We start from the raw sequence: 57,671 nt of genomic DNA on the forward strand, positions 1-57,671 counted from the left end.
GGCGGCAGTGGCAACCGCTCTTTTACTTTTAACAATGCGGGCGGTTCAGGTGGGCTAAGTACCCAGCAAATGCTGATTGGTGGCGCCCTGGTTTTGGGGGCTTTGTACCTATGGAAGAGGTAGCGTTCACGCCTACTGCCTGGCCAAACACTGCCGCAGAAGATGCATTCAACAGGGTGCCGGGGGTGCTGCATGATTACGTGCTGCAGGAACTGCGAGACGGGGGGGCACAACTTTACCGGGTGAGTTCCTCGGCTGGTCCTGGCTGGCTGGTGACCCGTGTAGAAGAAAGGGAGCTTGTGTTGTGTGCGGCAGTGGGTGCGGGGCTGGTGCCAGCTCTGCGCGCAATTACTGCGGGTGCTCTCGGTGCAGGCTATGACACTGTGCGCTGCCACTCTGGGGATTGGAGGGTAGAACAGCTCTACCAGCGCGCAGGATTGAAATTTTTAGAGGTTGTCTATTGTGCGAGGGTAAATTGTGGGCGGTAAATCCAAATCGAGGAGTAGCCAGCAAACTAGCCAGAATGAACAGACGTGGAACTTCGTCGAGGGTACTGGCGACGGCGACCGCCTAAACCTGGGATTGTCTGAAGGGGCCAGGGTAGGCGATATCAGCATATCCAAAACAGACTACGGCGCTATCGGCTCGGCGGAGCGTATGACCCGCATTGCATTCGATACAGCGACAGAAATGAATCGGGGCTCAAGGGATTTAGGGCTCACTGCGATAGAGGAAACGATAGGCGCAGCCAATAACTTTGCCGCTCGTAGCTTCGATGCAATGGAGGATGGTTTCGACTTTGCCCGCGATACCAACCGCGACTCACTAGATTTTGCGGAGCGCTCCCAAGCTGAAAGCTATTCGTTTGCCCGCGAAACCAATAGTAAAAGTATGGACTTTGCGCGCGAGAGCTTGGACTTTGCCCGCGATGCCAATACCGACAGTCTGGATTTCGCCTCTAACACAATGGCGATGTCTATCGCCGCAATCACTAAGGATGCGGACGCATCCCGCAAGCAAACAGCGGACCAAATAGACCGAGCCTTTACCCTGGCGACAATGCACAGCCGTAGTGAGGGCGCTGAGGCTATGGATAAAACGGTTAAGGTTCTAGGGTGGGGCGGTGCGGCCTTTGCCTCAATCGCAGTTTTGGCAATGTTTAGGGGTAAATAATGACTATTAAGAATATGGCGCCATATCGCCGCGAGTTACAGCCTCAAGTACCTATAACAATCGAGGCCGGCGGCGAGTTTGTTTTTATCGATCAGGGTGAAAATTTAGAAGTCCGAGTGGATGGCATGATCATGCCAAACCGGAATGCCGGCGATATTATGCGCATCAATGGGGCGTTTAAGCGGGTAACAGTGACTAGCTCCGTTGAGCAGGTGGCGGTCTTGATTATTGGCTTTGGTGAATACAATCGGCTGATTATCTCTGGGGAGCTGAATATCTCGCCTTATGTGACTACTCATCACGGCACCAGCTCTACGCTTCCTATGGATGTTACAAAGACTGTAACCCTGGAAAATGCAGAGCAATGGAGCGCCCTGGCAACCGATAAATATGTTAAAGATTCTACGACCATACCAGCGGACTGTGACCAAAACGGGGGAATCTATTTCCATGATGGGAGCGTATACGCGCTAACCCGCGCAGGTCTGGCAAAATATGAAATCGGTGACGGGCTACAAAAACCGTTCGATCCTATATTAACTGCGCCCAAAGAAATTATTAAATGGAAAAATACAGATGGGAGTGATGCGGTTTTATCGCACAATGAAGACGCTCATTCTGATGGTCATACTAATCTAGGGGTTTTTACCTCCTTCGGGGGGCTGACCATTACACCAAGTGGGGAAATTTGGTTTTCACTTGATGGGCGAGTTTATAAAAGCCATTTAAGCCACATGCGAATAGAAAAATTTCGTTGGTATGAATTCACCGCAGATCACAAACCGCATAGGCAAAATGACTATATCTTTGGTGCATTCCCTATAGGTTTTTCTCGCGGGAAATATCACTTTTTGCATTACTTCGACCATCAATATACTAAGGCTGATAGTGAGTGGGCGAATATTGCCAGCAATTTTAATATCCACGGCGATAAATTTTTAATGTCGTTCGACCCATTGACCAATAAGGTTGAATATAAAAATGTTGGTAGCCTCGCCAATGTTGCCGGCGGTGATGCTCAGCCTAAATGCGGCTTTGTCAATGAAGAGGGTAATTTGTGCATCTCCGTAGTGAACAGTGAAGACTTTGACAGGAACTGCCACGTAATCGACCCAACCGAGGGTAAAGAAATAACAGATAAAAAATATTCTGTGTTTATTGGGTTGGAAAATAGCGCATGGCCCGCGTGGAATGCGGCCGCGTTGGGGCACGGTTACGCGGTGTCAGAAAACGGAACCTTTATGGCCGTTATATCATATTCCGGTGAGATTACTGTAACACTCACAAAGGACGTTACTGTATATGCGCAATTTTCTATTAAAGACCCCGGCGCCGATGACAGTACAAAGTTGCACTATAGCCTGTCCCGTTGGCGTCCAATTCTGCCTTATAAGCTAGGGCACAAAATGTATGGCGGAATCATTGAAGTAATTCTGGGTGCGATGCTTCAGCGCACACCGCCGTCAAACTATTTGGATTACGTCACTAAATTAGTTAACGATAATGGCCGTAATACGATTACCTATAACGCCGGTACTAACTCTTTTTACAAGAAGGGTTTAGGCGATGACCGCATCTCTTTTTTGAATAGTGATTACACGATTGGGCTTTTGCCTGATTTCTTTGAGCAATGAAAAGGGTAATGCTCACCGCGCTGGTGGGTGCGGTAGCTATCGGAATAGGGGGGCGGTTTGTGACGCGGCCTAAATTGAATCACTTCTCTCGCGATGAGTTCGGAATCTGGTATCCGTTAATGTCGGCGGACCTGCTGCAGCGATTGGATCGGTTCCGCACAGAGTGGGGCGGTCGGGTGATTGTCTCAAAAGCGGAAGGCGGAATAGGGCGAGAGGATGACAGTAACAGCCAGCACAATGTAACTCGTTGGGGTGAAGTGCTGGCGATCGATGTATTCCCGCAGGTGCAGGATGTACAGGGTAATTGGCACTACCTGAATAGCCCGGAACAGCTGGAGCGCGCCTATCAGGTAGCGCGTTCTGTTGGCTTTACTGGTATTGGTTTATATACCGATACACAGCCCGGTCACATGGTACATCTGGATGTTCGCCCTGGTGATCATATCGCCACATGGTCGCGCATTGCCGGCGAGTATCGCGGAATTAGTGAGGCGCTGGCGTGAGTGTAAAGGTACAGATTGATGGTGTGATGGTGCTCACAGGGGTTGCGGTTGGTGCCGTTGGGCTGGCGTGGTGGAATCGCCAATCCCTGGTCAACCTAGTTAACCCAACGCATCAGGACAACATTGTGAACCGAGCCGCAAAAGAAGTGGTTGGAGAGGATAATCTTCGGGGCTTTTTCGACCGTGTTTTTGGTGCGGTCGATCTGGTGAACCCGTTAAATGAATCAGATGATTATGCGCGGCAAGTATGGGGGCTTGATCCAATATGAAAAAGTTTTTAATTACAGTGGCTGCGGGCGTTACAGCGGCAATGATAGTGCAAGCCCTAAATAGCAGGCAGCAGCGTGTCTAGTGTTGCGCTGGCGGCGCTTGGATTTATAAAAAGTTGGTGGGATTCTCGGCAAGAGTCTCGCGTAGCTGAAACACAGGCGCGCGCACTGAGGATACAGCACGGAATACCGGGCTGGGCAGATGAGTTTTTGATTGCGGTTTGGTCTTATCCGTTTATTGCCCAGTTTATGCCTGGGTTGCGAGAAAGTGCCGCCCAGGGACTCACGGCGGCAGCCGCATTACCTGAGTGGTATATAGCCGGTTTTATGTCGATATCTTTTGCCGTGTTTGGGATCAATAAATTATTTCAGTGGAAGAAGATTTAGTGGAATTTGATTTAGGAACTTTCTTGTCGGCGGCCTTTGGTGCGGGCGCTGCTTGGGCTGCAATTCGAACTGATGTGGTTGCTTTACGCCGTGATGTAGACCGTTTGATGCGTAAAGTTTTTGACTGAGAATATCGGATGAGTGCGCAGAAATTTTGCGTCATTAGCTAAAAAATTAGTTTTAACGCATTTTGTGAGGAAAAACGCTATATATTTTTTTGTTATTAAAACAGGCTAATATTTGTGCAAGAAGTGGGAAATTTGGCTCAAATGGCGCGTTTTTATAGGTTGTTAGGCTCAGTTTGAAATTAGACTCTTGACAGTGTCGGAATTGGTACTAGGACAGATATTCTAATCATTCCGATATTCACAAATATCGGAAATAACAGGGCCCTAGTTTGACCTACGTATCGATTTTTCTTAGCTGATTTTTCTCAATTTCCATGTCTCTTTCTGTCCTCGGTACGCTGAGTGCGATGTGGCCGGACCTGTATCTGGTCCAGCTCTCCTATCATTTCACACAATACGTCCATAACACTTTTTGGGAGATGCCCCCTGATTTGCCTGTTCTTGTTACGCGAGCACTAACAACTGTTGGGCTGAGGTAATATGTCTGCCCTATTGTCTCTAGAGCCCAGCCCCAGCGGTATTCAGGCATAAGATAGATTATTTATGCAGGTAAGGTTGTATTAATCGTTTTCAACTCACGCCTCAACATTCCTGAAGGTGATCCACTTGCTCCCACGCCAAAGACCTCAGGGTGCCCGAAAACAATAAACGAATCCTTAGCACGGGAAACTGCCACATTTAGCATGTTGCTTCCTCTATCGTAGAATTTCGCAGTAGCTTTGTTGTTTTCGCCATAAACACTGGAAAATATCACTAATAACCGCTCATCCCCCTGAAGCTTGTGAACTGTACCAACTGTAAGCCCATGAATACCGTACTGCTGAAGAAGTTTCTCAATGACTACTGCTTGTTTACTGAACGGCGTAACTATTCCCACAGACTTTTTTAATACTTCAGTATCGCTCAGCTGAATCATCTTTTCATCCTGCTTTCTCGCGTAATCAAGAATAGTTGTTCGTTCATTGCATAACCAGCGCACAATGGCTGTGGCCTCTTCTGAATTTGCTCGACTTCCACCTATGGAATGTGATGGAGAAAAAACTTCATGAAAACTCATCGTGCCCCATGGTACATCTAACTTTGGATTTCCTCTAAGCGCGTCAAGCTCACCCTTGTAGACCAACTTGTTACAATATTTAATTATGTCGTCATAGCAGCGACGATGTTCAGTAAGATATAAGCCTCTAGATAATTTCTCATACTGATGATATTTCGATTGACGCTGAGCGACTCTCATCACATTGCCACTGCTTGCAAGCAGCCCACTTTTCTTCCAAAACTCTTCATATTGCTGCATATCGTTAAGAAGACCAAGCTGATTGAGGTTCGCCAAATCAATTGTTTCTGGAACACTCCATACAGGCTCAATTTGATCTGTATCGCCGACAATCAGTGCTCTTCGCGATAATGAAAAACTGGCTGCTGAAACTTCAGTCAACGCCTGACCAGCTTCATCGACGATCAACAAATCTATTTCTTCAAAAAGTGGTTTATCTTCTCCGCGATAAGCCGTAAAAATAGCTGGTAACATATAGAACGTGGAAACGAAACAGGGAGTCAGTTTTGCATGCCTACGATATCGCCTAGGCATTGTTGTGGGTGACCTTTCATACTCATCAGGGTTTAGTAGAAAACTGTCAGTTTCTTCAATCCACCTTGCTTCCCAGTAGTGAGTTGCCACCTTAAAACTTGTAAACCGCAATGTACGATCAACAATTTCTGCACATTGATCCGCAAGCCCTTTTGTAAACAGCTCTTTCGGTCGATATTGTGCAATCAGGTTTTCAATATCTTTTCTGGCTGAAAGATAGTTAGTCAACACTTTCTTGTATTGCGTTAAGCGATTTTTAAGGATTGCTAGATCCTCTTTTAAGCCACTACATTTTCTTTTAAACCAAGCATCTACCTCGTCATCAGAGAAATCTTCCACATGAATGCTATCAAACCATCTGCTAAGCAGCCTTTCAGTTTTCCGATATTCGATTTTTCGAATTGTGGAAATAAACATTAAAAAATGTATGAAAATAGATCGGCCTTCCCATAGCTCGCAAACCATTTCGTGTTGTTTTTGTGCTTCGTGCAGTTTTCTATTAACATTCTCAATCTTCGATTGATGGTCTTTTATTACTGATTTCATATCTTCAATCGATTTTGCGATAGAGAGCAAGCTTGACTCTGACTTGATAAATCTTTTCTTGATGCTTGCTGCATTAGAGATTTTGCTAACAAGGCCCTTTAGGTTGTGATGAAGAATTGATTTTGCATCCCCTACTTTTTCTATAGTCCTTCCATGCCATGTAGATGCTCGCTGGAGATATGTCTTTTTAGCTACATCAATATATTCTTTATTTTGGTACTTCCTGATAGTACCATCACCACTAGAGTCCATATGCAAGTAAGGAGTACTTTTCTTTTTATCCGCCGCACAACAGTAAAGACCATAGCTGTCCAAGTCAGGTAACCACCGTCCCTTAAGCGACTCATCAAGCCCGTCTTCGTCCACCTTTGCGAAGCTTTCCAAGATATTCGTTACAGCTTGATTATTATTCGAAGCTGCAACAATCAAAGGGGGGGCAGATTCATTCAGTGCAGCAGTAGTCCAAAGGTTCGCTACAATACTACGAAGTAGAGTTGTTTTTCCCGTACCGGGAGGACCATTAATGGCGAGAATTTCTCCATTCTTTTGCTTAGAAGAGTAATGTAATCCATTTCGTTGGTGGTTTGATAGTGCAAACTCTCCCGTCATTTGAGCTATATGATAAGCTTCCCCTACTTCGTTATGAACAAGCATTTCATGGGGGATTAGTTTCAGGTCATTTGCGCCTACAAAACGGCGGTACAGCAATGGATAATTTTCTCTCGCTAACAATGTTTCGAGCACACCAATAATTTTGGCCTTCGCTCCTACGACTGGAGGCTCTATTTGGAAAAGACATTGCCCCGAAACTGTGTACTCAGAATGCAAAGGAACTTTAAAAAGAAGCGCATCTGCTGAAATACTCTCAGTTTCTTCGTAATGAACCGCGGTAGCCAACATGGCTTCACAGTGGGACACTAAATCTGCCCAAGACTCAATTCCTTCATACGGATTCAAAGTCAAAAACTCATCTACATTTGAGAATTCCGCAAAAGGTTGGGTCGCACTTGTATTTGGCGACAGCCATTCCCTGGGTATCCAGGCTGCGCGACTACCAGGTAATAAAGTTCCATTTCGTTGCAGCCGTACAAACACGCACAAGGGTGTAAGAACCTTACGTTTTAATACGGTGCTACTGCCTCTCTGATAATTGTAGATATCAATCCTGGGTAGAAGGACAAGTTCCACTTCATTTAGCGGTGGGGATTTAGGCTTTTGCCGTCTATTGATTATTTTTTCTGCCAGGTCTCGTGGAATGCACCCTTGACTCCAGATGCTCGCTGGTTGAGCAATATATGCGACTGACGCCTTTGTGGGTTTACTGTGCCCTAGGGCTGGAAGTAGATCCTTATCTGCCGGACAAAGTCGCTCGCCGTCAACTAATGATTGCTTAAAATATGACGTTAACTTGTGAGTGAATTCCATATCAAAGTGACTCAACAATCCAAATTTTGAATAATACTCTATGAGATTTTATCAATCATTCACCTGTCAAAATTGACCGAAAGTTAGCCCAATCAATCGAAGCCATCGCAGTCGGTTGCTTAAGATGAATGAGAGCAAGCGAATCTAGTTTTTGAACCATATCATAAGGCGTTGCTGGTCTAACGAAGTGCGCTAAAATTATCTGCCAGATTGCAATCAAATTGTAAGTAGTATTGTGAACTCGAAATTTCCTTTTTTCAGAAATTTGTAAGATTTCTGTTTCGGTCACGGATTCTAAAAAAAGACATGGTGGAAATAAAAAAATCAAAAGGACTGTGTTTAATAGTATTCTAAGGTGCATGATTGCCGCTTTTCCCATCGAATACCCAAGTAAAGTTAAATAAATGCAGAAGCCTTAAGGGATAAATATTAAGAATCAGTATGTCACTATATAATCACTACTGGAGCCAATGTGCAAGATCTCGTTGTGCTAGCAAATAAAAGTTTATTATGTGTAGAAGGTTCTTCCGTACTAGGTTGCGTTAAATATTGATTAAATCTTAATTTAGCCTGGATTAAATTCCTATTTGATGTATCAAGGGTAGGTTTTAAATATTACTTCAACGCCACATGATAAAGGTCTTATGACATGGAAAATCATCATATTAAATACGAGCAAAATGGCCCTGTAACCATCGTTACTTTTAACCGTCCAGAGGTTAAGAACTGCATTGGGACACGCGCTCACCGCGAGCTGGTAGATGCATTTGATCGCTTTCGTACCGATGACGGAGCTAAAGTTGCGGTAATCACCGGCGCTGGCGATTCTGCATTTTGTGCAGGGGGTGATTTGAAAAGCAATCTTGCTGCAACCGAACCCACCAATCACCCCGATCCTGACAAGGCGGTTTTATGTCCTGTAGAACCTGCTGATATTGCCCGGCATAATCGAGGTGAAGCTCCAGGCATTATAGGTCCATCCCGCTGGACCGATATTTATAAGCCTATCATTGCGGCTGTGAACGGAATTGCTTATGCGGGTGGCTTTGAGTGGGCATGTTTTGCCGATATGCGGATTGTAGAAGAACACGCATCCTTTGGAATGACCTGTCGTCGTTGGAATATCGGCTTAGCCGATGGTGGTACTCAGCGTTTGCCGCGTATTGTTGGTATGGGACGAGCGCTGGAGTTAATCATCACGGGAAAAGTTATTAATGCTGAAGAAGCTTATCGCATTGGATTGGCCAACGAAGTGGTGCCAAAGGGAGCCGCATTAGGTCGTGCCGTTGAGCTAGCACAGTATATCTCTACCCTTCCCCAGCCAGCGATTCACTCTGATAAAGAAGCCGCCATTCGTGGTTATGGAAAGGATCTTGATGAAGGTCTACGAATTGAGGCTGAGTGCTTCAACCGATTATTCAGCGACTCTGAATCCAAAGCAGAGCTGTCCGAAGGCTTGAGGCGCTTTAACGAGCGCGATCATCCTGACCGAGTGCGAGGACAAGCTAAAACGCCCGGCATTATTCGTAGCGAAATGGAGTAATTGCGATAAGCCAAAAGAAGGCTGTATTTAAGAGAATATATTGTTTAGGGTCTTAGATACCACGAATATATCTCGGGCAATGTAGTAGAGGCCTATAGTGGCCTCACTACTTTGGTAAATCAGTGGGGTTCTTATCGTCACTTTTATGATCTGGACAGCCGCCCTCTTCCCAAGGCCCAGTTTTTATTAGACGCATGAATCGGATACATGTTGTTTATTTGCTTTTACGCTCAACCATTCGAATCCATATCCTTACTCCAAGCCATTGGTAAAAACGCATCATCGAGACTGACATTCAGATTGTGGGTAGAGTAATTCGAGAGTACTTTTAGACTAGTTCCAACTATCACCTCTAGAACCGTCTCTTTCGTATAACCTGCTGCAAGAAGCGCCTCAACCTCCTCTTCTGTAGCCCATCCACGTTTCTCATTGATAATGACACTGAATGCTCGGAGCGCTTCGAGTTTAGGATCATCGAGTGTTTTGCCGCTACGCAGCGCCTTGATTACATTTTCATCTACACCGGCCATTTTGCAAACGGCGGTATGCGCAGCCATGCAGTAGGTGCAACCGTTTAGGCGGCTGTTTGTCATCAGGATTATCTCTCGCTCCGTTTCGCTCAAACGAGATTTATCGAATAATCCCATAAGTGTTAGGTAGCTCTCTACCATTACAGGTGACTCGGCCATAGTTGCCATTAGATTGGGTACAAATCCCATTTTCTTTTTAGCGGCTTCTAGAGTTTGCTTAGAGGCTTCTGGTGCGGTTTCAATTGTGTAACGTGTAAAATTGACCATGAGTCTTACCATATAAGTTGGGTTTTACGGTGCTCGATATCGGTTTTCATTGAGTGCTTCCACCTCTTTGGCGCTAGTCAGCGCTAAAGAGGTAGAGGTGTTTACATACTATGCAGTTGTAGACTGACTCAGCTTTTCAAGCACGGGAAATAAGTCGCTGGGTTCGGGGCGACGCGTATAGTCAGGATTCACCTCCGCATATGCGATTGTTCCATCGGTATCTATGACATATCTTGCTGGCATAGGTAAGTTCCACGCGCCGTCACGATGGATGGTCGGGAGTTCGACTTTGAACACCTTGTGGAACTCAATTACATAAGATTGTAATGTCCAGCGGATACCAAGCTTTTCAGCAAGCTTTCCGCTTTGGTCAGTCAGAATTGAGAAGCTTAGCTTGTTATCTCTCTGAGATTTACGGCTTTCAGCGGGCCCTTGCATGGAAATAGCAACCAGGGTTGCGCCACGCGCTTTGATCTCTGCAGCAACTTCTTCTAACGCTTGCAGCTCAATATTGCAGTACGGGCACCACACGCCTCGATAGAACGTTAGAATAACGGGCCCTTTGGCAAGGAGTTCTTCCAGGGCAACGTCGTTACCGTCTGAATCTGGCAATGTAAAGTATGGGACTTTCTCCCCTACTTTAATCGAACGTTCAACTTGGCCACTAGCAGCCAATTCCTTGGATGATCTGGCAAAGGCTTCAAATGCTCCTTGCGGGGCCTGTTGCTTAAATACTTCTTTGAAAGCATCTAGTTTGTCTTGAAGAGACATAACCTATTCCTCTAATGGTTTAAAGTTTGGAAGCGCGAGCTTTGGGTAAGCCTTCGATGGACCAAGAGGCGACGTACTTAACTCTCCAATTGGCCTCTATGCAGGTACTTACGCCAAACCACTATTGGGAAGGTTAGTTACTTTGATTTGTGCTATAAACATGCTATTTTGAAACTCATTGTATCCATTAGGGACACAATCTGTGTTTCAACAAGCCCATTTGAACGAAATAGTCGTATTTATTGCCGTAGCCGAACACGGAAGCTTTACAAAGGCGGCGGCATCATTGAACTCAACCAAATCAGGCGCTGGTAAGGCAGTTAAGAAGCTTGAGGAGGAGTTGGGTCTTAAGCTATTCAACAGAACCACACGAAGTATCAGGCTGACAGAAGAAGGCAAAATATTTCTGGATGCCGCAAAACATGCGTTAGAAACAATCAATGAGGCCAGGCTTTTGCTGCATGCCAGGAAGGATGAGCCTGCCGGACGATTGCGTATCAATTTGCCAATAGGCATAGGCCGAAATATTGTCAGTGCTTTAAAGGGATTCACGCAGTTGCATCCCAAGGTTACGGTTGAGGTCTCTCTTTCAGATAGCCTGGAGGACGCTATTAAAGGTGAATGGGATGTCGTTGTTAGAATTGGCGAACTAGAGGATAGTTCTTTTATCGCAAAAACATTATGCGGATCTAGACGTATTTTGTGTGCTTCGCCTAAATACCTTTCCCAGAAAGGTAAACCTATGAATTTGGAGGAGCTGAGAGAGCATGATGCTCTTGTTTTCAGAGCGCCTACAGGAAAAGTAAGAGCCTGGTCATTTCGAGAAAATGATGACTCAATTACTGAATTCTCCCCTTCCCCGCTGGCAATTTTTAGAGACGGACGAACACTGATAGATGCAGTAGTCGCTGGTATGGGTATTGCTCAGGTATATGATACTGCTCTTGGTTCTTCTATTCAGACTGGCGAAGTTATTGAGTTGTTTCCTGAGAAAGTAGTACCCGGTCCACCGGTTAGTGCACTGATTCCCAGTGGTAGAGCGATGCCTGCGAAAACGAGAGTTTTTATCGATTTTCTACAAAGCGTGCTGGATTAGGATTTAGGGTGTCAGGTGAAATTGCAGGAAATTTCATCGAAGGAACCCCCTCTCTAGTTCTAGAAAGGGGGAGATTGGCTGACGAAAACCTTCTGCTTGCTGAGTTTAGGCCTTTCGCTAGGCAATACTTTTAAAGGTTGGCTTGTCCTTTTCTAGCTGTGGTACTGAGCCCGCAAAAACGTGCAGGAAAGTCGTAGGATTTGGGCGTCTGCGATAATTGTCGGTCTCATCTCCGAATAGAACCTTGCCACCTTCATCCAGTGCTATCACCGTGGCCATAACGGTATCCTTAGGGTACCCAGGCATTCCTGCAGGAGAACCGCCAATATCTTCAATGCCTAAGGCTTTAGCACCCATTAGGTTGTCATCTTGAAGAATTTCAAAATGACCAGGCAGGTCAAGCTTGTCGGCTAACTTCCTTGAGTTGTCGTAGCCTTGGTTAGAGATAAACTTTACCTTCACATCATATTGCTTAAGTGTCTCAGCATACTTCTTCACTTCTTTTAACTGGTTCATACAAAATGGGCACCAGTTGGCTCTAAAGAACACTAATAGTGTTTTAGATTCGTCAAAAGAGGTGGAAGACACACTTGTTTTATCTAATCGATTAAAGTTCATTTCAGGCAGTTTTTGGCCTTTTGATATAGCTTTACTCTTTTTACGGTTGTAGACGGAGAATGACCAGATATACCAGTGAAGGGATAGGAAGCCCAGGGCAGCAGCTGCAATAGGAATGTACTGAGGCAAGGATATTGGAGCCTGGTTCGAATAAGTTGAATAAGCAACCAGTGCAACTCCTATAAAGTTAACGGCTTGAATAACTGGTAATCTTTCTGACGTTCTTGAAATGCTGAACACATTTGTTAAGACCATCAAGAAAAATGGTAAAGGCAGGGTCGCTAAAAGTGCGCCGACCCAAACCGGATCGCCACCAGATATATAGATCATGATGCCGGACCCTACTCCGCCAAGCATGTTTAATAGAATCATTGGTAAAATAAGTTTTGCTTTCATTTCAAGCTCCTGAAGCGTTGGGTTTATGTCCAAAACTTGCGATCTATCCTAGTACATCACATTGACTCAATAATCAGTTCGAATAGAGAAACAATGTTGCGAAAACGGATACAATTGAATTTATTTTATCGATCTATTAGTTGTGGCTGGCATGAGTAACTTACACTCAGTTCTAGCAGGAATTTAGTATTTCTTAACAAATAAAGGAGCTAGTAAGCTGGAAGAAGGTGTAAAGATGTAGACAAGATCAGACCACGATCTGACAGATCGTCTTGAATAAGAAGGGTTTATCGGTTTTGATGAAAGTGCCTAAACCTAAAAGCAAAACCAAAGATAAACCCCATGATCCATACTAATGATCGCATCATCAAACATTAACTGCTAGGTGATTTCGATTGCAATACCACTCCAAACGTAACTATGCCTTCCAACGTTTTGATGGCGCAACGTTCGCCATCCAATATCAGCCCTCCAAACTGGTTGATCTTCATTCGGGTTATAATATTTGATTGTGGACCCATCCTTGGCAACCAGGATATTATGGAAACCCATTTCATGAGCAGACCCAGGGGAAGGGCCTCGAAACATCATAAAAGCGCAATTGTAAAAGGTGTCGGCACGCAAGTTCCTCGGCATTCCCCCATTACTAGCTGGCTGTATAAGATTTGTAAACAACGCATTATAATCATTTCTATTGGCCGCCTGCGCGAATTGAAGGCACATGTCTTTCTGAGTCGCGTCATATAAAATCCGACCGGTACGCCCAGGGCACTGGGTATTCACATAGTTTCGCACACGCATCGGCGAACTATTGTTGGCCGCCACTAAGGGATGGTCAGCACCGTTTGGCATAGGAGGTAGGTCCGCATTCTGCCATTTGACGGCGTTCCACAGAGTCCCTTCCACAAATGCCTGTGGCCTTGGTGCACGGATATCGTATCCTGACACTGCGATCTCGGTGCAGTGAGCGGCGCAAGAGTTGCCGACCTGGCTGGGTAAAGTTTTTAGATGCAACATCAAAATTTCCTTTTTTGTTATGTCTGATAGTGAGAGTAGTGAATCCAGTGTACCAATTTGATAGGCATAATATATATAACGGAGTGGAAAAGAATAATACGAGTTATTACGTAATCCTCTCCTCGATGACGCTGATTGGCTGTAACAAAATTGAATTGATTACGGCGATGCTGATCGTTGTAACAGCTAACGAATTTCTGTGCTCAGACCCTGGCATCTCGTACATTTTTGCTTGTAGTGCATTACCTGCATTACCCGGTAGAGCAACCTCACTTGAAAGCTGCCTTGCTGTACCTTAATAATGCTGTACTTTTGAATCTACACCGGCCTTTTTTGAGATTTCCTTCTCTATCCGTAACTGCTTACTTTCTCGTCGTAATCGATATAATTTCGAAATTTCACTCAGAGTGCAGTCAAACTAAAGTAACTCATTCTTGAGTAAGTAGCGGCTGCGATGGATTGAGGCGATGATTCCTTGCGGAAGATCTATGCTTACAAAAACAAGGGTTTTCATCGTTTATTTTGAAAAATGAGCTTAATTAAGCTTCTGGATGTTTAATGTAATAAGGGAGCAATCCAAAGGCCATCTGGTACTGGCTATGTTGTTTGATCCAAAGGTTCCTGGAAGTCAGTAAAGCTCAGTTATACAACTTAATCCTTAACAGACGAGTCCATATTTTTATTGGATTCTAAGCTCCAGCATTATTCTCTATTATATGTCGTATTAACTAATGTATCTTTGAGCCCAGGCTCCAATAACATTGCCGACATATTCAGCATCTGATTTCTTCATAAGCAAGTGATCGGCTTTATCTAAGGAAATAAAACTTTTTGGATGGTGCGCGGCGCTAAATATTTTTGCAGCATGATCAATAGAAACAGTGCTATCTAGTGGTGAATGCATAACTAGTAAAGCTTTCCTTAATTCCTTAAGGTTAACCAAGATGTCTGCTTCATTTATATCGTCGATAAACTGCTTTTTAAGTGTAAACTCTCGGCCAGCAAGCACCACTTTTGCCTGTCCTGTTTTATTGATGTTATCGAGCTTATCTTTAAACATATGTTGGATATGTTTTACATCACTTGGAGCGGCTATAGTAACAACAGCTTTAGCTGTCTTTAGCATACCAGCGGCTTTTAATACGGCAGCACCACCAAAACTATGCCCAATTAGCAATTTTGGCGCTTCAAAGCGGTTTTCAATTTCATTGCAAGCACTAAGTAAGTCTTCAACATTAGATGAAAAGTTAGTATTGGAAAAATCTCCATCACTGTTACCTAACCCAGTAAAATCAAATCTTAATACTGATATTCCTTTGCTAGTCAATGATTTACTAATAGCGCTCGCAGCAATGATATCTTTTGAGCATGTGAAACAATGTGCAAAAATTGCATAGGCCTTTGGGTTCCCGGTGGAATTCTCTAATTTACCCTTTAATTCTACACCGTCACGATTTGGGAAATTAAATTCCATAATATTATCCAATATATATTGATGAATTACTTCAACTTTTCAGCATACTTCTTCACTTCTTTTAACTGGTTCATATTGAGGTAAAGACGCCCCATTGTCCGCTCCAGTTACTTCAACTATTGCATGGACCTACAAAGCCGCATTCGACTTTGCCAAAGTAATTAATGCTTGTATCGCCTTCTATCCGAATCAAGTGGTAACCGAAAAGGTTGAGGCCTTATTATGACAGTATAAAAATTGGTGATTACACCGGTATAAGATAGATGGCTATTTGAACTGTATCAATCAATCCATATGACTGCTGGAATATAGGAATTCCACGGATTTCCGTGAAGGCCTAATGCCCTTAAAGAAAATAGAAACTTTGCGATTTGTTATACTTCTCCACCTTTCTGCAAGCACTTGTAGCGAAGGATCACCCCGCCCGATTTAAGGGCGTCCGCCCGCATGAGTTCAAAATTCTTCTGGATGGCGTCAGCTTTGAAGAGAGGTGAGCCTGCTCCAAGCACGATGGGGGCAAGGCATATCCTGTATTCGTCTACCAAGCCCCTTGCGAGCAGAGTAGCTACAAGGTCTGCGCTTCCGAAAACGAAGATATCTCTCTTCCCTGTCTCCCTCTTCAGCGCGCGAACGTGTTCGCCGGCCTCGCCTTTTAAAAGGCGAGTGTTTGACCAATCGGCGGTTTCAAGTGTACGAGTGATGACAGCTTTCTCAAGTGAGTTCATCATGTCCGCAACCGCCCCCGTTTCATTCCTCCAATGACTGGCCATCCCCTCATAGGTGCAGCGTCCAAACAACAAGGTGCCGATTTCATCGCCCTGCTGAAGAGAGAAAGCTTCTAACTCGTCGCCCCACACTGTTCCGTGATGGTCCAACGCCCAGGGCGCAGTGCCTTCAAAGTACCCGTCCAACGTCATCACATTCCAAACAACTAAACGCCTCATATCCTGTTTCTCCTAAACAAGCGATTGAGTAGATGAATTCTTCCCTTTGTAGCTGGATGATGTGTGGCAGGCACCCGTATTAGCCATATTCGTTGTGTCTACGCCACCAATGATATGGCTGTGTCTGCTGAGTGCCGTCGGGAGCCGCTTCCCAGTTTTCCTGGCGGCCGAGCGGTGTGAGATCCAAAAGAGTCCACACCGTGCCAAGTGTTTCGACACCTCGGCCGTTAGTGAAATAGGTTCGATAGAGGTCCTCTCCATCGCGGAAGAAAACGTTGATACCAAATCCGGTAGCCACATCTAAATCAGCGTTGAAGCTGTCCTTGGTTTCATACCAGGGGATGGCCCAACCCATACGTTTCTTGAATGCCTCTATCTCAACGATCGGCGCTTTTGACACAAAGACGAGAGAGGTGTCTCGGGCATGCAGATGGGCAAGATGAGGGATCTGATCGGCGACCATGCAGCAGCCTTCGCATGGGCTGGGATCAGCGGGCTTCAACATATGGTGGTAAACGATGAGTTGTGAATGGTCATCGAACAAGTCAGCCAGAGTCGCAGTGCCCCCTGGACCCTCAAAGGCATAATTTTGTTCGATCTTAACCCAACCCGAATACCGTCGTTTTTCTGCCAGCCGGTCGTGGGCACGGGTCAGCTCCTTTTCTGCTTTGCGGAGTTCAGCGAGTTCATCCTTCCAGGCCTCCGGTAACAGGATCTGCCGGACTACTCCGGAGATCTCCTTAGTTTTCCTGTTCTGAATTAAAGCCATAATCAGCTCCAGATCTTGAGTGAAGTTGAGAAGAGTACTTCCCCATGAACTCATACTTCCTCGGCGGCTGCCTCTATCGTGGCGATATCGATCTTACTCATGGACATCATCGCCTTAAAGGCACGCTTCGCTTTGTCACGATCAGAGTTCGTTGTCAGATCCAGAAGCTGTCTTGGTGTAATTTGCCACGAGTGGCCCCAGTGATCCTTGCACCAACCACAGGCACTTTCTTGTCCACCATTACTGATGATCGCCTCCCAGTAGCGGTCGGTTTCTTCCTGATTCTCCGTGACAACCATGAAACTAACGGATTCATTTGGCCTGAAATTCGGACCGCCATTCAGACCAATAAACTTGCGCCCGAGTACGGTAAATTCGACAGTCAGTTCACTGCCTTCCTGACCGCCAGGGTAGTCGGTCGCCGCTTGATTAACACGGTCGACATGACTATCTGGAAAAGTTGCAGCGTAGAATTCCGCCGCCTTCTTTGCTTCGCCATAGTCAAACCACAGGCAGTTTACGAGTTCGGTCATATGTATTCTCCTATGCTTTGGGCAGTATGCGGTCTCTCAACCGTCAGCTTTGAAGGTTGCTGCAATGCGCTCCATATCGTAATCGCGCCCGCGTTCAGGTTCGATAAAGACCCCTGCCCCTTCGGTGTTTGTAATGAATGGCGGTCTCGGTACCCTCCCGAGGAGGATGTTCTGTTACCTCACTCAGCATGATAAATATCGTCTAGAACTGCTTAGCCAAGTCTGCGCTATGCCAAAGGTCGCTCGGGATCGATGCGAGTTGTTCATCGATGCTTCGTTTTTTATCGCTCCATAGCGCCTTTGCCTGAAATTATTTTGCTGCGGAACTTGGCTATTCTCGAAACCCGTGTAGCCGGTTTCTTGGCTGAATTTAAGTTGAAGGCATAGCTTCGCTGGCGCCCTGGTGTTAATGCATGAAACGCTTCTGCAAGCTCGGGGTCGGCATCCATGGCTTCAACCAGTTCATCTGGGAGCTTGATATCGCGTTCTGCTTTTGGGGGCTTAATGCCGGCTTTGGCATATCCCTTCGCTTCCTCGATGTAAGCCCGTATAACTGATTCGAGCTTTGTCACTTGGTCGTTGGATTTCAGGGGGATCATATGTGGGTGTTGGGTATTCTCACCAAGCTTTTGAAGTAAGCCTTTGGGGTCTTTCAATAACGCCGCATCCATAAAGCTAATGAGGAATTTCTCTCGAAACGCTCCAAGGATGACAATATTCCGACCGGCGAATGTGTAGCAAGGCTGCCCCCATTTTACGTGCTCTTCCAGATCCATGCTCTGGCATATCCGGCGTAACTTATTAAGGCCGGATTTCCATTTCTGGGTCGAGCAATCAGGCGTTGCAAAGCGTTCACAACGTCCACAACCTTTCGAAAAATAATCTGCGATATCTGAAATCATTGCCATAACCGGTTGTCCCGTACGAGCAAAGTCCCTGCCACTATCAAACTATCATTTTTCCGGAGTTAGATTTTGATGTCCTCTCCCCTACGGCTTCTGCCTTTGAACCCTCGTAATTTAGCAACTATGGCGTTCCATATTTATCTGTGAGTTTTGATCAGCGTCATAATATGCCAGTTTGCGATTGGGCTGCCGGCGTTAATCTTGTTGAAGCGAGAAGTCTCCAGTGGTGATACTTCCATCCCGCATGTAAGTTACGCAAATAGCGCCACTATCTGTCGTCGTAGATTGCTGTACATGGAACCCCAAAGGGATCACACCAGCACCGAAGAGGCGCTTTCCTTTGCCCAGAACCAAGGGAAAAATCAGCAGTTTAAACTGATCTACCAGGTCTGCTTTAAGTAGAGTCTGAATAAAATTGGCACTGCCCGGAACCAGCAAGTCAGGACCATTGATAGCCTTGATTTCACGAAGTCGTGCGACCGGATCATCGCCCAGCCATTCGCTGCCTTCCCAGGTAAATTCAGGTTTCGTGCGCGAGGCCACATACCGTATTGTACTGTCAATTTTTTGGGCCATCTGGATTTCTCCATCATCAACACCCTCAGGTGGAGGGTCAGCAGCTACTTTTGGCCAATGAGCAGCAAAAATATCGTAAGTCCGATGGCCAAGCAGGAGTTCGAATGGGGCTGCGAAGACATCTCCCATAAATTTACCTACATCTTCATCGAAATAAGGTACCACCCATCCACCATGCTCAAAGCCCCCTGAAGTGTCCTCCTCTGTACCACCGGGAGCCTGCATCACGCCATCCAGACTAACAAATGTGTTTACAATTATTTTTCGCACACAGTTCTTCCTTGGTGATTTTGTTGATCAAAATGGCGTCTCGAGTTGTGCTTAGGCTATTGCTTTCAATCACCATTGAGACTTGAAGAGATAGCTTATTGATCTTCTTTATTCGACTTCCACCCTTGTTGCCTCCAGGTAAGCGGAGAGATTAGAAAGAGCGCACTGCCATCCATTGCGTGTTCCGTCGATCATTCCCAAACCGACCAAAGAGGTGATCTGTATCGTCACCTGGAGTTCAGTCGCGCGCTTATTTTGACTAATCGCCACGGTGATCAAAGAGGCACTCAATAAAGAGTCGTCGGTATACACACGCTCGGTAAAAAGCAGGCGATGCGGCTTACTGATGTCGTAGTAGTGTGTTTCGACTCGGAATTGCAGATCATTCTTTTGGCCGCACCGATGTACGTCAAGGCCTCCGACGCGAAAGTCGTTTTCAATAAACTCGACTGCCTCATCCTTAGAAGGTGCCCCCCATATTGAGCGGGCTTTTGGGTTTTCCCATGCTGAAAAAACCTGTTCTGCTGGTGCTTTGATTGTTTTACTGATGGATATGGTGTCGTGCGATAACTGTTGGCTCATGCTAGTCCCTTTGCTTAATGGCAGTTCCCAGGCTGTCAACTAATAGTTAGCTGATTGGATAACTATAAAAAGCAATAATAGTTAGGTCAATGGATAACTTACTAGTGGCGTAAAAGAGTAAGAGAATTGACCTCTATCTGCTCAAATTGAGGTGCAATGGCATAACAACTATGATCGGCAATGTCATAGGGGGGGGGAGGTAGGTGAGTCGATCACACCCTCCATTTTTTTAACAGAAGATCAAGTAGTCGGCTATTGGAATGGAGGGGGGACCTACAGGGTTTGTAATATGGCGCCCTGTGTCTCTATCGTACTCAGTCATCCTGTCCTTCAGCGCCAAGTGCTTCGACAAAGCTCGCCATTCTTGCCATCCGGCCTTCCCACTGGGCCGTCTGTGTATTAATCCAAGTTTCTGCAGCTGTCAGTTGCTTCGGCTTGATCTCGCAGGTTCGTACGCGCCCAATTTTCTTGGATCGGATCAAACCCGCATCCTCCAGCACACCAATGTGCTTCATGAATGAAGGTAGTGCCATTTCAAACGGTTTAGCGAGCTCGGTGATTGATGCCGGTCCGCTAGTCAGGTGCTGAATGACAGCGCGGCGCGTTGGATCTGCTAAGGCTTGGAAGACTGTATTCAGATTTTCGTGATTGTTACCCATTTGACTAAGTATATAGGTGTAAAATCGTTAGGCAATGGCCGCGGTTTGCTAATGCCCGTAAAAAACACCCTAACAAAAGTGCTTCATCTCCTCCCTAAAAGATATGTTTTAGTGTTAACAGAAAGCAGGAAACCTCCTGATAAAAAGAACAAGGTGCAATAGTGATCGATTTTTCCTATCAAGCGGACGTTCAAACCAAGCCTATCTCCTACACCGTTAGGGCAACACCGGAAGAAGTCTTTACTGCCTGGGTTACGCCGAGCATGGTTGAAAAATGGTGGGGGCCTGACGGTTTCACTACGCGTGTGCTCAACCTCACGGCAGAGGTTGGCAGGAGCTTTGCTTTTGAGATGACAGCTCCAGACGGCAGCTCTTGCGTAATGTCTGGAGTATATCGTCGTGTCGACAGGCCGAAGTTTCTAAGTTTTGAGGTCCATAAACATTGCAATCTCAGCTTGCCACATGGCACCGAACCGCAAAAGAATTCGTCATTGGTCGAAGTAGTGTTCAGAAGCAGTGAGCTTGGCACTGTCGTTTCGCTTACGCATACACTTCTAAACCCTGACTACGCAGAGCTGGCAGCGATCAGTTGGGCCCAATCACTTCGATGTATGGAGGCTCGATTTTCTGGATCGGCAAATCTGATCTGAGATGGCAAGGTGTCTTGATGGCAGTCATGAGTCTGTGCACATCTTACACGCTGTCTAATTTGATATTACCAACCACATGCGCATTTAAGGCCTTAAATTCTTCATAGCGTTTTCGGACGTATAAAGTTCGACCAATATGCCTATCAGGTGTGTGAAGAATTTTCATTGAAGGCAGCGGCTAATTTACCGCTGCCAGAGTATGTCTTATCAGTTAGAGGTTCTGCACTTTAAAAGTCAGAAAGTAACCTTCGGTGCTTAAGAAAACCTGCAGCTGCTGATTCAGTACACCACCCTGCTCTTTTGCTGTAACAACCCACTGGCGCTGATTGTTAACACGCTGCATAGCTGCGCTGAGCGGCTTGTCAGACCAGGACTCGTTAAGCTTACCCTCTTTGATTAGGCGAGCGACTTCCTGGCTGGCGATGCCTTTGGCTTCTACCATGGATACAGTGGCAAAATTGTCTCTCTCATGGTCACCATGGGCGAAAGCAAGATTTGCGAAGCCTAAGGTAACTGATACACAGATGACTCGAATAAGTTTGTTCATAATACTCTCTTTCTTCTCGGTTTTAGCGAATGTTGATTAAAAAGCGTTACTGTTTGAGTCCAATAACCTCGTAGAACCCCTTTGTTTTTAGAGTGATCTTCACAGATTCCTGACCGTTATTCTTCCAATACCAGCCATGGGAACCATCAAAAGGCGTGGTGAGGGAACCACTCATTTTATTTGCGGTAGCAATAGCAAAGCTCTCAAAGTAGCCGGTAGTATCGCCTGTGGGTTCGCCGTGAAAATCAAAGTAAAGTTCACCACTCTCCGTTACCCACTCATATTCCAAATGACCGTATTTATCCAATTGAAATTTGTATTCAATTCCACGACCAGCGGGCACTTCAATAGTTGTAGTGTCAGTCCGATAAGCAAAGGACTGCTCGCCACGCTGCACTACTTCTGGTACCGCAATTTCCTGCTCTTGACTGTTTAATTCAGTCAGCCCCAGTGCACTGCCGATTCCAGTAGGATCTATATTGTATTCAGCTGGCAGGATTACTGTGGTCAACATAATGGCTGCAAGCACGCCAGCAGCAAGTGTGGATTTAATCAGTGTTTGTGCAGACTGCACTGGCATTTCAGTTGTATTCATTCTGTAAGCTCTAAATCTGAGTTCTTTCTGTTCAATTAACTTAATAAAGTCACTTTCTGGCTAACTACCTACGAAGTAGCCTGTCATCTGGTAACCCACCAACATCAGTCCACCACTCATTAGTAAGGTGTTTGTCATAGTGGAAAAGCGCAGAAAACTGTCAAAGCGACGCCAATAATTGATGGCGAGAAGAATAAACAGCAGCGCAAAAAACTGACCAATTTCTACTCCGACATTAAAGGCCAGAATGTTCTCCACCAACCCATCGCTGGACAGCTTGAATTCCTGTAATTTGGTTGCCAAACCAAAACCGTGGAAGAGTCCAAAAATCAGTACGGCAGCCTTGGTATTAGGCTGGAAGCCAAAAACCCGTTTGAAGCCGCCGAGATTGTCGAAGCCTTTATAGACAATGGATAATCCAATAATGGCATCGATCAAATAGGCATTCACATGGGTGTCGTTAAGCACTCCAAATAAAAGGGTTAAGCTATGACCGAGCGTAAAGAAGCTTACATAGATAAGAACATCTTTTGATCGATATAAAAAGAAAATGACTCCCACCAGAAACAGCAGGTGGTCATAGCCAGTCACCATATGCTTGGCGCCAATATATAGAAAGGGAATAATAGATACCCCTTCATTACCGGCAAGAAAAGTCTTGGTAGCATCGTCCACTCCATGGGCAAATAGCGGCATAGATATCACCATACCTGCTATCAGCGCCATCAAGCCGAAAACTGTTTTTAAACTATTGTGCAACGTTACTATCTCCCGTTATTAAAGTTCTAAATTCTTGTGAACCAAAGCGCACACAGGCCCAGTTAACTGGCTCCAGCCAGAGCCACTTCAGGGTTATCTTGTAAGCTCTCCGACTTGGCATTCCTGCCATGTAAAATTCTGTAGAGTGCCGGCAATACTAAAAGTGTCAGGATTGTTGATGAGACAATACCGCCAATAACCACCGTAGCCAGTGGGCGCTGTACCTCAGAGCCAATACCAGTATTCAGGGCCATGGGCACAAAACCGAGTGAGGCAACCAGTGCAGTACTAATGACCGGACGTAAGCGGATCAGGGCGCCCTCAATAATGGCCTTTTCTATGCTGTAACCTTGGTCTCGCAGGTCGCGAATAAAGGAAACCATCACCAGGCCGTTAAGGATGGCAATCCCGGAAAGTGCGATAAAACCAACGGCTGCGGAAATGGAGAAAGGGATATCCCGCAACATTAAAGAGAGCACACCGCCGGTTAATGCGAGGGGTATACCGGTAAAGATAATTGCCGCATCTTTTATGGAGCGAAGCGCCAGCAGGAGAAGCCCCATAATCAACACAAGGGTCAGCGGCACTACAATCGATAAGCGTTCAGTAGCAGACTGTAGCGTTTGATAGGTTCCGCCGTATTCAACCCAGTAACCGGGTGGTATTTCCACTTTATCGGAAACGGACTGCTGTACATCAGTAACAAAGCTACCCAGATCCCTACCCCGCACATTGGCCGTTACCACTACCCTGCGTTTACCGTTCTCGCGGAAAACCTGATTGATACCGGCAGTGAGTTCCAAGCTGGCAATTTCCTCCAGGGGCACATAGTTGCCATTGGGTCGATGAATCGGCAGTTTCTTTAGCGCATCCAAATCCTGGCGCAATACCTCTGGCAAACGCACAACAATATCGGTGCGGCGGTCTCCTTCATAAAAGCGGCCAGCAACCGTACCTCCCAGGGCGGTTGCCAGCTGCTCCTGTACTTGGCTGATGGCCAGCCCATACTGGGTTAGTGCGGCTTGGTCAGGAACAATGGCAAGAACCGGTAAACCGCTGGTTTGCTCCATCTGTATATCAGCAACGCCTTCTACACTGCCTATAGCCGCTTCAATTTCACTGCCCAAACGCTCTAATTGCTCGAAATCATCGCCAAAGACTTTGATCGCCAATTCCGCACGTACCCCCGCTAAAAGCTCGTTAAAGCGCATCTGGATTGGCTGGAGAAATTCATAGCGGTTGCCGGGGATTGGCTCTACCAGCTTTGCCAGCTCTTCTACTAATTGCTCTTTCGGCTTATCCGGATCTGGCCACTGAGACCTGGGTTTTAGGATAATAAAGTTATCGGCAACACTTGGGGGAACGGCATCGGTAGCCACTTCCGCAGTCCCAATTTTGGCGAATACACGCTCCACTTCGGGCAACTCTTTAATCCGCTCCTCCAGGGATTTTTGTAGTGCAATCGCTTGTTCCAGGGATGTGCCGGGAATACGCAAGGCGTGCATGGCAATATCGCCTTCATCCAGATTCGGCACAAATTCGCTACCCATTCTGCTTGCCGTATAGCCGGAAACCAACACCAGTAGCGCAGCAATAGCGACAACCATGCCACGCTGGCGCAGTGCAAACTCCAGGGCCGGGCGATAAAAGCTATTCAGCTTCTCAAGTGCAGGGTTTTTCTTTTCGATCACCGGTTTGCGGAATAGCAGCGCTATGCCGGCTGGCACCAAAGTGATGGAAAGAAACATCGCAGAAAGCAGCGCAATCACCACGGTAATTGCCATCGGATGGAACATCTTGCCCTCCACTCCAGTCAGGGCAAAAATGGGTAAATACACGGCTGTGATAATGAACACACCAAACATGGCCGGGCGAATCACTTCCCGCGTCGATTGAAATACCAGGGTAAGCCGTTCTTTTAGATCTAACTGGCCACGCTCGCGGGCGGATTCGCTGAGGCGTCGCAGACAGTTCTCGACAATAATGATGGCTCCATCCACCAACAAGCCAAAGTCCAGCGCCCCCAGACTCATCAGGTTTGCACTTACGCGGGCCTGAACCATGCCGGTGATGGTCATTAACATGGCCACCGGAATGACCAGCGCAGTGAGAATTGCTGCGCGAACATTCCCCAGCAGCAGGAAAAGAACCGCGATAACCAGCAGCGCACCTTCCATAAGATTGGTTTGGACCGTGCGCAGTGTCTGGTCAACCAGACCGGTACGATCATAAACTGCTGTCAATGTGATACCAGGCGGTAGACTCTGTTTGATTCTCTCTAATTTTTCACCAACTGCACCTGCAACGGTGCGACTATTTTCGCCAACCAGCATGAAAACGGTGCTCATCACCACTTCCCTGCCGTTCTGAGTAGCCGCCCCGGTGCGCATTTCGCGCCCCTCTTCGATCTTGGCCAAGTCGCCAAGTCGAACAGCAACGCCATTCACTTCCGCAACCAGGAAATCCTTCAGTGTCTCTAACGAGTTTGCCTGCCCAGGAACCCGCAACAACCACTGGGCGCCACTGTGTTCAATAAAGCCTACACCGCGGTTACGATTGTTCTCCTCGATCGAGCGAATCAGGTCTTCCTGCGTCAGGCCGAATGCCAGCAGTTTCTCTGGTTCTATAGCAATCAGAATTTCTCTCTTAAACCCGCCGATCGGATTGACTTCCACCACACCAGGTACACGCAGTAACTGCGGGCGCACAATCCAGTCATGCACCGAACGTAAGTCTTTAGGTGTTACCGCACTGCCATCAGCATTGGTGGCTCCGGGTTCGGAGTCCACTGTGAACATAAAGATTTCACCAAGACCTGTGGCGATGGGTCCAAGCTCCGGCTCCAAACCAGCAGGCACTGCACCACGTACACTAGTGAGCCGTTCATTCACTAACTGGCGGGCAAAATAAATATCGGTGCCATCCTCAAAAATCACCGTAACCTGAGACAACCCATACCGTGAAACGGAGCGTGTATAAGCAAGGCTCGGCAATCCAGCCATTGCATTTTCCACTGGGTATGTAACACGCTGCTCAACTTCTTTTGGGGTATACCCCGGTGCCTCCGTATTAATAACCACCTGGATATTGGTGATATCCGGTACTGCATCAATGGGCAGCCGGGTGAAATTCCAAATGCCCAAACCGCATAGTAAGAGCACAAGTGCAATAACCAGCCCGCGATTTTGAATTGAGGTTCTTATCAAGTACTCAAGCATGTCGAACCCTCAGTGATCGTGAGATGCACCGGACTTTTCAATGTCCGCTTTAATGATATAGCTGTTGTTGGTGACATATTCGATTCCCGGTCGAATCCCCCCCAGCACTTCAACCCAATCACCGGCTTCACGCCCTAACTCCAACATACGCACTTCATACTGGTCGCCCACCTTGGCATAAACGACAGTAAAATCGCGAAACGCCTGTAAACCGGAACGCTTGACGGCAAGAGGCACCTCATATTCAGCAACTTGGATATCGCCGTTTACAAAAGAACCCGGTGCGAGGCCTGCGGGAATATCTTGCAGTGACACTCGAACGGCGGTGGCCTGGTTGGGTTTCATCAAAGTATCAATTTGCTTCACTACCCCGAGCAGAGGAGTTTCCAAGGACTTGATATTTACGGAAACGGGCGCGCCCTGGCGAATCTGGGGGCGTGTCGAGGGAAAAACATCCAACTCTGCCAACAATGCAGTATCATCGGCAACCGTTAATAAAACTCGACCTGCGGTCTGTTCACCAGGGTTTACATTGCGCTGGACTACTACACCGGCAATTGGGGACTGAATAGTGTAGGTGTTTAGGTTTTGATTGCTGTTAATGGCAATTAGGGGTTGCGCTTTATTAACGCGCTCTCCCAATCCCACCTGCACAGTTTCTACAAAGCCATCGAAACGCGCACTAATTTCACGAACCTGCTCTGGATCTACAATAAGCCTGCCGTAAGCGCGGCTGGTTTCACTCATCCTGGCTGGGCCAACGGTTTCCGTATCAATTTCCATGGATTCAGCAATACCGGATTCGATACGGGTTCGCCCCTCAAAATTATCGTATTGCCAACGGTATTCTTGCCCCTGGTACTTGGCTGTTAGAGTCACAACAAATGAGTGGGGCTCATAGATCACCATATCACCACGCAGGTAATCCCCCTCAGGCCTGAATTCGATGTGGTCCTCTCCATCTCCAAGCCTTGTAAGAATCACTTTAAGATCAACCTGTTGAGGATTAACCAGCTCTCCATCGTTACTCACCCAAACCCGAAACTCCGGGGGAACACCAGTTTCATAAATACTTAGCTCAACGGCAAAATCACCTTCTCGCAACATGCGCCCACGATTGGGCCCTTTTTCCGGTTCCGCCTCTGCGACAGCTCCGGCCGCATAGACACTGCCGCTGCCACTAAGGATCAAGGAAAGTAAAGCACTGAATATCAGGCTGGAAAAAACTGCGGATCTCATATCTCGCTCTCGCTTATCTGTGCCACTGACAGGCCGGTGAGTTTTTCAATTTCAATCAGGCTAAGGTGTGCGTTGTACTGTGCCTGGAGCAGTGAAAGCTGCGCATCGCTAAGTCCCTGTTGGGCAAGTGCCAATTCCGAGTAGTTATAGCGGCCACGTCGATAGGCTTTTTGCGTAGCGGTGAGCGCTTTATCCAAACTGGGAATCATTTTTTCATTCAAGGCGGCAGCTACGTGGCGGTGATGCTGTAGCCTTTGGGACATCACAAAGAGCTGTGTATCCAACTCAATCTCTTTCGCATTTCTTTCTGCTCGGAAACGATTTTGTTCCGCCCTCAAAGCAGATACCTTGCCGCGATTACGATCACTCTTACCTAGTGGGATTGCGAACCCTGCCACCAACCCATAATCTCCACTCGCTTCGTTGCGACGAATTCCTGTATCAATCCGCCACTGAATGCCCGCTTCTGCACGTGCCAAATCAATTTCCGCCTGCGCCACGCGCTCGCGGCTCATGAATATTTCCAAATTTGGGTTGCTCGCCACCAAGCTTCGCAATCTAGATAAATCAACTTCTGGAATGACACTGGAAAGAGAACCAACTACCGCACGAAAACTGGGCTCTCTGGAGCCCCACTGGGCAGCCAATTGATATCTGGCAATATCCAATTCGTGCTCGACATCTTCCACAGCTAAGAGTCGACGCTGCAAGTCGACTTCCGCCCGAAAAGCATCGGCTTCATTCGTTCTGCCAACACTAACCTGACGATTAATTTCAGCGGCCATATTGCGAGCCAGGTCGACTGCTCTTTTAGCAATTTCTAGGCGTTCCTGTTGCGCCAAGACCTGGAAAAAGTAACGCGCAGTATTAGCGGCAACTTCTAACTCAAGAACCTGCTTTTCGGCCTCAATCACGGAAGTCTTACTGCGTGTAGCCAATACACGTTTTTCTGCGAGATCACCCTGTAATAGCCAACTGATGCCGACTGTTATCTGGGAACTGCCGTTGCCATCGCTGTCCTTTTCCTCCCCCACCCCCTCGGCGGCAACACTAAGCTCCGGGCGTGGTCCAAGCTTGGCGTGCTTGGATAAAGCATCCACAGCCTCAAACTGATATCGGTAACCCGCCAGTTCAGGGTGATTTTGCAAGCTTTTAAGAATTGCCTGTTCATAAGTAAGTCCCGATAACTCCTCGCCCTGTTCTGCCCTAAGGGGTCCACTTAATGCGACTAAAAAGAACACGGCTCCGGCCACAAAAAACCGATCAGCAATCGGTTTTTTAGTTATGACTAAACGCAAACAATTAAACACTTCGACTTCCTTAGTGGGAGAACAGGGTTTCGACGGTGTGGTGGAGCGCATCCACCGAAACAAGGCAAGTGCCTGTAAGAGCCACAAACATTCCAGCTAATAACAAGGGGGGTAAGCTGCGCCCCTTATCATCAGACAGCAAGTAACGAATACGGGCATCCAATTGGTCAAGAGCGAAATAACAGACCATTGCTGAAGTTCTCTCTTTGGGCTGCAACCCATTAGAGATACGGGTTACTTTTAGCAGGGTTTGGGCGATAAAAGTCTCATTCCACCCCTGTCTATGGGCATAAGCATCTGCACGCTGCTCCATACACAGCGCCATCTGTCGATTCAAGTAATTCCCCAAACGCGTAGGGAAAAAGCTGGCAAACAAAGCGAATATTAATTTCTTCAGAGGATCAAATTTTTGCGCATGGGCTTCCTCATGCAGGCGTACCACCTCAAATTCTTCCGCTGTTAACTGGTCTCGCAGACCGCTGGTATAAAACCCTTGCGGACGGAGCAGACCACTGGTGAAAGCTTGGGGACCCTGAGCCTGGATAATGCTCTGATCAGACTGATCCCTTTCGCAAAGTTGCATTAACAAACGGAGCTGGGCCAAATGGCGATGAGCTCGTTTAAAACTTTGAAACACCAAAAACCCGGTAAGAAAAAGAAATGCAATGGTAAAAACACCATGCCAACTGTAGAGGTTAAAAGCATTGATATGGTGCCAGTGCGCCAGTGATGCAACGCCCCCCAAAAGGCTGGGGAATGCCAGGATAACAGCGGCAGTGGAAGCCGCGAACCACGGCAGCAATACCGCACTCCACAGCAGTAAACGCCGGCTACAGGCAGACAAGCTAAGTGAATACCGGGAAACGGAAAGGCTGGCAGCTGATACCAGTAAAATACCGACAAACAGGCCAAGTGCTGCAATAGTCAGCAGGTTTAGCCAGAGTGCAACCTGCCCCAAAATCATTAGCGATCACCCTGCTGGCGCTTAATCTTCTGGCTTTCGATCAACTGCTCCAGCTGCTCCAATTGGCTTTCGCTTAACTCCGATGAGATGGAGGTAAATGCGGCTACCAACCCGTTCTCATCATCAACGAACTCACGAGTAACGTCTTGAATCAGTTGCCCGACAAACTCGTAGCGTTCCACTGCCGGGCTGTATTGGAATGCATGCCCCTGCTTCTCCCGGGACAGCAAACCTTTCTTGAAGAGACGCTCCAGCGTGCTTTGGATGGTATTGAGAGATCCTCCACGGGCCCGGCTCAAGTCCGAGTGGACCTGTTTGGCATCCGCAGACTTTCTATCCCAGAGATATTGGAGTACCTGTTTCTCAAGATCACCGAGTCGCATAGACCATTATTCCAACTGTTAAAATCATTCCTTAAATGATGGTAGAGCGGCAAAAACCGATCGTCAATAGGTTTTTAAAATAGAGAAAGAAACATGATCAAAGCCCCTTTCGGGCTCCAAATCACTTGAGCTAAGTTACTTTAATCAAAGGCTAAATCAGCTCACTACATTTAGGACTCTTGTCCATAAATCGCTCCGAAAGCCCCATGGGGCGAGCCATGAAGAGCACATCTGCTGCATCGCAGTTCTTGCAAGGGGCTAAGTCCGTCCGTGTCGAGATGCGCTTAACATCTACAGCCTTCAAGGCTTTGCGAAATTATTCAGAGTCTCCCAAGATTTCATATAAATTCGCTCGGTTAAATTTCCAACAACAGTGTGCAACATGTAACTTTTTGAGAGGTGATTGATTAAAGTCGCGACTTTAATCTCACTGGTTAAGACCGTTTATTTCAGGAGCCTCAGGTCTTGGATCCTTGGTACAACAGTTTGGGGGGCATGATCCCTGGTCAACTGAGCGCAAGCTCAGCTGTGCCGGCCTCGCTTTCCGAATCGATACCGGCTGGGCCGTTCTCGGTTGGATCAAAGCTGTCGGCACGTGCCATGCGCCAGGCCCGGGCATAGAAGCCCCCCTCGTCATGTGCCCTGAGCAATTCGCCAGGCTTTAGGTAGACGTGGATTTGCGAAAATAGCTGAACTTCTGTGCCACCGGTACGGCGTACTAGGTGTTTTCCTTCTAGCTGTGCTGGATGCTCTAATCCGGCGGCGGCTAACATCTCGGCCAGGGTACTAAGGGTGTTGTTGTGGAAATTATGTACCCTGTCGGCTTTCTCCGGCACCACCAGGGCTCGCTGTCGCAGCTTGTCTTGGGTGGCTACGCCCGTGGGGCACTTGTTAGTGTGGCAGGATTGGGACTGGATACAGCCGATTGCAAACATAAAGCCGCGTGCCGAGTTGGCCCAGTCGGCCCCTATAGCCAGCACACTGGCAATATCGAACGCCGAGATTATCTTGCCGCTGGCACCTATCTTGATCTTGTCTCGCAGGTTCAGGCCGACCAGGGTATTGTGGATAAACAGTAGGCCTTCGCGCAGGGGCACGCCGATATGATTGGTGAATTCCAACGGTGCTGCTCCAGTACCCCCTTCCTTGCCATCTACCACGATAAAATCTGGCAATATGTCACTTTGGAGCATGGCCTTTGCGATGCCCATAAACTCCCAGGGGTGTCCGAGGGCCAGCTTAAAACCCACTGGTTTACCGCCGCTAAGTTCCCTCAGTTGTTTGATAAAAGCCAGCAACTCAAGGGGGGTAGAAAAGCTGCTGTGGCTCGAAGGTGAGATGCAGTCCTCGCCCTCAGGCACGCCGCGGGTGGATGCTATCTCCGCAGTCACCTTGTGCCCAGGTAGGATGCCGCCATGGCCAGGCTTGGCGCCCTGGCTGAGTTTTAGCTCAATCATCTTAATTTGCGGGTTACGAGCCTGTGCCTTGAAGCGGTCTGGATCGAAGCTGCCGTCCTGGGCTCGACAACCAAAGTAACCCGAGCCTATTTCCCAAATCAGATCGCCGCCGAACTCGCGATGATAGTGGCTGATGCTGCCCTCCCCTGTATCGTGGGCAAAGTCCCCTAACTTGGCGCCCTTGTTCAGGGCCCTGATGGCGTTGGCACTGAGGGACCCAAAGCTCATAGCGGAGATATTGAAGATCGAGGCCGAATAAGGCTGGCTGCACTGAGGTCCCCCTATGAGCACCCTGAAGCTCTTGTGCTCTCTGACCTCCTTGGGGCGTATGGAGTGATTGATAAACTCAAAACCAGGTTCGTAGACGTCAATCAAGGTACCAAAGGGTTTGGATGCATTCTCATTCTTGGCCCGGGCATAGACCAGAGAGCGTTGGGCCCGGGAAAAAGGCAGCTCGTCTTCTTCTCCTTCTAACAGATACTGGCGTAGCTCTGGGCGAACACGTTCCATGAGATAGCGAATATTGCCCAATATGGGGTAGTTACGGCGTACCGCATGGGATTTTTGAATCAGATCGTAAATTCCGAGGAGACTCAGAAGGCTGCTGATTGCGGCAATAGACCAGAGCCAGGAGTAAGAGTCCAACAGAGGCAGGCTGACGATAGTCGTGAAAACACAACAGCCAAAAAATGTATAGCGATTGAGCAGGAATAGTTTCATCATTGTATTTCGTACAGGCTATTGCTGTTTTCTCTCCTTGAAGAATGTATTTTCTACCAGCTCGGAGTCAATCGCATTTACGTGGATATTCTATGTAGTTACTTCACTAACTCACGTCTTGATCAATCTCGCCAAGAAAAAGGTAAGGTATCAATTAATACATAACCATCAATAAACTGCATATCATCGATATAAAAAGTCTCACAATAAGTTTCAGTTTTGAGAGTTATATATAATCCACTACGTCAAAAGACTGCCCAGTTTCATTGGTTAAAACTGCATGACGATACGCTTTTGCAGTGTCCGACGCTGAGATGCCGCTAGAACTATCCATACCCATCATATCCATGGTTTCTTTCACAAAATGTGGACTAACAGCATTCAAATGAAGCTTATGGCCGAGTTCCAACGCTGTGGCTTTCACAAAGGATTCAATGGCCCCATTCACTAGGCTGAGTGCAGAACCGCCCCGCATAGGATGTTGAGCCAAAACACCTGAAGTTAAAGTGATACTGCCTCCCTCTCGAATATAGTCACGGCCAATTTGGAAAATACTAATTTGCCCTAACAACTTACTGTTGATAGCTGCCTTAATTTGATCGAATGTCAGTTCCTCAACTGGCGCAAAAACTGCATTTCCTGTGGCTGAAACTACGGCGTCAACTTGGCCGACTTTCTCAAACATGGCCTTGATAGATGCCCTGTCCTCAATATCAACTCTGTAGTCGCCTTTGCTGTGACCTACTTTTACAACTTCATGGTCTTTAAGTTCAGCCACAACTGATTTACCAATGGTTCCGTTAGCGCCAATCACTACAATTTTCATGCTATAACCGTCCTTAGTTTGTTAATTAAAATATTCAGCTATTCTTTGGCCATAATGGAAAAGTTGTGCCTGTAAATGCACCACGCTAAAGGTTTTAGTGTAGCTACTAATCAAATGGAATCTTGTGTTCCGGTTTACCTTCAAACTCAACTCCTATCAGATAGCTTGCGCAATATATATTGGAAAACGCAGTGAAATGGTTTTGATTTGGATGTGAATATGATCCTTGTAGGTAATTTTTCATTGTGAGTTCATTTGATCTATCTCATCTTGCAGTTTCTCCAATTCCTCCAATACATTTAAAAATTTTTCACCAAATTTTGTAACTGTGTATTCAACCCTGGGAGGAATCTCGTTATAGCTCACGCGTTCCAAGATACCAAACTCTACGTTTTTACGGAGACATTCATTAAGTACTTTTGCACTCAGACCCTCCACACTGCGTACCATCTCTCCTGGTCGATTTATTTCCAAAGCCAGCAAACGGTAGACTGTAAGCGACCATTTACAGCCATAGATAGTCTCAACCATCCGGGCGCTTTGCTTTGGTGGCGCCTTTCTTAGGATTTTCTTTTTGTTTGGTTCCATAAATACTTACCAAAAAGTAACTAATACACCGAATTGTACCTACTTTTCATCAGGGCTTTGCTTTGCCTAGACTACTTGCACGCTATCTACATTATCTTATCGAGGAAAATTTGTGAACGAGACTATAGTTGAAGCTAAAGACAAAGATAGACGTGAGTTGGCCCTTGTTGTGGGAGGATCAAGTGGAATTGGGCTAGCTACTGCGGAGCAGCTGATAAAACAAGGGATAACGCCCATAATCGTTGGTAGTAAGGAAGCAAAGCTAAAAAAGGCAGAGGATTATCTATCTACCTATGGTGAAGTGAAAACGCTCCAGGCAGATCTTTACCAAGAAAAAGATGTCAGTGCCCTCATTGAGCTTATCGAGAAAGATGAAGCTCATTATCGATACTTGGTAAATGCTGCGGGTTATTTCAACCCCAAGCCATTTCTATTGCATGAAAATGATGACTATGACAGATATCTAGAAATCAATCGTTCGTTATTTTTTATTACCCAAGCTGTTGCGAGGAATATGATAAAGCATGGCTCTGGTAGTGTAGTTAATATTGGTTCTATGTGGGCCCAGCAAGCAATTAAAGTCACTCCATCTTCAGCATATTCAATGGCAAAGGCTGGGCTCCATGCCCTAACCCAGCATTTAGCCATGGAGCTTGCCGAGTACAACATAAGAGTTAATGCAGTCTCTCCAGCAGTCGTGAAAACACCAATTTATGAGAACTTTATTGATCCTAATGAAATAGATGAAGCACTATCCGGATTTGATTCTTTCCACCCTATTGGGAGAATTGGTGTGCCAAATGATGTTGCAAATGTTGTTAACTTCCTTCTAGGTGAAAACTCTAGTTGGGTTACCGGTGCAATTTGGGATGTAGATGGTGGTGTAATAGCTGGAAGAAACTAACAGATATCTATTAAGTTATTCTTTGTGAAGATAAAAAGCTCAAGTATGCCTAGTTAAATACTGTGGCCAAATCAGTCATAAGATTTGGCCACACTCTGACCTTTCTATCAGTAAGTTAATGAAAACCTTTTCTTAAGTAACAATATTGCCCAGCTGGAAAGTACAAATGGTGCTGTTAATACAATGATGCCAACATTGATAAAAGCCATTGCGATAGGCACGGTTAGTGCACTCCCAACAAGTGGAGCAAGCCATTGCTTACTTCTACTTGTTAAGGCAATAGCACAAAGTGATGCATTGTAGCCAAAGATTCCGGCAAGAATGAGTGTTGTCGATAAAGATAGAAGCTCAGCCAATAATGTGGCAAATAGTCCACCAATGATGCCCCAAAGGGCATGTAGTTTATTGGAAATGAAAATCCCAAGCAAAAAACAAGCCCCCGTAATGGCATTATTTTGGAAGATAATCTGTCCTATACCTTCGAATATCCCCCAAGTTGAGATTTTTTCACTCATCGATGTTATAGCTGGCTCTAGATTGAGTGCCGGAGCCATGGCCCAGATAACCCATATCACCAAAATGTATGGTGCGGTATAAGCCGGAAGAGGAAAGTGAATCATCATTAAGCGCATTATTAAAACGGTTAGAGCGCTTCCAGCAATAATTAAGAAAACGGTGATTGACGATGGTGCATATAAAGAGAAAATGACTACACCAATCAATGCGCCATTGTACCCAAATAGCCCCTCTTCAATATCATTCACCGGGTAATGTTTAATATGTGCAAAAATTGTTGAGGAGATAACACCAACTAGGGCTCCAATAGCCATAGTGATGGAGTTAACTGCCACACCAAACAAAAACAAAGCTCCACTCAATGCGTTCTTCTGTAGGATGACTTGGCTAATTCCCCTGAGTAGGCTGACAAGGGAACAACTGACCTTTGTGCATATCGATTTCTTCATAAGTCGCTCAATCTAATTCACTCCTTTGAACTCATTGACAATATGACGAATGAAATACTGAAACTTCTGTAGATATTGGTAGTCGATACTCTTTCAGCAATTTGATTGTTTTAAATTAACTATTGGTTAGGTATTGTAAACGCATATTGATTTGCCTGACTGACTTCTTCAATAGGTACTGATCGCCATGGATCGACGTGATTTTTCTAAAGTTTTTTTGGGGGCTGCCATCGCATACACCCTGCCCCAGCCACTCTTTGCGTTAGACGCTTTATCAAATAATACAGCGAAAGGTGTAGACGAGCTCCAACGTCTTGTACGTCATCGTATTCTTAAGCAGCATGGGGCACATGCCGCGGTTACAGGCACCCTGAAGCCCTCTGGTCGTCGCATCATTACCGTTCGGGATCCTGAAGCCAAGGACGACTACCAGCTAGGCGGTGATACCATTTTTGAAGTTGCCTCGCTAACTAAGATTTTTACCGCCCTGCTATTAGCTGTTGAAGTCGTACATAAGCGCGTAAGGCTCGACGACCCACTTCAGGATTACGTACCAGACGGAGTAAAGGCTCCAACTTTTAAAGGACGACAAATCACCCTCACCGACTTGGCTACACATGGTGCTGCATTGCCGCTTAGGCCCAACAACCTTGCTACATCGGTACCCGATGCGCCGAATAAATATGCAGGTTATTCCTTTGAACAGCTCTATGGCAGCTTACCAAGCTACCACCTGCAAACTAGTCCAGGCTCTCAATTTAACTATTCAAACCTGGCTTTTGGACTTTTAGGTCAAGGCATTGCTTTGAAGTCAGGCCGCTCTTTTGCAGAGATACTGCGAGAGCGTGTAACAGAGCCACTGGGGTTAAGTGACACTACTTTAGAGGATGACCCGAGAAAGGCAGCACGACGCGCTCAAGGCCATGACTTTTACCTCAGCCCGATTGGCCCCACTAGTGATGGTGTGCTCGCACCGGCTGGTGGTTTGCGCTCTACTGCCAACGATCTCCTCACTCTTCTCGACTTGTTCACTAACGGCCAGGGCCCTAAGGATTTGGTGGCTGCCTCGCGTTTGATGTTGTCGGTCGATAGGCCTGGAGGCAGTGATATCACTCGCATGGCCCTGGGTTGGCGTAGAACGACGACCCATGGCGAAACCTATTATTGGTCTAATGGCAGCAGCGATGGATCACGCACATTTATGGGCTTTAACCCAGCACGGAGAGCCGGTGTTGTTGCCTTGGCAGATGCTGCGAGTGGCGAAGGATTAGACGATATCGGCCACCATTTTTTGAACCCCCAGCAAACAGTATCTACTAAGATCGTCCCCACCCCAGATTTCATTACTTTACCTGAGAAAGTTCTTTTAAGGGGGATCGGGCGCTATGAGCAGGCTAAGAACGATGTCATCGAGATTAGTCGTGGCTATACGGGCCTTATTGTTTCAGCGGGATACGGAGAGTTCGTCATTCGGCCGCAATCATCCACACTATATGCATCTAAGATGGTACCAGGGCTAACTATCGAATTTGAAGGCGCCGATGTGGGCCCTGTCGTTTCGCTGATCCTCCGTCAAGATGACAAAACCTATATCTACAAGCGTGTACCATAACGTGGAAGTCCAGAGAAGAGCTTAAACTCTTCTCTCTTCTCTTTATTATTAAGAAGGCCCCTACCCACTCAACGTACAGTAAGAACACATAGTTTTTATACTTCGTGATTGGGATGGAATTGACAAGGACAACTTACATAGCGGCCGGCGATCAGCAATTGTTAACATAATTCAACATTAGCAAAAGACAGTTCAAGTTTTTGTGGTTTCAGCGGGCCACATGGGAAATAGTTGAAACCCCCAGCGCAAAATCATCTGGGCTCAATTTAGGGGGTAAGTTTATCTCTTAAAATGGGTAACTTGGTGTTTTCATTTTGATCTTAGAAATTTAATTAGATCAATACCTCCTGGTGAGATGCATGCTGAATCGATTGAATTTATTCATGTATACGCTTGGGATTTCTCAATAAGTTTTGAGGGGCATTTCTGAGAGATTTTTCCGCCTTTGTGTTGAGATTACTTGCAGAAATTCATTTCTCTACTAATTACATACCTTATCCCTACGTCGTTAAGGATGCTCAGAATTTACTCATTATTGGGGATTTTGATAATAATTTCGATACTAATTTTGGAGAGTTCATATGAAGATGTCCTACCGGTGGCTTAAATATACCCTCGCCACACTTGTCAGTTTCACAGCGGCTTCACAGATGGTAATTGCGGGCAATAAGGATAATCTAATTACTAATCCGGCGGCACTTGAAGCCATGGGTTTTGATAGGGCGGCGTCTAATGTATATGTAGCTGAAGGGCTTGACCCAGAAAGTCCATTTGATTTTCCCTTATATGCATCGGGTAATCCTGATTCCCAAGAGGGGCTATTCCCCACAGGGAGCACAGACTATTCACCAATTATGCCGAAGTCATTTATTGGGCGACAGGATACTACTGGGTCGGAGTGGTTATATTCCGCAGGAGGTGGTACTGAGCTGAGCCGGCTCGGCACTGAGCGGTTTGCCGATGCCCAATTTTGGGATCTACCCAATGGGGGAACCTTGGAGTTTTTTCGGTGGTGGTGGACTGATAATGACCCCAATTCTGCGATGGCAGCTATGCTATTTGAGGTTTGCCAACCGGCCTTCGGTGCTGGTGCAATAACATTCACACTTGTAGTCAATAGTACGAGCACTGATGCAGCTAATGGATCAACCGCAATTAACATCCCTAGCCGCCCGATTAATACACAAAGCTGTTATTACCTTGCAAGGGTAAGGTTTGATGCTGCTACCAACCTTCTAAGACTGCAAAAAGTTCGGCTCCAATTTATTCACCCATGAGATTGTTCAAACGCTAGTGGTATTCTTATGTGAGGTCTCCTCTGTATGGACGAGGCCTTGCTCATACTATTCATCACAAATGATTGTGGTCTAAGGTATACCATATTTTTCAGCGAGGCGTTCAATATCCGCTTGGGATCTAGAGTTCTTGGGACATTTGGCTCTAAACCAGGGGTTCAGATCGCTATCACTGCCAGCCGGTAAATCTTTCAGGTCAAAGCATTTATCACCGAGTTGAACAAAAGTACCTGTCGCTGTTGTGTAGAGGGCATCTTTTGTTTGAAGCTGGCGAACTTTGTTGTTCTCTCGATCTAAAGCTCTCTTTAACCTCGGATCAAAAACCACCGCTTTGCTTTTTGCTCCAGATTCAGCGGGAACCGTTAAAGTAACGGCTTTTTGAGACGATAAGTTTTCGGGCTGAGTAGTATTTGCTAGGTCTCTATGTTCACTGGTTGTCACTCTAATCGGGGCTTCATGTTTTTGCTGAATTCCTGATGAGGGCGGTTTTGCAGTAGCTGAAGCTGCAGGCAATACTTCATTCTGCCCTACTTTCGGTTTTGTAGTGGTTACAGACCTTTTGGGCCTACCTGCACTGTCTGGGCTGTTTATTGGCGAGCTCGCAGTCGGTTTTTTATGTTTTAAGATAAACCTAATTGTAGATTGTTTGTTCAACTGATTATCTGGTGGCACGGAAACTGGAATTGTCAATAAAACCATATGCAAACTCAGTGCTATCGCCAGGGAAACCCAAAGGCGCCATGAAATTGATGTTTCGTTATCTTTATATACTAAGGGGGGAGGCTGGAGTTCCATCTGACTTAAATACCACTTCCGTAGAATGCCTCGGCAAGCACCCAAAAAGAAAAGATCTGACCTGTTGGCTTGCGAGGTTCCAGATCTGACTAGATTTCAGCCAAAAAGTTCTTTGTAAGTAATCCCCTGGTTTATATGGCGAAGTCCAACCCATGCTTTAAATATGAAGAGCTACCTAGATTGCTAACATAAGTGACACACGTCTGATCGCCAAAAAAACCAGCGGACTCAAGTAATTTAACACCTTCCTTGGGCGAGTATTGATTCGGAACACTGGATCATCAATGCGTCTTTTGGGTATCTTGCCAATTTCTAAACTCGCAAGGAAAGAAAAATCACTACTGAGGAGATTGGCGCTTCATCATGACACTAAGAGCATGAGTGGTATTCAGACAGCGAAGTTCAGTAAATTTTCAAAGAAAGGCTTGGTGCTACCAATGAAAAAGCGAAAACCGCTAGACCCGGTCAGAACTGGGATAAGTTCAATAATGCTTTCTTTTCAATGGGGGCAATCATAATAATCCCATGATGGTTGCGAAAAGCCACCCTTTCCCAAAATATCTGGCCTCCCCTTGTACATGGAGTAGACTTTTAGAATTTGCTGAAAAGCTACATATACATAGTCGGGAGATTTAATAAACCTATCTTCCCTGAGGCTCCAATAATACATGGCATCACTATTATAAATAGCAAAGTGGTAATTTCGTTTTCTTGCGCTGGCTAATCCACTTCGAACTTCCTGTGAAGGCAAGTATAACTTGAAGTATACAGCCTGCTTTATAACCTCCTTCAAATTTACATGTTTAAAGTTGGTGATAAAATATGCAGCCTCCGATCTTTTATGTGGGGCAATAATACAGTAGTTAGCTATTCCCAGAAGTCGGTCCGCATCAGATTTTGCCCTGTTTGAGAAATCACTACCAATAAACCAGTAAATCACTGTCGTTATTATGGTGGGGGTAACCAAAATAAGTAGAACGCTAAAAGCTATCGTGAGAAAAAATTTTGTATTGATCGTATTTGAAGCCATATAAGGCAACCTGCTGACCACACTGAAAAATTTAATAGTGAAGTATTTCGTTGTTATTTGGGGGGATTAAAAACAGGCTTGAATACTAAAGCTACCTGATGCTCCTGGCCGCTGTCTTTTAACGGAATGACTCCTGAAGTGACTCTTTCTCCATCCAGCGTCAGTGATTCGATCTCTCGCGGACAGCCACCGCAATTACTGATGTCGATCTCATAGCGACTGCTGCCAAAGCGCAGCGATAAGTGATAGTTATGCCAGTTTTGCGGCAGGCAAGGTTCGACCACCAAGTGATTACCGTCGAGAATTTTTGCCCCAAGTAATGCCTCTAGTGCACTGCGATAAAGCCAGCCGGACGCTCCGGAATACCAAGTCCAGCCACCGCGCCCCACATGGGGGGCCACGCCGTAGACATCGCCGGCTAATACATAGGGCTCTGTGCGATAGCGCTTTACGCCTTCAAGGGTATCGGTGTGGGTAATTGGGTTTAACAAATTAAAGTAATGCCAAGCCCGCTCGCTCTGTCCGAGTCCGGCCGCGGCCCAGACGGCCCATGTGGCGGCGTGGGTGTATTGGCCACCGTTTTCACGAATTCCCGGTGGATAACCTTTGATATAGCCGGGGTCCTTCTTGGTTTTGTTAAACGGTGGCTTAAGCAACAGTATTTGCCGGGCGCACTCGTTTACCAGGTGCTGGTCGGCCGATTCCATCGCTTTACGGGATCGCTCAGTGGGTTCCTGCTGGGATAGCACCGACCAGGTTTGTGCAATCAGGTCGATTTTGCATTCATCGCTGTCCTTAGAACCAATCGGCGTGCCGTCATCGTAATAAGCGCGCCGATACCAGGCGCCGTCCCAGCCGCTGTCTTCTACCTGCTGACGGAAATTTTCTCCCAGCTGACGGTAGTATTCTGCCAGTGCAGAATCGCCGATGTAGTCGCACAGGGGTGCCATATCCCGACAAACTCGCAGTAAAAACCAGCCCATCCATACACTCTCACCGCGGCCGGTGGTACTGATACGGCTGAAGCCGTCGTTCCAGTCGCCGTTGCCGATTACCGGTAGCCCGTGCGGTCCTACGGCGCCGGCGCGCTCAATTGCGCGGCAGCAGTGCTCGTACAGAGATCCGGATTCATCGCTGCTTTCAAACTCGGCGTAGCGTTCGTGCTCATCTTTGCCCAGTGGTGCCCCGGCAAGATAGCTGACCGGTTCATCCAGGATTTGGTAATCACCCGTGGTGCGAATGTATTGGGCTGTAACAAATGGCAGCCACAATAAGTCGTCGGAGCAGCGGGTGCGCACACCGCGTAAGGGATTTTCATGCCACCAGTGCAGTACATCTCCATCCTGGAACTGGCGTGAGGCAGTGCGCAAAATATGTTGGCGTGTCCAATCGGGATGTGTCCACAGCAGTGCCTGTACATCCTGAAGCTGATCACGGAAACCAAAGGCACCACTGGATTGATAGAAGCCGCTGCGGCCCCAGAGGCGGCAGGCCAGGGTTTGATAAGGTAGCCAGCGGTTTACCATCAGCTCGGTGGCCTTATCGGGCACTCGCACCTGAACAGAGCGCAGATAATTCTCCCAAAACTGTTCGAACTCGGCCTGGGAGTTTGCGGCTCTTTGTGGATCCCGGAATTCACCGGCCAAATCCAATGCCTGGGCACGATCAATCCCCTCCCCCATCACAAAATAAATGTGTTGGGTTTCGCCGATAGCCAGATCAATATGGACTTGATAAGCGGCGCAAGGGTCGCCGCCAGACTGCACCTTCCCGGAGAGGCCAATCCGAAACAGTGCCTCCGGTGCCTGTGGGCTCCCGGTACTGCCAATAAACTCATGCCGATCTGTGGTCAGACCGTGAGGTGGCAGGCTGGCAGTCAGGAAGGCGACACCGGGTTTGGCATCCGGGACAAAGGCGTTGCGGGCCAATAACGTATTGCTTTCTGGTATGAACTCATTGACCTGATGAGCCCAACTGTTGCCGCGGGTCAGTCCCATTACCCACTCCACGTAGTAGGTGGCAGTTAATCGGCGAGGCCTGTTCCAGCCATTTTTCAATGTCAGCCGGCCAATTTTCACCGGAGCAGTGCGATCGACCGTAATACGCCAGGACTGCTCAAGGCCGTGGCTGTTATGGCGATACTCGGTGTAACCTGCCCCATGCCTTACCTGATAGTCGGTCTCGGCGGGCCGCGGGGCCGGGGTTGGAGACCAAACCTGGGCGCTCTCTTCATCGCGTAGGTAGAGGGTTTCACCACTGGGGTCGCGGACCGGATCGTTATTCCAGGCGGTCAGCCGGTGTTCACCACTGTTGCCGCTCCAGGTACAGCAGGAGCCCCCTTCGGATACCAGACAACCGAAGTTGGGATTAGCGATGATATTTACCCAGGGTGCAGGAGGGCGCTGGCCCGGTTTTTCCGGCTTGCCTGACTGTAGATGCAGGATGTACTCGCGCCCATCCGCTGAAAATCCACCCAGGCCATTATCAAATATAAGATCATTTGGGCGTTGCAGGGCTGGTGTTGGTAACTGGACATAACCTGCAGATTGCACCGGTACAAAAGGAGGCAATGGCTGCATCTGAGCCTGTAGTGCGGTGGCACTATTCTCCAGCTGTGTGGCCACTGGCCCTGCTGAGGAATCGAGCAATACCCGTGCTGCAGCCAAAAGGCCCATACGATCAGACTCTGGCAGCTCCTGGCCTGGCACTATCACCACTGAGCCGTTTAGTTTGCGCATAGTACGACCGCGAATATCGGCGATCATCTCCTGTAACCTGTCGCGGGTCTGCTGGGAATAACCGGCGGAATCCTCATCAACAATAACCAGGTCAATAGCCAGGCCGCGGCCGCTCCAGAGAGTGTGGGCTTGCAGAATGGGCTCGGCAAAATCAATGCCCTGCTCACTGCGCACCTGCAGTAACAGGATTGGGTTATCTCCGGAGATGCCACGGCTCCACAGGCAACGCTGAATATGATGACTGCGGGCCAATACTCGGGAAGAGGCGCGCAGCCCGCCGGAGGGAGCTAGTACAGCGGAGAGCAACTCCATCATCCAGTAGACATCTGCCGCGGGGATACGCAGGTTGTGTAATTCCTGTTCAGACTGCATTCGCGCCAGGTCGTATACCCAACGTGCCTTGGGCCGCGAGCGATAAGAGCGCAATACAGCCAACAACTCCCGGCGTGATTTACTGGCGCCAGTCAGGTAGATCACTTCGACTTCAGAATGAGGCGAAATAGAAATTTCTTGGGCTGAGGCAATTACCGGGTCTAATACAGGGCCAGTGGTTCCCGTGAAGCCTTCCAGGCCTCGTTGCAGAGCCAGAGGCCTTGCCGGGGACCCGCCGCGGCCGAGGAAACGTACCCGATCGGTTTCCCAGCCCAGCTGGTGACTTACATCGGCAGAAACCAATGCGCAGTGGGCTAGATATATCGGTTTTTCCTCGCCGCTGCGAGGCCGCCTTCGATAGAGCATCACCTGCTCATCGGGCAGGTACTGGCTCTCCACAAACAGTTTGGCAAAGGCGGGATGACGCTGGTAATCGCGTTCTGGCGCTAGCACCACCTCGGCATAATCCGCCAGCAGCAGGTGGCGGCTGCGATTGCTCTCATTTTTGATTACCAGTCGGCGAGCTTCTAAGTCATGCTGGGAACTGAGGGCAATGTGTAAGCGGCAGAATAACTCCGCTTCACGGCGCTGGAACTCTACTTCCTGTGGTGAGAAGTTGGCCATACAGTGGCCGGCGTCTCCGCCACAGGGGGCCAGCCCCACAGAAAACAGCTCGCCGCTGTCCAGATCGCGGACATAATTCCAGTGTCCGCCCTGGTGTTGGGTCGGATCTGGCTGCCAGCGTGTCAGGGCAAGATTGTGCCAATAGCTGCCACCTGAACCATCTGCTCCCAGCAGCAGGGTGTGGTGGCCGTTAGAGAGCAGGTTGTATTGCGGATAGGGTCTCCCCGGAAGAGCAGCCCAGCTCTGCAGGGCTCCCTCAGCGTGGAAACTGCGCTGTAGCCCCGGCTGTTGCCAGGGTCTTAGGGCCGGCCGCGCGGTGGGCAGGCGCTCGTGCAGTAGTGGCGTCAGGCCGGCAATGCGCACATCGCTGTGGAAGCGTTGTTGCATTATGTCATCGTGGAGGTAGTTATTAATGGCCAGTAGGATCATGCCCTGGTGGTGGCTCATATAGGAGCGCACAGTGCGTGCGCGTCGAGGTATAGCTTTGGCCGTACGGCCGTAGTCAATCGCTTCATACAAACCGAACTGGCCGTAACCACCTTCGGCACGAAGCTGGCGCAGGTTCTCCATAACCCCTGCGGCATCGAATGGTAGTGCCATCATGGAAGCATAAGGCGCTATAACCAGGCGTTCACCGAGGTCGCGACGAAAACCGATACCGGGCACTCCAAAGGCACGGTATTGGTAGTGCAATTGGCTATCCAGTTCGTAGTAACCGGATTCGGCGATACCCCAGGGCAGTTCGAAACGGCCGGTAAACTTGCGATGCACTTCAATGGCATTACGGCAGGCCCGCCCTATCAAACTGTGCTCTGGCGTTTCCATAAACAGCCGCGGCATTAAATATTCAAACAGGGTCGCACTCCAAGACATCAACACCACCCGGCGATGAAGGTGCCGAAATGGTCGCTCAAGGTGGCGCCAGTGGCGCGCCGGTACATCGCCTTTGGCAATAGCGAGGAAGCCGGTCAGGCGCGATTCTGAGGCGAGTAAATCGTAGTGGTTGGCGTCTAGTGCTGCATCGGTAATGTTGTAACCGATATGAAATAGATGCTGATCGCGATCGTAGAGGAAGGCGAAATCCATCTCTTCCACCCAGTTGAGTGCCCTGGTGGAAAGGCTGGTAATGTCTCGGCAATAACTGGCGGCATTTTCCCGTGCGCTTTCCAGTGCGCTGTGCATTTTTTCACACCAAGAGGCGGCTTCATCGTGCTCTTGTGGTTCTACAGCGAGGTGTTTTTGCAGTTGCAGCAGTTGTTGTTCTGCAGCATCGCAAAAGTCAGGCATGGTCGATAGGGAAACCGGGATTTTCAAAGTATCTGCCAGGGCGAGATAAGCTTTTCTGACATGCTTCACACCCTCCCGGCAGACTTTGGGTGGTACCTGCATAAGTCGCAGCCAGGGTTCGAGCGCCTCCTGATAGCGTCTCGCGGCCACCGCATGGCGGTGCAGTTCATCGAGCCATTGGCGTAGTCGACCAAGATCCTCTGCGCTGAAATTTTTTTCGTCACCCTCGATCAGCGCCAGCATCTGCTTCTGTAGCCAGGGTACATCTCTCTCATAGATATCGTCGATGGTTTGCCACCAGCGATTGTGCTCCGCGCCGGCTTGTAAACGTTGGCGAAACTGCGCTAGCTGCGCGTTGATCTCACGGATTTCATTGGGGGCGGAGTCCGTATCGACCGGCTGCAGGGTTTCTGCCATGGCATCGAGGGTATCGGTGATCCCCAGTACCAGCTGGCGTCCACTCAGTGGTTCAGTTTTCAGGGACTCCAGGCCGGAGGCCAGTGTTAGTAAGCTGCCGGCCAGGTTGCCGCTATCCACGGTGGATACATAGCGGGGGTTGAGCGGGTGTAGTTCGCGGGTTTCGTACCAGTTGAGGAAGTGTCCGCGATAGCGCTCCAGTCCGCGCATACGGTCGAAGCTGTTGTTGAGTCGAGCTAATAGCAGGCTGAGATCAACGTAACCAAAGTCGTAGGCGCTGAGAATAGAGAGCAAGCCCAGCCCGATATTGGTGGGGGATGTACGCCGGGCCAGGACCGCCAGGGGTTCTTCCTGATAATTATCTGGCGGCAGCCAGTGATCGTCAGGCCCCATAAAGTGTTCGAAGAAAAACCAGGTTCGCCGGCTTAGCAAACGCAACTCGCGCTTGTCCTCTTCTGTTAGAACTGATGGCTCCAGCTCTCGCGGTAAATTGATATGGTGAAGAAGTTGGGGTGCAAAGAGCCAGGCCAACAAAAACGGTGCTGCAGGTAAGAGACTGGCGGGAACCCAATAAGCCAAGCCTGCAGTTACCAATAGAGCGATCAGTGGGGAAACCCACATCGCACGCCAACTGCCAAACGCAGTCAGTGCACTGCTGACAGAGCGATTCACATGTGCCGCTGATGTCCACTGCAACAAATGGCGGTGGGAAACGCGCAGCCGATAGAGTGTGCGTACGATCGCATCCAACGCGTTAATCGCTTGCACCGGGAGCAGAACCAGCGATAGCAGCCAGTGTAAAAAGCGCTGCTGTAGAACCGCTGGCCCTCCCCGGAAATGAAGATGGGCGCGGCTGGGATCAGCGATGCTGCGCCAGACCATCGATAGTAATTCCTGCCATACTGATGCGGAAGACAACAAAAGTAGCGCCGAAGTCCAAGCCCAGGCATGGCCCGGTAGCCAACCGCTCCAGGCCAGCAGAAAAAGTGCCAACAGGCAGGGGGCCTCCAGGCTGCGTCGCAGATTATCGACGATTTGCCAGCGCTGAATTGTCGGTAAAGGGTTGTCGACTTGTTCACCGCTATCGACCGGTACACGTTTGCCCAGCCAGGAAAGTATCTGCCAATCACCGCGAATCCAGCGGTGCGAGCGGCGCAGCATGGCGAAAACATTAGGTGGGTATTGTTCGTAGAAGACTGCATCCGACAGCAGCCCTACACCACCGATGGCACCTTCGATTAAATCGTGGCTGAGGATGGCATTTTCTGGAAGATGCCCGGCCAGGGTCTGGGAGAAAACCTCCGGGTCGTAAATTCCTTTACCGGTAAATATCGCCTCGCCGAACAGGTCCTGGTAGGCATCCGAGACGGCGTGGGTGTAGAGGTCTACGGTGCGATCACCGGCAAAAATCTGGCTGAATAGGGTTCCATCAGAGCTAGCCGGGTCGGTTTCCACCCGGGGTTGTAAAAATCCATAACCTGCTACCACTCTTTGTGTGCTGCTGTTGACCACTGCGCGATTGAGTGGGTGCGCTATGGCACCAACGAGGCGTCGTGCGGTGTCTGGTGGCATCTGGCTGTCGGCATCGAGAGTGATGACATAGCGAATGCCTTGCAGTTGTTTGCGATCGCCAAAACAAGTGGTAAAACTTTGCTCCTCATTGCCAGACAGTAGTCTGTTGAATTCGATCAGTTTGCCGCGCTTGCGCTCCCAGCCCATCCAGCAGTTTTCCAACGCATTCCAGCGACGCTCACGATGTAATAGTAAAAACGGTGATCTGCCCTCATCGACCCTGTGGCGTTCGTTCAGGGCTTCAATAGATGCTTTGGCGATTTCTAATAATGTTGTGTCCTCACTGGTACTTTGTGTATCGGCGTCTGCAAAATCACTTAAAACTGCGTAAACAAGATTCCTATCTCCGTTGTTGAGGAAATTGATTTCCAGACACTCGAGAATCCTTTGCATATCCTCCGCATCGGCAAATAGTACCGGCATAACCACAACCGTGCGGTATTCACTGGATATGCCCTTATCAAAATCCAGTTTTGCTAGCAGGCGCGGGGGCAAGCAGTGGGTAATTAAACCGTTAACCAGAGCCAGGGCCATACCGACCACTGGCACTGCGGTAACCAGCAGTACCAATAACGTCAAAATGATAGAAGCACCGCTCCAGAGTAGATAAACAGCCAGGGCAAGTAGCGGTGGAATCGAGAAAAGAGCCAATCCGGAAAAGAATACCCTGGATGCCTTGTGCAATAGCTGCCAATGAAGGCGCTGCAGAAAGCCAGGGCGATAGTCCATCAGGGTTTCCAGCTGTGGACGCCCTTCATCTATCAGGTAGTATCCCACATGCCGGGTGCGCTTATCGGTTTTCTGTATGCCGCTCAGTTCCACCACGCACTGGGCAACCTGCTGCTCGGTTTTGCCACTGCCGCGTGCCAGCTTTTCTATCACATCCCGGTATCTATCGCGGGTTTCAAAATCCATTCGGCGGTAGGCGTCTGCAGGGTCTTTACGCAATATATGTTCTACACGGCTGAGGGACTCAACAAAATCCCGCCAGTTACAACTGCGCAGTTCTCGCAGGCTAATGATACCGCTGGCAATGCCAACGCTGAGTTCCTCTTCTGTAGCGGTATGTCCTCCCAGGGCATCCTCGGCCAGCTGCGCCAAGTGCTCCAATAGGCAAAGGCGCAAAAGTGCGGGCAGTGCCCAGAGTTCGCCGGTGGTTAAAACAGCATCCTCCTGGTAGTGCTCAACCAACAGGTGAATGGATTGCATATCTACGGGTTGGGAGAAATCGGTGATCAATGCATCGGCAAGGACATGTAAACGCAGGTCGAGACTGCCGTCTTCGGCAGACACTTGTGGCAACTGCTTTAAGTAGTTCACCGGCAGGGACTCACATACCAACTGCAGGGCTTCCTGGACCACATGGCGGTTATCTAGTAGCCACTCTTCACTGCGAGTACTTTTTTCGCCCGCCTCTACCCGAGTGGCGAGATGCCGATAGATTTTCTCGAAATGTTTTTCTAACTGACGCAAGTGCAGTCGCAAGCGGTAGCCACCACCGGTACCGACAGGGCTTGCGTGCTGCTTGGCCAGCGCGGCTATGTCTTCCAGGCGCTGCTGTTCATTATCCCGGTTCGAATTGTTACCAATCCCGTGGGCGGTACTCCCAGATTGAGTACCGCTTTGCTCGGACTTTGCATGTACAAAGAACTTGTACCCCTGGCGAGCGCCCTGCTTTTTCCAAAACCGCAATTTCATCGATGCGCTTCATTTCTTACCGGAAGAGTTGAGTGGCGAATTTGGCAGGCTATGTTGTCAGCGCGCAGAGCCTGTAATTGGGATTCCTGCAAATCCTGGAATACCAGAACCGGCAGGTTACTGTGGGATATAACGGAGTGGCAGACGGTACCCGTTACGTGTTGCTCACCGGTTTGCCAGTCGTGCGCGCTCATGGCAATCAGATCGACATCCTCTTCCGCAGCAGTGGCATAAATACACTCGGCGACATTCTGTGCAACCAGCAGCAAGGGCCGCACTTTGATGCCGTTTTCCAATTGGCGAGCCATCTCCTCCAAGTAGACTTCACCCGCGCGTCGATTGCATTCGACAAACTTTTCCCGTGTGGCGTGTTCTTCGCGGGTGATCGGCATTTTGCGGGGCATATCTGGCACAGCAATCACTTGCAGCAGAATCATTTCCATTTCTTGCCCACGCATCATTGATGCCGCCTGGCAAGCAACCCACTCGGAATGAGAGGAACCATCCATCGAGACCAGAATACGGCGGTAAGCCATGTTTTCCTGGGCTGGAGGTTTTAAACCCGGATGCACTATGATGAAGGACCGCCCAGAGCCACTAAAAATCTTTTGGGCGGTGCTGCCGAAGTCGAAACGGCTGACGCCACCCTTGCCGTATGCAGTGAGTACAATCAGATCGATATCGACCTCATCGCAGTACTCTACAATCTGCTCTGCTGGGCGCCCCTCCACCACAGACTGGCTTACAGTAATACCCTGCTCTGAAATGGGCTCAGCCAAACGGTTGAGGTAGCTACGCAGCTCTACTCTGCGCAGCCGCCAGTCCACCGGATCTATGCTCTGCTCTTCAGAATTTTGTACATGAAGAAGGTGAATTTTTGCACCACTGTTCTGGGCCAGCATAACTCCATGGGCGATGGCCTCTTCAGCGATAGCTGAGCCATCAAGAGGAAGTAGGATTTGTTTAAACGGCATCTCATTACTCCCTACCGGGGCCCGGCCTGGATCTTCACTAAATGTCATAAGGTTTTATGGCGGAAAGTTTTACTTGCTCGCTACACTGCTGTTCCGGGTTTTAACCTTGTGTTAAACGCGATCCCTGAAAAGCTCTCTAGCACGGTTAAGCTCAAGAGTATTGCAAAGTGTCTATGACGGTGTTGCCCCTGCTGCCAACCTGCAAAAATGTGCTCTATGTCACTGAAAGTTTCAGCTTTGGTAGAGCTGCGCTGGCTTTCAACACACATTGAGAGCATCTGATCACTAGTAATAAGAATAAACCCATAAAGAGGCAGCAAATTGTGAGCCAATTAAAGCGGGGCTTAGGCTGTAGGGTTGGTCAGGCTGAGAACAGATCAAGGTACGGAATTAAGAATTTTCCCTGGCAGTGGAGCTTTGTGTCTGGCGGGAAAGGCGTATCCGCATCTGTTTTTCAATCTCGATAATGGCAAACAGCGCCACGCCAATCGCAACAATCAGAATGCCATCAAAAAGTGGCACTGCCTCAGTAGCAAAGACTTCCTGCAGGAGTGGGACATAGGTAATGGCAAATTGCCCCAAAGTGACCATGATGACTGCCATCCACACCACTTTGGTGCCGCGCACTGCCTTCCAGGTGAGAGAGGTGCCATACATATTGCGAATAAAAAACAGGTGGAAAATTTCCATTACCACCAATGTATTCATGGCCATGGTTCGCGCCAATTCCAATGAGTAGTGCTGCTGAATGGCGTAGGTATATATTCCGAATACGCCACACAGGAATAAGGTGCTAACTAATGTGATATGCCATACCAGTACACTGGTAAGGAGCGGTTGGTCGCGCAACCGTGGTGGGCGGTGCATAGTATTTTCTTCTGTGGGCTCAAAGGCGAGCGCAATACCGAGCGTAACAGCGGTAATCAGGTTTACCCAAAGTATTTGGATCGGTGTTATCGGCAGTACCATGCCAAAGAGCAGCGCCACAATAATGGTTGAGGCTTCCCCTGCGTTGGTGGGCAGCGTCCAGCTAATCACTTTCTTTATATTGTCATAAACCGTGCGCCCCTCACGGACCGCAGCGCCGATGGAAGCGAAATTATCATCGGCTAGAACCAGCTCGGAGGCCTCTTTGGCTGCCTCTGTCCCCCCCCGGCCCATGGCAATACCCACATCGGCGCGTTTTAAAGCGGGGGCATCGTTTACGCCATCGCCAGTCATTGCCACAGTCATATCGTGGGCCTGCAATGCGGTTACCAGCCGCAATTTATGCTCAGGCCTGTTGCGGGCGAAGATATCCACCTTCAGGACTTCTGCCGCTAATGCCGCGTCATTCAGGTTGTCGATGTCCACTCCCGTTAGGGCTTTGTTAGGCCGCTGCAAGCCTATCTGTTGACCGATGGCTTTTGCGGTCGCGACATGATCGCCGGTAATCATCTTCACTCGAATACCCGCGCCCCTACACTCCGCAACTGAGGTTATAGCTTCCTGACGGGGTGGATCGATCAATCCCACCAAGCCTAGAAGAGTCATAGTTCCCTTTACGTCTGAGTGCTCCAGCACCGTGTGCTCTGGCTTTACCTCTTTTGTGGCGAGCGCCAAGACACGCTGTCCCAATGCCGCCACCTCCTCGGTCTTTTGTCGCCAGTAAGTCTCCATCAGCGGTTCGCAGCCTCCATCCTCGCTGCGATAGGTTTTGCACATTGCCAAAACCTGTTCCGGCGCCCCTTTAACGGCGATCAGTGCATGGTTCTCATGGTTGTGGTTTAGGCTGGCCATATACTTATGCTGGGCATCAAAGGGGATAATATCGGTACGGGTCCACTGCTTGCGTACCTCCCCGCTATTCATTCCCGCCTTTGCTGCGAAGGCCAGTAAGGCCCCCTCCATGGGATCACCCTCGGCGAGCCAGTTGCCATCCTCTTTTCTGAGCTCGGCGTCATTACAAAGAACCGCGACACGGGCTAACTCCTGCAGTGGGTTTGGGGCTGACATCGCTACCGGCGCGCCGCCGAGCATGACTTCACCCCGCGGTTCATAGCCTTCGCCCTCTACTTCATAGCGTTGTGCGCCTGTAACTACTGTGGCGACGCACATCTCGTTGCGGGTGAGCGTCCCAGTTTTATCGGTACAGATTACCGATACTGATCCCAGGGTTTCGATAGCCGGCAGGCGCCGGACAATGGCGTTGCGCCGTGCCATCGCCTGGGCCCCGACCGCTAATGTGATGGTTAGAACTGCCGGTAAGCCCGCGGGAATGGCCGCTACCGAAAGCCCAACAATGGCCATAAACAGTTCATTAAAATTGTGCTGCAATACAAACAGCCCAAAGGCGAAGATCAACGCAGCAACGGCCAGAATAAAAAGGGCCAGCCATTTGGCGAAGAAACCCATCTGTTCAACCAACGGAGTGGTTAAAGTTTCAACACTGGCGAGCATGCCACTGATATGACCGATCTCAGTCTCTGCTGCGGTGGCCACTACTACCCCCACTCCCTGCCCATTGGTGACAGTGGTTCCGCTATAGGCTAAGCAACTACGGTCCCCCAAGGGGGTATCGGTGTTAACCGGATCGGTATGTTTTTCTACCGGGATGGATTCCCCGGTCAGGATGGCCTCTTGTACCTGCAGACCGTGGGTTTTTAACAGCCGCAAATCGGCAGGCACTTTGTCACCAGCCTCAATGAGCACAATATCGCCGGGTACCAGTTTCTCTCCCTCCACAGTGAGCCGCTGATTGCTGCGGAGGACTGCGGCGCGTGGAGCCAGCATATGGCGGATAGCATCCATGGCCCTTTCCGCTTTACCCTCCTGAGCAAAGCCGATAATCGCATTGACGATAACCACCGCCAGGATGACCCCGGTATCTACCCAGTGTTGTAGTAGGCCTGTGATAAGCGCCGCCCCGAGCAGGACGTAGATCAGGAGGTTGTTGAAATGGGAGAAGAAGCGCCGCAGAAACCCTTTGCGAGCTGGTGCTGGCAGGCAGTTAGGCCCGTAGGTTCGCAGTCTTAGTGCAGCTTCCTCCTCACTGATTCCGGCCATACTGGTCTTCAGCTCGGAGAACACCGCATCTGGGGACATTGAGTGCCAGTTTTTCTCAGGCCTTGTCTGAAGCACGGTTCACCTTTATCGGATTACCTTTCACAGTTTTCGACTGAGCTTAGCAATGAATAGTCATGCGTTTAGACTGGGAAGCTTAGTAAAAATGAAGCCAGCCGCTTGCTGTGACAAAACGCCACTGCCAACTAATCGCGCTCTAGCACTTAGTTTAATCAGAACCTTACCCGAAACTGCGGGGCGGGAATCAGGGCAATGCATGACATTAAAATGAACAATGCCAGGGAGGTTGAGGCTGCTATCAATGTTTCCGCAGGATGTTTATAAATGCTATTGGCTAACAAATTCTTGGCAACTGTTCTCCTGGCAAGCGCTGTAACAGGCGATCACATCCCAGGCTGTTTTTTAGAATAACCTGGGCACTGGGCTTGCCAGTGACTTTTCCAATAATTGCACAGGATGCCCCTACCCGTTCCTCTCTTAGGATAGCGCTGGCCTGATCAGCGCACTCTGCGGGAATAAATGCAACGAAACGCCCCTCGTTGGCCACGTAAAGGGGGTCTAGGCCCAGCATTTCACAGGCTCCGTAGACTGATTCGCAGACTGGGATCTGCGCTTCATCCAGTTCGAAGGCCTGCCCACTGGTTTCGGCCAGTTCCACCAGGGCCGTCGCGAGACCACCGCGAGTGAGATCCCGCAAACAGTGAAGCGGAATACCGCCCTGCAGCAATGCTGAAATTGCAGCATTGAGCGGGGCGCAGTCACTGGTGAGTGCAGTTTCGAATTCCAATCCCTCACGGCTTGCCATAACGGTAATGCCGTGTCGGCCAATATCCCCGGACAATAGAATTCTGTCACCTGGGCGGATATAACTGGGTTCTATTGGGTGATTACTCAGTAAGCTACCCACTCCACTGGTATTGATATAGATACCATCGCCCTTGCCTCTCTCCACGACCTTGGTGTCCCCGGTAACCAGCTTTATACCGGTTTCCTCGGCTGCGGCAGCCATGGATTGCAGCACTCTTTTTAATGTGTTGAACGGCAACCCTTCTTCCAGTATCAAGCTGCAACTCAAGAATTTTGCCTCGGCACCGCCCATGGCCAAGTCATTGACGGTTCCGTAAACGGCCAATTTGCCGATATCCCCACCGGGGAAAAACAAAGGGGTAATTACGAATGAGTCGGTGGTGAATACCAGGCGATCAGAATCCCAAGGCAAGGTAGCGCTGTCGTGGGCCTGGTCGATCCAGGTGTTTTTGAACAGAGGTTGGATAAACTCCTTCAGAAGTTGCTGGGTCATCTCGCCACCACTGCCATGCCCCAGGCGGATACTGTCCTTATTGGTTGTTGGGAGAGGACATTGAAGATTCACGGGTTTTTACCTGTTGGCTATAGCGGTGGTAGGCGGAGCAGGCACCCTCGGAGGAAACCATGGGGGCGCCCAGGGGGTGGTCTGGGCGGCAGGTTGTGCCGAAATGGGGACAGTCGCCGGGCTTTTTGAGGCCGAGCATAATGGCACCACTCATACACTGGTGTTGCTCCCGGGGTTTGATCTCTGGCAATGCAAATTTCTTTGTTGCATCGAGATCTGAAAACTCTTCAGCAAGTGCCAAGCCACTCGCTGGAATTTCACCCAGGCCCCGCCAACACTGAGCAGAAACGCTAAATACATTGTTCAGTAACACTTGTGCCGGGCGGTTGCCGGTTCGCTCTACCGCTCTTAGATACTGGTTTTCCACCTGATAACTGCCCTGCTCTAATTGGCGCAGGCACATCAACAAACCTTCAAGAATATCCAGGGGTTCAAAGCCGGTAACGACAATCGGCACCTGATACTTTTCGGCAAGGGGCAGATAGCTTTCGTAACCAGTAATTGAGCACACATGGCCAGCGGCAAGAAATCCCTGCACACGTGTATCCTTGGCGGCGCATATAGACGCGATGGCAGGTGTCACCAAAAACTGGGAAACCAACAGGGAAAAATTCTTAAGCGACTTTTGTTTGGCTTGGGTGGCAGCCATGGCATTCGCGGCTGCGGTTGTTTCAAATCCTACGGCAAAAAAGACCACCTGCTTTGTTGGGTGGTCCTCGGCAATCTTCACCGCCTGTAGGGGGGAATAGATAATGCGAATGTCGCCACCATTGGCTTTCACATCGAGCAGGCTGTGTTCTGACCCGGGTACTCGCAACATATCGCCAAAGGAACAGAAAATCACTCCCGGTAATGCAGCGATGGCAATGGCCCGATCAATGGTCTCCAGGGGGGTCACACAAACCGGGCAGCCCGGTCCATGAACCAACTCTATTGCTTGCGGTAGTAACTGGTCGAGGCGATTCTTAACGATGGCGTGAGTCTGCCCACCGCACACTTCCATAATCGTCCAGGGGCGCGTGGTTTCTTTGCGAATTTCTGTGGCTATCTTTTGGATAGTTTCGCTCTGGCGGTATTCATCGACAAATTTCACGGCATCACTCCTGGCCGCTCGGCCCGCTCAGGGATTCCAGGTCGCGAAAAACACGTTCGGCTTCTTCTTCCCGTATCTGACTGATGGCGATACCCACATGGACTACCACATAATCGCCAACGCTGGCATCTGGCACCAGGGATAAGTTGACTTGCCGGGCTATGCCGCCAAAACGTACCTTGCCCAGGCGTTCCAGGGGGGAATTGTCTGTGATCTCTTCAATAAGGCCGGGAATACCTAAGCACATGCCCACTTAGTCCCCCGCAGATTGTCCGGCTGCAGCCATGCAGTGGGCATAGTGAAGTTGCCCAAGAGCAATACCGCCATCATTGGGGGGGACCTGGCTGTGGCAATGCACGGTAAATTCCCGCTCACGCAGCAGTGTCGCGGTGCGTTCCGTTAGTCTTCGGTTTTGGAAAACACCGCCGGAGAGAAAGACCTGACGCTCCCCGATCTCACTGACCACTGCCAGAATCATATTTGCCAAGGTATTGTGGAAAGCCGCAGCCCGTTGCGGCAGCGACTTACCTTCATCGTGTATCAAGGCGCTAATACAGGGGGCCCAGTCCAGCTCCCACTTGCTTTGACGCTGATACAGGTCGAATGGATAGCTGTCACTACTCTGAATTCCTCGGGCACTATGTTCCAGCACCATGGCGGCCTGCCCCTCATAGCTCGACTGGCTACATAGCCCCAACAGTGCGGCCACTGCATCAAACAGGCGCCCGGCACTGCTGCATAGAGGGCTGTTGACCTCACCTTCGAGCATGGTGACCAGGTTACGGCGTTCACTGCGGGTAAAGCAGCGCTTGAGCAGCTGGTGTTGCAGCGCCATGTATCCGGAAATTTCATATAGCAGGCCCGCCGCAGCCCGCCGTGGTTCGCGCACAGCCTTTTCTCCACCTGGCAGGGGAAATGTGCGCAGGCTGGCGACGTGTTCTACTTGCGATTTACCGTCCCAGAGGAGGAACTCCCCGCCCCTCACTATGCCGCTGCTGTCATAGCCAGTGCCGTCCCAGCAGACGCCAAGTGCGGCACCACTGTGACCGTGTTCGGCCATACAGGAAAACAGATGGGCAACATGGTGTTGTACCCCCAGGCGTGGAGCCTGCTGTTGCAGTGCCCAGCGATGAGAGCTATAGCCTGGGTGCTGGTCGTGGATCAGAGTTTGCGGTCGACGCTGTTGTAAGCCAGTGAGGTCCGCAATCGTGCGGTCAAAGTGCTCAATTGCGGTGGCGCTACTCAGGTCGCCAATATGTTGGCTCTGATAAATCCAACCATTGTGGGACAGCGCCACGGAATTTTTTAAATCTGCTCCCAGGGCTAAATAGGATTGAGTGAGTGCCTGTTGTGACAGTTTTGCCTGGGTAATGGGTAGTGGGGCATAGCCGCGTGCACGGCGTAACATCAAGGGGCGGTCTTCTACTACGCGCAGTACCGAGTCATCCAATGGCCTCACTATGCGGCGGTTATGCAGTAAAAAACGGTCGGCAATTTTGCCAAGGCGCCGCAAAGCCTCCGTATTTTCAATGCAAATTGGCTCTTCAGCCAAATTGCCGCTGGTGGCGACAAGGGGGGCCGCATACTCTTCGGCAAGTAGTAGGTGCAGTGGTGAGGCTGGCAACATCACCCCCAGATCTGGTGAACCCAGCGCTACCAGCTCGTGTACCCTGGCATTCGCTTCCGGTTTTGCTTCCAGTAGTACGATGGGGCGTGCCGGTGAAGTAAGCAGTTTTGCCTCCAACTCAGAAATCCGACAATCACGTCGCGCTGCCGATAAAGAGCAATACAACAGGGCAAAAGGTTTGTGTGGGCGCTGCTTGCGTTTGCGTAATGTCTGTAATGCCTGGCTATTGCCGGCATCTACCAATAGTTGGAACCCCCCTACACCTTTCAACGCAACAACTTTTCCACTGGCCAGGCTGGCGAACGTCTCATTCAAGGCTGCAAGGCCGGTGAGAAGCACCTTGCCTTTGCTATCACAGAGCTGCAGCTGTG

Annotated in this window: 47 protein-coding genes (2 of these 47 cut by a window edge); 14 read left to right on the forward strand and 33 right to left on the reverse strand. The window is 48.8% G+C overall.

Going from position 1 to position 57,671, the window contains the following annotated elements; all coding sequences use genetic code 11:
* The 8 genes from ACJJI0_RS04530 to ACJJI0_RS04565 all read left to right on the forward strand — a co-directional run.
* A protein-coding gene (locus ACJJI0_RS04530) for a hypothetical protein (protein WP_444884859.1) crosses the window boundary here: on the forward strand, positions 1–123 show its 3' portion. Its footprint begins 90 nt before the window's first position; the window shows 123 of its 213 coding nt (coding positions 91–213); its start codon lies beyond the left edge, outside the window; the stop codon is at positions 121–123.
* Positions 111–488 (forward strand): hypothetical protein, encoded by a 378-nt coding sequence (locus ACJJI0_RS04535; RefSeq protein ID WP_444884860.1) that lies wholly within the window; start codon positions 111–113, stop codon positions 486–488. Before ACJJI0_RS04530 ends, ACJJI0_RS04535 begins: the two co-directional genes overlap by 13 nt.
* Positions 478–1,173 (forward strand): hypothetical protein, encoded by a 696-nt coding sequence (locus ACJJI0_RS04540; RefSeq protein ID WP_444884861.1) that lies wholly within the window; start codon positions 478–480, stop codon positions 1,171–1,173. The genes ACJJI0_RS04535 and ACJJI0_RS04540 overlap by 11 nt, the downstream gene beginning before the upstream one ends.
* Entirely contained in the window at positions 1,173–2,807 is a 1,635-nt protein-coding gene (locus ACJJI0_RS04545; protein ID WP_444884862.1) for a hypothetical protein, read from the forward strand. Before ACJJI0_RS04540 ends, ACJJI0_RS04545 begins: the two co-directional genes overlap by 1 nt.
* 8 nt (positions 2,808–2,815) lie before the next feature.
* On the forward strand, positions 2,816–3,310 hold the full coding sequence (locus tag ACJJI0_RS04550) for a hypothetical protein (protein ID WP_444884863.1): 495 nt from the start codon (positions 2,816–2,818) through the stop codon (positions 3,308–3,310).
* Entirely contained in the window at positions 3,307–3,579 is a 273-nt protein-coding gene (locus ACJJI0_RS04555) for a hypothetical protein (protein ID WP_444884864.1), read from the forward strand. The genes ACJJI0_RS04550 and ACJJI0_RS04555 overlap by 4 nt, the downstream gene beginning before the upstream one ends.
* Before the next feature lie 75 nt (positions 3,580–3,654).
* Positions 3,655–3,966 (forward strand): hypothetical protein, encoded by a 312-nt coding sequence (locus ACJJI0_RS04560; protein WP_444884865.1) that lies wholly within the window; start codon positions 3,655–3,657, stop codon positions 3,964–3,966.
* A complete protein-coding gene (locus ACJJI0_RS04565) occupies positions 3,951–4,094 on the forward strand; it encodes a hypothetical protein (protein WP_444884866.1) in 144 nt (47 codons plus the stop codon). The genes ACJJI0_RS04560 and ACJJI0_RS04565 overlap by 16 nt, the downstream gene beginning before the upstream one ends.
* Positions 4,095–4,635: 541 nt before the next feature.
* Here the strand turns inward: ACJJI0_RS04565 and ACJJI0_RS04570 are convergent.
* On the reverse strand, positions 4,636–7,656 hold the full coding sequence (locus tag ACJJI0_RS04570) for an AAA domain-containing protein (RefSeq protein WP_444884867.1): 3,021 nt from the start codon (positions 7,654–7,656) through the stop codon (positions 4,636–4,638).
* A 649-nt stretch (positions 7,657–8,305) separates the two neighbouring features.
* Between ACJJI0_RS04570 and ACJJI0_RS04575 the strand changes: the two genes are divergently transcribed.
* Entirely contained in the window at positions 8,306–9,199 is an 894-nt protein-coding gene (locus ACJJI0_RS04575; protein ID WP_444884868.1) for an enoyl-CoA hydratase-related protein, read from the forward strand.
* A 230-nt stretch (positions 9,200–9,429) separates the two neighbouring features.
* Here ACJJI0_RS04575 and ACJJI0_RS04580 read toward each other — a convergent pair whose 3' ends face one another.
* Positions 9,430–9,996 carry a carboxymuconolactone decarboxylase family protein gene (locus tag ACJJI0_RS04580; RefSeq protein ID WP_444884869.1) on the reverse strand — a complete coding sequence of 189 codons (567 nt, stop codon included), beginning with the start codon at positions 9,994–9,996 and terminating at the stop codon, positions 9,430–9,432.
* A 108-nt stretch (positions 9,997–10,104) separates the two neighbouring features.
* Positions 10,105–10,767, reverse strand: a complete 663-nt coding sequence (locus ACJJI0_RS04585; RefSeq protein WP_444884870.1) for a peroxiredoxin-like family protein — start codon at positions 10,765–10,767, stop codon at positions 10,105–10,107.
* A gap of 202 nt (positions 10,768–10,969) precedes the next feature.
* On the opposite strand from ACJJI0_RS04585, the gene ACJJI0_RS04590 reads away from it, so the two are divergent.
* On the forward strand, positions 10,970–11,863 hold the full coding sequence (locus ACJJI0_RS04590) for a LysR family transcriptional regulator (RefSeq protein WP_444884871.1): 894 nt from the start codon (positions 10,970–10,972) through the stop codon (positions 11,861–11,863).
* Positions 11,864–11,980: 117 nt separating this feature from the next.
* Here the strand turns inward: ACJJI0_RS04590 and ACJJI0_RS04595 are convergent, their stop codons facing one another.
* The 9 genes from ACJJI0_RS04595 to ACJJI0_RS04635 form a co-directional block, all read right to left on the reverse strand.
* Positions 11,981–12,877 (reverse strand): TlpA family protein disulfide reductase, encoded by an 897-nt coding sequence (locus ACJJI0_RS04595; RefSeq protein ID WP_444884872.1) that lies wholly within the window; start codon positions 12,875–12,877, stop codon positions 11,981–11,983.
* A 1,741-nt stretch (positions 12,878–14,618) separates the two neighbouring features.
* Positions 14,619–15,368 (reverse strand): alpha/beta hydrolase family protein, encoded by a 750-nt coding sequence (locus ACJJI0_RS04600; protein WP_444884873.1) that lies wholly within the window; start codon positions 15,366–15,368, stop codon positions 14,619–14,621.
* Between the two features lie 374 nt (positions 15,369–15,742).
* Complete coding sequence (locus ACJJI0_RS04605; protein WP_444884874.1) at positions 15,743–16,312, reverse strand: dihydrofolate reductase family protein; 570 nt, start codon at positions 16,310–16,312, stop codon at positions 15,743–15,745.
* A gap of 79 nt (positions 16,313–16,391) precedes the next feature.
* Positions 16,392–17,135 (reverse strand): DUF899 domain-containing protein, encoded by a 744-nt coding sequence (locus ACJJI0_RS04610; protein WP_444884875.1) that lies wholly within the window; start codon positions 17,133–17,135, stop codon positions 16,392–16,394.
* Positions 17,132–17,614 (reverse strand): VOC family protein, encoded by a 483-nt coding sequence (locus ACJJI0_RS04615; protein WP_444884876.1) that lies wholly within the window; start codon positions 17,612–17,614, stop codon positions 17,132–17,134. The genes ACJJI0_RS04610 and ACJJI0_RS04615 overlap by 4 nt, the downstream gene beginning before the upstream one ends.
* Positions 17,615–17,895: 281 nt before the next feature.
* Positions 17,896–18,522 (reverse strand): YdeI/OmpD-associated family protein, encoded by a 627-nt coding sequence (locus tag ACJJI0_RS04620; protein WP_444884877.1) that lies wholly within the window; start codon positions 18,520–18,522, stop codon positions 17,896–17,898.
* Positions 18,523–18,714: 192 nt separating this feature from the next.
* Entirely contained in the window at positions 18,715–19,365 is a 651-nt protein-coding gene (locus ACJJI0_RS04625; protein ID WP_444884878.1) for a dihydrofolate reductase family protein, read from the reverse strand.
* 108 nt (positions 19,366–19,473) lie between these two features.
* On the reverse strand, positions 19,474–19,947 hold the full coding sequence (locus tag ACJJI0_RS04630) for an SRPBCC family protein (protein ID WP_444884879.1): 474 nt from the start codon (positions 19,945–19,947) through the stop codon (positions 19,474–19,476).
* A 314-nt stretch (positions 19,948–20,261) separates the two neighbouring features.
* Positions 20,262–20,606: an ArsR/SmtB family transcription factor gene (locus ACJJI0_RS04635; RefSeq protein ID WP_444884880.1), complete on the reverse strand. Its 345-nt coding sequence runs from the start codon at positions 20,604–20,606 to the stop codon at positions 20,262–20,264.
* Between the two features lie 161 nt (positions 20,607–20,767).
* On the opposite strand from ACJJI0_RS04635, the gene ACJJI0_RS04640 reads away from it, so the two are divergent.
* Positions 20,768–21,256: an SRPBCC family protein gene (locus ACJJI0_RS04640; protein ID WP_444884881.1), complete on the forward strand. Its 489-nt coding sequence runs from the start codon at positions 20,768–20,770 to the stop codon at positions 21,254–21,256.
* A 211-nt stretch (positions 21,257–21,467) separates the two neighbouring features.
* On the opposite strand, the gene ACJJI0_RS04645 is transcribed toward ACJJI0_RS04640, so the two are convergent.
* The 11 genes from ACJJI0_RS04645 to ACJJI0_RS04695 all read right to left on the reverse strand — a co-directional run bounded on the left by ACJJI0_RS04645 (position 21,468) and on the right by ACJJI0_RS04695 (position 33,862).
* Entirely contained in the window at positions 21,468–21,803 is a 336-nt protein-coding gene (locus tag ACJJI0_RS04645; protein ID WP_444884882.1) for a DUF6488 family protein, read from the reverse strand.
* Positions 21,804–21,849: 46 nt separating this feature from the next.
* Positions 21,850–22,398: a hypothetical protein gene (locus tag ACJJI0_RS04650; protein ID WP_444884883.1), complete on the reverse strand. Its 549-nt coding sequence runs from the start codon at positions 22,396–22,398 to the stop codon at positions 21,850–21,852.
* 60 nt (positions 22,399–22,458) lie between these two features.
* Complete coding sequence (locus ACJJI0_RS04655; protein ID WP_444884884.1) at positions 22,459–23,157, reverse strand: HupE/UreJ family protein; 699 nt, start codon at positions 23,155–23,157, stop codon at positions 22,459–22,461.
* Between the two features lie 62 nt (positions 23,158–23,219).
* Complete coding sequence (locus ACJJI0_RS04660) at positions 23,220–26,375, reverse strand: efflux RND transporter permease subunit (protein WP_444884885.1); 3,156 nt, start codon at positions 26,373–26,375, stop codon at positions 23,220–23,222.
* Positions 26,376–26,384: 9 nt separating this feature from the next.
* The gene (locus ACJJI0_RS04665; RefSeq protein WP_444884886.1) at positions 26,385–27,614 is read right to left on the reverse strand and encodes an efflux RND transporter periplasmic adaptor subunit; all 1,230 of its coding nucleotides are present in this window, start codon (positions 27,612–27,614) and stop codon (positions 26,385–26,387) included.
* Positions 27,611–28,924 (reverse strand): TolC family protein, encoded by a 1,314-nt coding sequence (locus ACJJI0_RS04670; protein WP_444884887.1) that lies wholly within the window; start codon positions 28,922–28,924, stop codon positions 27,611–27,613. The genes ACJJI0_RS04665 and ACJJI0_RS04670 overlap by 4 nt, the downstream gene beginning before the upstream one ends.
* A 10-nt stretch (positions 28,925–28,934) precedes the next feature.
* A complete protein-coding gene (locus ACJJI0_RS04675; RefSeq protein WP_444884888.1) occupies positions 28,935–29,888 on the reverse strand; it encodes a hypothetical protein in 954 nt (317 codons plus the stop codon).
* Positions 29,888–30,271, reverse strand: coding sequence for a BlaI/MecI/CopY family transcriptional regulator (locus tag ACJJI0_RS04680; RefSeq protein ID WP_444884889.1), 384 nt, complete (start codon positions 30,269–30,271; stop codon positions 29,888–29,890). Before ACJJI0_RS04680 ends, ACJJI0_RS04675 begins: the two co-directional genes overlap by 1 nt.
* Positions 30,272–30,777: 506 nt before the next feature.
* Positions 30,778–32,451: an FMN-binding glutamate synthase family protein gene (locus tag ACJJI0_RS04685; RefSeq protein WP_444884890.1), complete on the reverse strand. Its 1,674-nt coding sequence runs from the start codon at positions 32,449–32,451 to the stop codon at positions 30,778–30,780.
* A gap of 223 nt (positions 32,452–32,674) precedes the next feature.
* On the reverse strand, positions 32,675–33,274 hold the full coding sequence (locus ACJJI0_RS04690) for a short chain dehydrogenase (protein WP_444884891.1): 600 nt from the start codon (positions 33,272–33,274) through the stop codon (positions 32,675–32,677).
* 240 nt (positions 33,275–33,514) lie between these two features.
* Positions 33,515–33,862 carry a winged helix-turn-helix transcriptional regulator gene (locus tag ACJJI0_RS04695; RefSeq protein WP_444884892.1) on the reverse strand — a complete coding sequence of 116 codons (348 nt, stop codon included), beginning with the start codon at positions 33,860–33,862 and terminating at the stop codon, positions 33,515–33,517.
* 112 nt (positions 33,863–33,974) lie between these two features.
* Between ACJJI0_RS04695 and ACJJI0_RS04700 the strand changes: the two genes are divergently transcribed.
* The gene (locus tag ACJJI0_RS04700; RefSeq protein WP_444884893.1) at positions 33,975–34,766 is read left to right on the forward strand and encodes an SDR family NAD(P)-dependent oxidoreductase; all 792 of its coding nucleotides are present in this window, start codon (positions 33,975–33,977) and stop codon (positions 34,764–34,766) included.
* A 107-nt stretch (positions 34,767–34,873) separates the two neighbouring features.
* On the opposite strand, the gene ACJJI0_RS04705 is transcribed toward ACJJI0_RS04700, so the two are convergent.
* Entirely contained in the window at positions 34,874–35,731 is an 858-nt protein-coding gene (locus tag ACJJI0_RS04705) for an urea transporter (protein ID WP_444884894.1), read from the reverse strand.
* 187 nt (positions 35,732–35,918) lie between these two features.
* Between ACJJI0_RS04705 and ACJJI0_RS04710 the strand changes: the two genes are divergently transcribed.
* Both ACJJI0_RS04710 and ACJJI0_RS04715 read left to right on the forward strand, forming a co-directional pair.
* Entirely contained in the window at positions 35,919–37,343 is a 1,425-nt protein-coding gene (locus ACJJI0_RS04710) for a serine hydrolase domain-containing protein (protein WP_444884895.1), read from the forward strand.
* 581 nt (positions 37,344–37,924) lie between these two features.
* Complete coding sequence (locus ACJJI0_RS04715; RefSeq protein ID WP_444884896.1) at positions 37,925–38,620, forward strand: hypothetical protein; 696 nt, start codon at positions 37,925–37,927, stop codon at positions 38,618–38,620.
* Positions 38,621–38,710: 90 nt separating this feature from the next.
* On the opposite strand, the gene ACJJI0_RS04720 is transcribed toward ACJJI0_RS04715, so the two are convergent.
* The 9 genes from ACJJI0_RS04720 to hypF form a co-directional block, all read right to left on the reverse strand.
* A complete protein-coding gene (locus ACJJI0_RS04720) occupies positions 38,711–39,433 on the reverse strand; it encodes a hypothetical protein (protein WP_444884897.1) in 723 nt (240 codons plus the stop codon).
* Between the two features lie 499 nt (positions 39,434–39,932).
* Positions 39,933–40,463, reverse strand: a complete 531-nt coding sequence (locus tag ACJJI0_RS04725) for a hypothetical protein (RefSeq protein WP_444884898.1) — start codon at positions 40,461–40,463, stop codon at positions 39,933–39,935.
* 53 nt (positions 40,464–40,516) lie between these two features.
* Positions 40,517–49,171, reverse strand: a complete 8,655-nt coding sequence (locus ACJJI0_RS04730) for a GH36-type glycosyl hydrolase domain-containing protein (protein ID WP_444884899.1) — start codon at positions 49,169–49,171, stop codon at positions 40,517–40,519.
* Positions 49,168–50,145, reverse strand: coding sequence for a universal stress protein (locus tag ACJJI0_RS04735; RefSeq protein ID WP_444884900.1), 978 nt, complete (start codon positions 50,143–50,145; stop codon positions 49,168–49,170). The genes ACJJI0_RS04730 and ACJJI0_RS04735 overlap by 4 nt, the downstream gene beginning before the upstream one ends.
* 390 nt (positions 50,146–50,535) lie before the next feature.
* Positions 50,536–53,265: a cation-transporting P-type ATPase gene (locus ACJJI0_RS04740; protein ID WP_444884901.1), complete on the reverse strand. Its 2,730-nt coding sequence runs from the start codon at positions 53,263–53,265 to the stop codon at positions 50,536–50,538.
* A gap of 277 nt (positions 53,266–53,542) precedes the next feature.
* A complete protein-coding gene (hypE, locus tag ACJJI0_RS04745; protein ID WP_444884902.1) occupies positions 53,543–54,580 on the reverse strand; it encodes a hydrogenase expression/formation protein HypE in 1,038 nt (345 codons plus the stop codon).
* The gene (gene hypD / locus ACJJI0_RS04750; protein WP_444884903.1) at positions 54,546–55,673 is read right to left on the reverse strand and encodes a hydrogenase formation protein HypD; all 1,128 of its coding nucleotides are present in this window, start codon (positions 55,671–55,673) and stop codon (positions 54,546–54,548) included. The genes hypE and hypD overlap by 35 nt, the downstream gene beginning before the upstream one ends.
* Positions 55,674–55,677: 4 nt before the next feature.
* On the reverse strand, positions 55,678–55,920 hold the full coding sequence (locus tag ACJJI0_RS04755) for a HypC/HybG/HupF family hydrogenase formation chaperone (RefSeq protein WP_444885911.1): 243 nt from the start codon (positions 55,918–55,920) through the stop codon (positions 55,678–55,680).
* 6 nt (positions 55,921–55,926) lie between these two features.
* Positions 55,927–57,671: the 3' portion of a carbamoyltransferase HypF gene (hypF, locus tag ACJJI0_RS04760; protein ID WP_444884904.1), read on the reverse strand. 556 nt of this gene lie beyond the right edge of the window; only the last 1,745 of its 2,301 coding nucleotides appear in the window; its start codon lies beyond the right edge, outside the window — the gene reads right to left on this strand; the stop codon is at positions 55,927–55,929.

Source organism: Microbulbifer mixtoriginis (SeqCode), assembly GCF_052466695.1.

Coding starts and splice junctions, on each gene's coding strand:
- ACJJI0_RS04755 (WP_444885911.1), bottom strand. CDS start 55,920: ATGTGCTTAGGTATTCCCGGCCTTATTGAAGAGATCACAGACAATTCC.
- ACJJI0_RS04665 (WP_444884886.1), bottom strand. CDS start 27,614: ATGAGATCCGCAGTTTTTTCCAGCCTGATATTCAGTGCTTTACTTTCC.
- ACJJI0_RS04675 (WP_444884888.1), bottom strand. CDS start 29,888: ATGATTTTGGGGCAGGTTGCACTCTGGCTAAACCTGCTGACTATTGCA.
- ACJJI0_RS04650 (WP_444884883.1), bottom strand. CDS start 22,398: ATGAATACAACTGAAATGCCAGTGCAGTCTGCACAAACACTGATTAAA.
- ACJJI0_RS04705 (WP_444884894.1), bottom strand. CDS start 35,731: ATGAAGAAATCGATATGCACAAAGGTCAGTTGTTCCCTTGTCAGCCTA.
- ACJJI0_RS04580 (WP_444884869.1), bottom strand. CDS start 9,996: ATGGTCAATTTTACACGTTACACAATTGAAACCGCACCAGAAGCCTCT.
- ACJJI0_RS04550 (WP_444884863.1), top strand. CDS start 2,816: ATGCTCACCGCGCTGGTGGGTGCGGTAGCTATCGGAATAGGGGGGCGG.
- ACJJI0_RS04725 (WP_444884898.1), bottom strand. CDS start 40,463: ATGGCTTCAAATACGATCAATACAAAATTTTTTCTCACGATAGCTTTT.
- ACJJI0_RS04620 (WP_444884877.1), bottom strand. CDS start 18,522: ATGGCAATGATTTCAGATATCGCAGATTATTTTTCGAAAGGTTGTGGA.
- ACJJI0_RS04690 (WP_444884891.1), bottom strand. CDS start 33,274: ATGAAAATTGTAGTGATTGGCGCTAACGGAACCATTGGTAAATCAGTT.
- ACJJI0_RS04600 (WP_444884873.1), bottom strand. CDS start 15,368: ATGGAATTTAATTTCCCAAATCGTGACGGTGTAGAATTAAAGGGTAAA.
- ACJJI0_RS04680 (WP_444884889.1), bottom strand. CDS start 30,271: ATGCGACTCGGTGATCTTGAGAAACAGGTACTCCAATATCTCTGGGAT.
- ACJJI0_RS04545 (WP_444884862.1), top strand. CDS start 1,173: ATGACTATTAAGAATATGGCGCCATATCGCCGCGAGTTACAGCCTCAA.
- ACJJI0_RS04610 (WP_444884875.1), bottom strand. CDS start 17,135: ATGAGTTCATGGGGAAGTACTCTTCTCAACTTCACTCAAGATCTGGAG.
- ACJJI0_RS04730 (WP_444884899.1), bottom strand. CDS start 49,171: ATGAAATTGCGGTTTTGGAAAAAGCAGGGCGCTCGCCAGGGGTACAAG.
- ACJJI0_RS04715 (WP_444884896.1), top strand. CDS start 37,925: ATGAAGATGTCCTACCGGTGGCTTAAATATACCCTCGCCACACTTGTC.
- ACJJI0_RS04630 (WP_444884879.1), bottom strand. CDS start 19,947: ATGAGCCAACAGTTATCGCACGACACCATATCCATCAGTAAAACAATC.
- ACJJI0_RS04615 (WP_444884876.1), bottom strand. CDS start 17,614: ATGACCGAACTCGTAAACTGCCTGTGGTTTGACTATGGCGAAGCAAAG.
- ACJJI0_RS04720 (WP_444884897.1), bottom strand. CDS start 39,433: ATGGAACTCCAGCCTCCCCCCTTAGTATATAAAGATAACGAAACATCA.
- ACJJI0_RS04685 (WP_444884890.1), bottom strand. CDS start 32,451: ATGATGAAACTATTCCTGCTCAATCGCTATACATTTTTTGGCTGTTGT.
- ACJJI0_RS04570 (WP_444884867.1), bottom strand. CDS start 7,656: ATGGAATTCACTCACAAGTTAACGTCATATTTTAAGCAATCATTAGTT.
- ACJJI0_RS04645 (WP_444884882.1), bottom strand. CDS start 21,803: ATGAACAAACTTATTCGAGTCATCTGTGTATCAGTTACCTTAGGCTTC.
- ACJJI0_RS04695 (WP_444884892.1), bottom strand. CDS start 33,862: ATGGAACCAAACAAAAAGAAAATCCTAAGAAAGGCGCCACCAAAGCAA.
- ACJJI0_RS04535 (WP_444884860.1), top strand. CDS start 111: ATGGAAGAGGTAGCGTTCACGCCTACTGCCTGGCCAAACACTGCCGCA.
- ACJJI0_RS04575 (WP_444884868.1), top strand. CDS start 8,306: ATGGAAAATCATCATATTAAATACGAGCAAAATGGCCCTGTAACCATC.
- ACJJI0_RS04605 (WP_444884874.1), bottom strand. CDS start 16,312: ATGAGGCGTTTAGTTGTTTGGAATGTGATGACGTTGGACGGGTACTTT.
- ACJJI0_RS04735 (WP_444884900.1), bottom strand. CDS start 50,145: ATGCCGTTTAAACAAATCCTACTTCCTCTTGATGGCTCAGCTATCGCT.
- ACJJI0_RS04585 (WP_444884870.1), bottom strand. CDS start 10,767: ATGTCTCTTCAAGACAAACTAGATGCTTTCAAAGAAGTATTTAAGCAA.
- ACJJI0_RS04660 (WP_444884885.1), bottom strand. CDS start 26,375: ATGCTTGAGTACTTGATAAGAACCTCAATTCAAAATCGCGGGCTGGTT.
- ACJJI0_RS04635 (WP_444884880.1), bottom strand. CDS start 20,606: ATGGGTAACAATCACGAAAATCTGAATACAGTCTTCCAAGCCTTAGCA.
- ACJJI0_RS04595 (WP_444884872.1), bottom strand. CDS start 12,877: ATGAAAGCAAAACTTATTTTACCAATGATTCTATTAAACATGCTTGGC.
- ACJJI0_RS04710 (WP_444884895.1), top strand. CDS start 35,919: ATGGATCGACGTGATTTTTCTAAAGTTTTTTTGGGGGCTGCCATCGCA.